Raw genomic sequence first — 56578 nt, 5'->3', positions numbered from 1 at the left:
ACGAACACCATGTCTCCGTCAGCCAGCTGCGCAGGGAGATTTCGGTTTCTGCCGACGCGGGAACCTCGATGGCGGAATTAATGACCCTCGCCAGCGATAAAAATATGACGGGCCGGGTGCTAAAGGGCGAAATCACTGAAATTGAAAGTGCCGAACTGCCGCTCATCGCCTTCTGGCGCGGCAATCACTTCGTGGTTATCGTGAAGGTCGACGGCCGCAGCGTGACGGTCCACGACCCGGCCAGCGGCGTGCGTCGCTACAGCCTCAAGGAGGCGCAAAAACTCTTTTCCGGCTACGTGCTGGAGCTCAAGCCAACGCCGCGCTTCGACAAAAAATCGCCCGACGATACGCTCACGCTGGGCCGGCTAGCCAACAAATCCCCAAGCCTGTTCCAGCGGCAGGTGCTGCTGTTTGTACTCTCGATTTTTACCCTCATCACCATGCTGGCCAGCCCCACCTACGTGCAGCTGATCATGGACGAGGCCATCTCGCGAAACGACAACGATCTGGTGATTTTACTCACCGCGATCTTCGCCATCGTCTTTATTTTTGAAGTCATAGGTAAGTTCCTCAAGCAGATACTTGAGATCCTGATGCGCAACATTGCCTATGACGACCTCAGCCAGTCGGTACGCCGCTATATGCTGCGCACCCAGACCGGCTGGTTCCGCAGCCGCCCGCCTGGCATCGTGCTGGCGATTGAAAAATCACTCCACGCCTGCGCGGAGTTCATCAGCAACGGCTATGTGCAGATCCTCTTTTCCAGCCTGATCGCCTTTACCAGCCTGCTGTTTATGCTGCTGTATAACGTGAAAATCGCCGTGCTGACGATGCTGCTGATGGGGGTGTTTTTCCTGATCCGCTTTTCGCTGATTGGCCCTTACCAGCGCGCGGTGGATGACTCCATTGAGCGCACCGCGAAGTATGAATCGCTGCTGGTGGAGACGCAGAAGGGGATCATCACCCTGAAGGCCAACAACATGGAGCAGGCCCGGGACGCGGTGATGGACAAATCCCAGCGCGAACACATTGCCGGGCTGATGCGCAAAGAACGCCTGCTGGCCCGCTTTGACGTCGCCTCGCTGCTGGTGATCAACGCCGAGCAGCTGCTGGTGGTCTGCTTCGGCGCGTGGCTTATTCTGGAAGGGCAGATGAGCATCGGGATGCTCTACGCCTACATAAGCTACAAACGCTATTTCTCCGATGCGATGGTGCAGGTGGCGCAAAAGCTGCTGGATAAAAATGCGCTGAAGGGGCCGCTGGATCGCGTTGGCGACCTGCTGTTTGCCCCCTCCGAAGCCAGCCAGTTCGGCCGGAAGATTGTGACCTCGCCCGTCAGCCTGGAATTTGAGGATGTCTCTTTTGCCTATCCGGGGCGCGAGGCGACGCTTCAGCACATCAACATGACGCTGAAGCAGGGAGAAGAAGCGGTGATTGTCGGCCAGAGCGGTTCCGGGAAGACCACGCTGCTGCGCCTGATCTCCGGGATGTTGCTCTCCACTTCGGGCAGCTTGCGGATCAACGCGATCCCCATTACCGAATGCGATCTCTCCTCGCTGCGCCAGCATATTCGCATCGTGCACGCGGACGATATTCTCTTTACCGGCTCAATCCTGGATAACCTCTCCTGTTTTGATAGCGCCCCGGACAAAGAGCGGGTGATTGCCGCCTGCCGTCTGGCGGAGATCGACCACGTGGTGGCGCGTCTGCCGCACGGCTATGAAACGGAGCTGCTGCCGGGGAACACCTTTTTCTCCGCCGGTGAGATGCAGCGTCTGGTGCTGGCGCGCGCCCTGTACAGCCAGCCGAAGCTGCTGCTGTGCGATGAAGTCACGGCAAACCTCGATAAAACCACCGCGCAGAAGGTGCTGGCGAACCTGCGTGGTCTGGGAATTGGCCTGGTGTTTGTCACCCACTCGCCGGAGGTGGTCGGCTGCCACGGACGGCTCTACACCATGGAAAACGGCACGCTGCGGGAGAGTGAGCAATGATGTTTCTCCCCCGTCTCTACGCCCGACTTTGCGCCCGTCAGGCCGGACGCACCCTGCTGGCAGGCCGGATAACGCAAAACTACAGCCAGTTTATGCGCTGCCCGGAGGCCGACGTCCCGGCCGATTTTCTGCGACAGAACGCCCGGGAGATGAGCGGCTTTAACTTCGTGGAACAGATCTTCCCGCCCGCGCTGTGGCGGCGCAACGTGCGCTTCGATCTCCATGCCCGCGTGGCGGAATTCACCCGCGAGCAGGATTTCTATTCCCGTCCTCGCACCCTGCTGCTGGGCATGCGCTGGGCCGGGTTTGGCCTTATCGCGGATGCGCTGCTCGCCACCGCGCCAGAAGACGTGCGCTTTCAGTTTGTCACCCGCCAGCCTGCGCTGCACAAGCTGATGGCCGCTCACGAAGGGCGGCGTGCGGGGGCGTTTTTCGCGCCGCATCGGCTGGTGACCGTGCTGCTGATGGATGAACGCCTCCCGGATGCACCGCTGTTCATGACCCAGGCGGGCGACCAGAAGGCGTGGTTAACGGATGTCTCGACGCGTTTTTTAACGCGCTACGGATACGCGGTTCGCACGCTGGTGCCCACCTGTTCGCTGCACGCGGCGGAGTTTGGGTTAGAAAGCCAGATATACGCACCAGCGGACTACCGCCAGGCCGCCACCGCCACGCTGAATACGCTGCGTAAAACCCCCACGCTCTGGAGTGCATGGGACGATCTTTCAGTGATTTATCATGGATGACATGTCGTGAAATTAAAAAACCGAAGCCGACAACGTCGGGCGCTAATCCCGCACCATTTTTCAAAGAGCTATGAGATCAACGTCCCGCGCCTGAAAGGCGTGCTGACGCTGTTTATCTCCTTTTTCCTCTGCCTGCTGGTCTTTTCCATCGTTTTTAATTTTTCGGAGACCACGCTGGCGCGCGGCGTGCTGATCCCGGCCCAGGGCGATGTGGAAGTCCGCGCCAGAGAGTCCGGCACCATCGTTGATTTCGCGGTGCGTCCGGGCCAGTACGTGAAAGAGAATGACCCGCTTTTTACCGTTTCGCAGGACTACGGCGGCAAGCAGGGGTCGGTGGTACAGTTCGACCGCCAGCAGATGGAGGCGGAGAAAAAGCGCAGCGAGCAGCGCATTCAGGCCATTGATGATTCTATTGCGTCCTACCGCAAAAACCTGGCGCAGCAGCTGGATCTTACCGACCGACAGATAGCGGTTTCCCGCGATAAGGTGAAAAAGCTGCGCGCGCTGCTTAAAAACAACACCGACACGTACGAGGCGTGGAAATCGGTATCGGGCAAAGGCTATGTCTCAAAGGTGGATCTCGATAAAAGCCACAACGACGTGCTTAACGCCCAGCTTAATCTGACCCTGGAAGAGAGCACCATCCTTGACCTCGAGGCGCGCAAAACCAGCCTCACCGACAGCACCCAGTCGCAAATCGACTCCCTGAGCGAGGAGCAGCTGTACGTGAAGAACCGGATCAGCGAAATTGACCGCAACCTCTCCAGCCGGGGCAGTTCAACCATGGCGATGCTGGCTCCTGCCGACGGCTACGTGGTGGCGATTAACTTCCCGCCGGGCCGGGCCATTACGCAAAACAGCGAAGTGGTGGTGGTGATCCGTAAAAATACCGCCGCCTCGATGGAGGGATATCTCTATGTGCCTGCCACGGGTGTGGGCCGGGTGGCAAAAGGGGATAAGGTGAAGCTGCGTTTTGACTCCTGGCCGGTGGATAAATATGGCTCGGTAGAGGCAACCCTGTCTGATTTCTATGAGGTGAACATCGATGCCCATTCGGCGCTCATCCCGCTGCAGGAGGGGCAGAACTACTACCTTGCTAAAGTGCGGGTGCCTTCCTGGTTTACCGACCCGGACAAGAAAAAGCGTCTGCTGATGGGCGGTATGACGGTTAACGCCGATATCGTTATCGATCGTAAGCCGCTCATCAACCTGCTTATCGCGCCGCTGGAGCGGGTGCGCAAGCGGTTTATCGATTGACCCGATTTCATCGGTTATCGCCCTTTAACCCACATTGTTAAGCAGGGCAACGGGCTATCCTCCTTATCACACCAACCGGAGGATAGCCCATGAACTGAGGTCAGTCCGGCGGAGTGGCGAAAAACGTTTCGGACTCATTTGTAGGCCGGGTAAGCGCAGCGCCACCCGGCGTTTACCCCAGCCTCTCCACCCTCGTCTCTCCCTCCACCATCGACAGCTGATACAGCGAAAACGATCTCTGTTTCTCAATCAACGTCGCCAGCTCCGGCGAGTGGCTGGTGAGCCAGATCTGCGAGTAGCGGCTGGCCTCGGCGATTAAGCTCGCAAGGGCGGGCAGCATCTGCGGGTGCAGGCTGTTTTCCGGTTCGTTGAGCGCGATAAACGCCGGTGGGCGCGGGCTTAACAGCGCCACCGCCAGGCACAGGAAGCGGAGCGTGCCGTCAGAGAACTCCGCCGGTTCAAGCGGTCTGCTCAGCCCTTCGCGCTGCATCATCATCCGGAAGCGCCCGCCGCTGTTGTCGCTGTAGAACACGCAGCCGGGGAAGGCCTGGTCGAGAATGCGCATCAGCAGCAGTTCGTCGCCAATCTCGACGATAGTCTGGAACGCCGCCGCCAGGTTGGCGCCGTCGCTGGCCAGCACCGGGGAGCGGAAGCCGACCTGCGGGGCGCGCATTGCCGAGCCGGATGAGACGGAAAACTCATGATAAAAGCGCCAGTTCCGCAGGGACTCGCGCATCTGCGACACTTCCGGGTAAAGGTGCGGCTCGCCGAGCTGGCCGAATACCGATTCGTTTTCATAAAGCGTGCCGCTGTGGGTCACTTTCTCGTGATGCACGTTATTCAGAAACACCGCCTGATTCCTGCGCTTCATCAGCTGGGACGACGGGCGTCGGTGCTGGCCGCTCAGCCAGATGGACTCTTCTTTGATCACCGGGTCGAGCTGGAACTGCGAAGGGTAAGGCAGCTTCTCGACAAACCCTACCTGCAGCTCGTATTCGTAGGTCTCTGTTTCAACCGCCAGGTTCATCCGTCGCAGCTGGTCGCTGCGGGTTTTGCCTGCCCAGAACACCTTCAGAATGCCGCCCTCGTTTGCCAGCGCCTGGGAAAACTGCCCCTGTGCGGCGCTGTGCATCAGGTGTATCGCCTTGTAGATATTGGATTTTCCGGTGCCGTTCGGCCCGAAGACGATGTTGAGCTGCTCCAGCTCCAGCGACATATCGCGGATGGAGCGGTAGTTTTGGATGTGCAGGGTGTTGATCACAGGCAGGCCCCTTTTTGCAGAATAAGCCTGTATATAATCACAGCCTTTTAGATGAAATGCAAAAAAGAGACGACAGTGAGGATGTCGTCTAAACGGGGTACTGCTTTGGGCCTCTAAGGGTCAATGGGGCCTTCGCATTTTTGTGATCATTTGACTGCCAGACGCAGACCCAAATCATCAGGATAGGGATCAAAGTAGTTTTGCGTCATCAGATACCGGTCGGGGTGCTCGGCCAGGTAGTGCTTCAGCAGCGTGATCGGGGCGAGGATAGGCAGATGTCCGTTGCGATAGTGCAGGATCACGTCGCGTAGCTCGCCGCGCTGGCGGGTGTTCAGCTGGTTACGGAAATACCCCTGAATATGCATCAGCACGTTGGTGTGATTCTTCCGCGAGGCGGGTTTTTTCAGGATGGTCATCAGCTTTTCCCGGTACGCCACGAAGAAGGCGTCCAGGTCTTCCCACTCGTGCAGCGAGGCAACGAACGGGCCGATTTCACGGTAACCCGCCTGGTGGTGTGCCAGCAGCTGGAGCTTGTAGCGGCTGTGGAAGTCCAGCAGCGCGCGGCGCGTCAGGCCATTTTTACGCAGTATGTTCAGCTCGTGCAGCGCAAAAACGCGCTCGACGAAGTTTTCCCGCAGCACCGGGTCGTGCAGGCGTCCATCCTCCTCCACCGGCAGCCACGGCCAGGTTTCAAGGAGGGCGGCGGTGAACAGCCCGACCCCCTCCTTGCGGCCCCGGTTGCCGTTTTCATCATACAGCCGCACGCGTTCCATGCCGCAGCTTGGGGATTTCGCGCAGACGATAAAACCGGAGAGATCGCCGATTTTCGGCAAAAAGTCTGCCGTAAAGTCCGCCATTTTCTGCGTAACGTCTTCATGAGGTGCATGGCTGAAGCGCATCTGCGTTTCGCCATTCGTCGTCACGATCAGGCGCAGCGCCGGGCGGGGCGTCGGCAGGCCAATGGCCATTTCCGGGCAGACGGGGCGGAAATTCACCCACTGGGCCAGCTCATCCATGACGAAGCCCATACGCTTGTGTCCGCCGTCAAAGCGTACGGCGGAACCGGTCAAACATCCGCTAATACCGAGCACAGGTTTCGTTGTCATGGTGTGGTCCTCCCGTTCATATACTTAAAACTTACACAACATGACTAATTTGTCCAAGTATTCGCGGAATTATTTTTTATATTCCTTTAAAATCAACAGGTATTAACTTCCCTTGTAGGTCGAGTAGCCGTACTGGCTCAGCAGAAGCGGGATGTGCAGCTTCTCATTGGTGCGGGTTACGGTGAACAGCACCGGGACTTCCGGGAAGAAGGAGTCCAGCTTTTTGCCGCGGAAGTACTCTGCGGTTTTGAAGGTCACTCTATACACGCCGGGCTGCATGTCCTGATCCTGCGGATAGAGCGATTTGATGCGTCCGTCATGGTCGGTTTTACCGCTGGCAAGCTGGGTCCATTTATCCTGCTCCTGCTTTTCCAGGGTAACGGTCACGTCCGACGGCGGCATACCGGTTTGCTGGTCGAGAACGTGTACGCTCAGCGTGCCAGCCGGGGCGGCGCTGAAGGCGACAGGGGTAAAGGCCATCGCGGCCAGGATCAGCAGAGGGGTGGTTTTTTTCATGATGTTTTCCTGTGGAGTGAGTGGTCACAGGAAAACGTTAGCATTCGCAGCGCGGGAAAATATTCAACTTTTCGTGACAATTCCCACAGGAGAAAATCGTCAGAGGATAATTACCTCAAGGGAAACCTGCTGCTGCCACTGCTCCACCTGCTTTTTCCGCGCCGCGGTGAGCTTGCCGCTGGTGACCAGAAGCCATTTGCGCTCCGGGAAAATTTCCGGTGCCAGCGCGTCAGGGGGCGAGGGCAGAATGTCGATCCGGTGGCCCTGTCCGGTGCGCGTTAAGGCTTCAAGCCAGATCTCGCACGGGTCGTTCAGGTGCCAGCCGCTGAGCAGAATATTATCGCCCGGCGCTTTTTTATCGCCCTCGAGGCAGAACGAGGCGTAGGCGATGATGATGCCGTCGAGAATTGCGCGCAGGGTCATGGCGGCGGCGACGTTAGCCGAAACCTGGCTGCGCAGCGGGCGCAGCACGTTAGCGACCAGTTCGGGTCTCGGGTACTCGCGTCCGGCGTCGTAAATCATCTGGCGCAGGGACTCGACTTTGCCGTCCTGCAGGCGCTGAAGCATGTTCTGTTGCAGGGTTTGCCAGTTGTTGGTTCTGCCCGGCGTCGGGCGTTCCAGCAGCGGTTTGACCTGGCCGATCGGGACGCCTTTTTTAACCCAGTCGAGGATTTTTAGCGCCTGCTGGACGTCTTCATCGCTGTACTGGCGGTGGCCGCCTTCCGTGCGCTGTGGCTTGAGTAAACCGTAGCGACGCTGCCACGCCCGCAGGGTGGTGGCGGTGATGCCGCTGAGTCTGGCGAATTCGCCGATGGAGTAAGCCATGTCCGTGTCCAGAGTGGAGGAATACTCTCAATATACTACGAATTTTCCCGAACGGGATGAAGCGCCGAAACGGTGCACTACACTTAACATCCAACCGTGCAAATGAAAGGAATTCTCATGAAGCTATGGCCTGTTGTGACCGGTGTTGCCATTGCCCTGACCCTGGTCGCCTGTAAATCCCCTACGCCGCCGAAAGGCGTGCAGCCGATTTCCGGTTTTGACGCCAGCCGCTATCTCGGCAAATGGTATGAGGTCGCCCGCCTGGAAAACCGCTTTGAACGCGGTCTGGAGCAGGTGACTGCCACCTACGGCAAGCGCAGCGACGGCGGCATTAGCGTGCTTAACCGGGGTTACGACCCGGTGAAGAACAAGTGGAACGAGAGCGAGGGGAAAGCGTACTTTACCGGCGAACCGACCACCGCCGCGCTGAAGGTATCGTTCTTCGGCCCGTTCTACGGCGGCTATAACGTGATCAGGCTCGACGATAAGTACCAGTACGCGCTGGTAAGCGGCCCGAACCGCGATTACCTGTGGATCCTGTCGCGCACGCCAACCCTTCCTGAGGCGGTGAAGCAGGATTACCTGAACACCGCGCGCAGTCTGGGCTTCCGGGTTGACCAGCTGGTGTGGGTGAAGCACTAGCCCCTACTGGTAGGAAAACGTAATGCTTGCCAGGGCGTTCGCCGAGCCGGGGACCAGCTCGCCGGTGCGGATGTACTGCGCCTGGAACGGCAGCGACAGGGTTTGCGCCGCGGTGGTGCTCTGGATAAAGAACTGGTTCGTCGTGCCCGCCGCCGAGCTGTCTGGCCCCATCATCAGCGGGCCGGTGCCGTTATAGAAAAACTGCACCCCCACGCCGGACGCCGTGGAGTCGCCTGTCAGCGTGACCACCGACGAGGTATTCGACGGCGTGGTCTGATCGGTCATCACCGCGTTAACCGCCACGTTCGCATCGCAGGTCAGGCTGACGTTAAACGACCCGGAAGGTGACGTGCTGCCCACGGTGGTCAAGGTACGGATATCAATCGTGCCCAGATCGACATTCGCGCTTTTGGTGCCCACCGTACAGCCGCTCGCCGTGACGGTGATGGTGGTAGGGTTAATAATGACCTTTGCCGTTTTGATCTCGTTGTTATACGCGGTCAGGACCGCGGCGTTGATGGTGGGGATCTGGTAAACCCCTGATTTCAGCGCCGTGCCGGTCTTAATAAAGGTCACCTTGGCCGACCAGCCTAAATCGGTGGCATAGCCATTGGTACCGTCCGCCGGGTAGCTTTGCGTAATACCGCCCTGCAGCGGTATCCAGGCGGAGCCGTTGAAATCCTTCAGCCCGATGATATACCCCACCCCCGGCACGCCGGTTTCAAAAATGGTGTAGTTCACGCCATCTATGGTAACCGTCATGCCGCTTGAAATTGCGCTGCTGCTCGGCTCCAGTGTGCCTTTGGAGCAGGTAAACACCCAGCCGCACCAGAATACCTGCTGCACGCTGACGGTGGCGCTCCAGGTCGAACCGATGATGTTGCCCGGCACTACCGAATCCGCGGGCCCGCTGTAGGTCATCGGCTGAGGGGAGAGGGTAATATCCGATTTCCACTCCATCGCCTGTACGCTGGCGCAGAGGAGTAATCCGGTGATTAAAAAAGCTAAACGCATCATTGATACTCCGTGGTCCAGGTGGCGAAAGCAGAGACGTCTCCGGCATTGACGGGCGCGCCCGTGGCGGCCAGTCGGGCATAGAAGGTTACCTCTACGCTGTCATCGCCCGGCGTACCCCAGGCGGTGGTTTGCGTGTTCAGTGGAATCAGCGCGCTGTCTTTATCAAGGATTTGCACCGCCACGCCGGTTGCGCCGCCGTCGGCAATTTTTACCAGCTGCGGGTCGTCATCGTCCGGCGTGCCGCTGAAGCGGATTTTTACCCCGGCAAAGGTCGGCCCGCAGGCTTCAAGCCTGATTGTGAAGGGCGTTTTGATATTGCTTACCGCCCCTGCTCGGGGGAACTGTTTGATCCCAATGGTCCCCAGCGGTACCTCCTGCTCTTTAGAACCCGCGGCGACCACGCAGGTATTGCCGATCAAATTGCCGGTGACGGAAACCAGCACGTCATAGCCGCGAACGGGGAGAGTAAAAAACAGCAGCAGGACAATGCTGGCCATTCGAAGCGTTACTGACATACCACCTCCTGTGAATAAAGGCCGGTGCGGGCATTATAATTTTGCTTATTTAACGCATAGTTAATGGTGCAGCGCTGGTCGCTGCTGCGGCCCCACACCGCGCTCAACGCGCCCTTAACGGGCAGACCGGACAGATACAGGCTGCCGCCGTCGCCGACGATGCCGCTGGTTTTGTCATCACTGAGTGAGACCAGCGTGCCGAAGGGGAGCACGTCGTTGCCGCGACGCACGCTAAACATCGCTTTTGCCCCCTGGCGCGTGACGAGGGTGGCGCGGACCAGCGCGCCGTCGGTGGGCGTTTTGTTGACGATGGCATTCTCGAGCTCTACGTCGTTACCCGCCGTGGTGACGTCCAGCGCGACCTGATTGACGCGATATGGCGTGGCGTACGGGATCACCGCATATCCCCGGCTGTCGGTTTTGATGCCCTTGTGATTAAGCACGGAAACGTTGCTGGCCCCGGGGGCTTTAACCAGAATATTGGTATTGCCGAGCGGCTGGCTCAGCGTCAGGCCATCTTCATGCAGCACCGCGCCGCCGCTCATCCCGTAGCTGAGGTTTTGGGAATCGCGGGTGTAGCTGTAGCCGAGGTTATAGTCCCCGCGCGCGCCTTCGTACTGCAGGGCGACATCACCGCCGTACCGTTGCTGCCTGCTGTAGCGTTGGTTAACGCTATAAAACAGGTTCTCCTGGCCCGGCAGGTAACCGCTCACGCCGGTGCTGGCGGTGGTGCCGGTTGAATCCGCATGGGTAGTCGTAAAGCGGGCGCGCGTGGCGAGCTGCGGGTTGCCAAACGGCACCGACAGGGAGAGCGCCAGAAGGTTCTCTTTCTTGTTGTCGTACAGGCTGGCGCTGCGCTGAACGCTGACGCCAAGCGACACGTTACGAAACGTGGCGTTCCACGCGAACTGCAGGCTTTGCGTGGTATTTGACGTGTTCCAGTAGGTTTGCTGATCCCACGACAGCGACAGCGAGCCGTATTCCCCCATCGGCTGCGACAGCAGCAGCTGGTTTTTGGCTTTACGCGACATCCGCAGGTTATATACCGTGTCGTAGTGGGTGGTGACGGTGCCATCGTCTTCCACAATCTGCTTTGGCGTCCCGCCCGCCATCCCTTTGTACGTGGTATCGCTGAGGGTATAAAACCCCTCCGTGGAGTAGCGCAGCGAGAAGAAGTTTACCCGCGTGCCGATGACGTTCAGCAGCTTGCTGTAGCGCAGGCGCACGGAATCGCCGGTGTAGTGCCGATCGTCCGCCAGCTGGCTGCGGGCGTGGGTCAGGTCAATGGAGTAGGCACCAAAGCGGCCGAGGTTTTGCCCAACCCCGAAAGCCAGACCGTTATAGCGATCGGCAAACTGCGCCCCGCCGTAAAACGTCAGGCCGTAGCGCCAGCCGTAGAACATCTCGCCCTGCGCGAAAGAGGGCGACGCCTGATCGCCCATCGGGCGGTAGGTCCCGGCACCGAAGGCATATTTCACCTGCCCGTTACGCACCAGGTTCGGCACGCTGGCGAAGGGAATCGTGTATTGCGTCTGGCTGCCGTCGTTCTCCTGAATGGTGACCGCGAGATCGCCACCTGACGACGTCGGGTAGAGATCTTTCAGCACAAACGCCCCCGGCGGAACGGAGGTTTGATAGATGATGTTGCCGTTCTGGCGAACCGTCACGGTGGCGTTGCTGCGGGCGATACCGCGGACTTCCGGCGCGTAGCCGCTCAGGCTGGCAGGCAGCATGTTGTCATCGGTTTTCAGGGCAACACCGCGCAGGCCCACAGAGTCGAAGACCTGTGACGAGGTATAGGTTTCACCGGCATACGCCTGGGCATTCAGGCCGGGGATATCCCTCTGCAGCCAGGTTTGCACGTGGGTAAGCTCGTTGCTCTCTTTGGTCCACGTGGTGAAATCACGCAGCCGCCACGCGCCGAGGTTGATGGCGCTGTTCAGGCTTGCAAACAGCTGCCGATCGCGCGTGCGCGTCTCGCCCTGATATTCATTGTTCGAACCGTTCACCACATAATTCAGCCACGCGGCAGGGATCCCTGCCTCCCAGCTTTCCGGGCTGACGTACCCGCGCGGCAAATTGCGCATCGCACTTTGCGGTACGGTGAAGTTCAGGGTGAGCGTCTGCTGGTCAAAATCAAACCGGCTATCGGCAAATGCCTGTGTCAGGAAGATGCAGCGCTGCGCCAGCGGCAGCGCGCCGCCTTTTGCCTGCTGGCTGTCGATACCCAGCGCGGCGATTTGTTCAGGCGTAAGGCACGGCAGGGCTTCTCCCGCCGTATTTTCAGCAATGCGGAACGTGACGTTGCCTGTGAACGCGTAGTTGTTATTGATATACACGTTGAGGTTGTAGTCTCCCGGCGGCAGCGCACTCCCGGCGTTAACCCAGGCGAGATCGGCGCTGTTTGCGCTCTCGCCGTTGAGGAACGCGGGGTTAAATTGCAGTTCGCTTTCGGCAGCCACGGCTTGCCGAATCACCAGGGAGATCACCGTGGCGCACAGGATTTTTCTTTTCACGTGGTCACGCCTTACTGTTTTTATTATTGGGATAACGACGCGCGCGTGGCGGGGGTCCATGCCCCGTAATCGTTAATGGTCTGATAGCTCATGGTGTTCGCATGGCTGAAGGTTTCGGCCAGCGCCACGCTGGATTTCGGCGGCACCATCACCGGCTGCACCGGCATACCATCAATTTTCACGTTGATAGTGGTGAGGTAGTACGGCGTTGGGTTCGTGAGTGTCACTTTCCCGGCGCGATACACGCCCGAAAGGCTTTTCCATGCCTCGCCTGCGCCTTGTCCGAGGCTCTCCGGGCGATAAAAGACCTTGATGCGGTTTGCCGACGCAAACTGCAGCGAATTGCCGGAACCGCTTTTGGACTGCTGCGGAATGGCTTTGACCGTCATCCAGTAGAGCGTTTCGCGATCTTCTGGCAGGGCTTTGCCGTTAAACATAATTTTTACCGCGCTTTCGCTGGCGGGTTTCATGACGTACAGCGGTGGCGTGATAACGAAATCGTTGGTTTTTTGCCCTTTCTCGTTTTCCATCCATGACTGGATCAGGAACGTGGCGTCGGGATGCGTGTTCCTGACCTGCAGCATGGACTGGTTGGTGGCGCTGGAGTAGACCATTCGCGTTGCGCCTAACCCCACGCCGCCGGCGTACGCGGCGGTTGAACATACTGTGGCAGCCAGGCAAATCCATGTGTTTACGCGCATAGTGACGCTCCTCAAAGCTGAGTCAGGCCCGGCCAGCAGACCGGGCCTGAAAATTACGAATAGGTAACGGTGTAGGTCGCGACAGCGCTGGCATCACCCGCGGTGGCACCGCCCTGCGGCGAGTAATATTTCGCGCTGAAGTTCAGGGTGTTGGCACCCTTACGCAGCGGGATGGCCGCTGCGGGTTCACCCAGATTCACCACGTTGCCCTGTTCGTCATAAAGACGAATCGCCACATGCTGCGCGGAGGTGGTGCTGCCGTTTGCTCCGGCGGCCAGGCTATTGGCATCGGTGGAGTCCGGCGTACCGGTGAAGGTGACGGATACGGTTGTTGCGGCAATCGGATTTGCCTCCGTTGACGCTGAGGTATCGGCGATTTCGCAATCTTCCAGGGTGATGGCAAACGCTTTTGCGGTGCTGGCTTCGCTGCCTGCGGCCGCCAGCGTGGCGGTACGCACTTCGCCCAGATCGACGTCAATGTTGGCGCTGCCTGCGCTGATGGCGCAGGCGGAGGTCACGACTTTGCCGCTGAAGTTCACCGTGCCGCCGCTCGCGGTTGCCGCCATGGCGGAACCGGCAGGCAGCAGAGCGGCAATGCTTAATGCCAGAAATGTGCTGTGTTTTACGCGTGCTTTCATTTTCTTAATTCCTTTGTTTTTATTGATGAGATTTGCTCTGAAAGCGGCAGGTCTAACTGGTTAAAAAGACCAGCAAATCTGTCTTATTCCTGAGCCCGAGTTTTCGTATCGCGGAGTTTTTTAAAGCGCTTACCCGGCGATATGAAAGCTTCTCTGTTTCTGCGATGTAACTCATATCCAGTCCGTTCCTAAGTTCCTTCAAGACCCTCCACTCTCCTGGCGTCAGCGATAACGCCGTTGGTTTCTTTTGTGGGCGATAGCGGCTATCGACCATTTTTAATAATTTCGTCCGCCAGCAATAAACCGACTCATGCAGCGAGATATAGGCATCGATATCGCCTCTGATCCATTGCGATGAATGCGCAGGGGCGGAATACATACAAACAATCACGCCGGGATATTTCGCTTTGATTCTTTTCAACCCATTAAGATAATCATATCCGGTGTGATACTTGTCAGAACCTGATAACAGGAGAATATCAATTGGCGTAGTCGACAATACGTTATCAAGCTGCTGAAAATCCCCGGCTGTCATTTCAATCTGAGATTCTGGCGTAATGCTCCTTAATATTGTGATGATGCCCTTTCGCGCATAATGGTCGCCACCCATTAACGCGATGCGTAAATGTTGTTGTGTTTCATTCTTATTCGCCATGTTAGTCCCTCGATTTATAATAATAATAAGACAAACCGATACGATTAAGGTTGGTCTAAGTTCTCGAAGTCATCACGCTATGCATGGAGTAGGCCTACTATACGCCGGCCATAAAAGAGGTAATCTGAATTAATCTTAATTTGTATTAATTGTCGATTTTGATACCGCTGTCGATCGGTTCCTCTGTTGATGTTTCTCCTCTTTATTGCCTGTAAATAAGCATAACCGCTTTTTTTTATTAATCTTTGTCTTTGTTAAATGTTGTGTAAGGGAAGTGTCTGTTAGCGTCAGTGCGGGGGCTGAAGTGCTGACGGAGGATAACAATTTCCGAGTGTTATCATCGATTTATACTGATGATACCGCAGGGTGAATATCGGCAAAAATAGCATTATTTATTGATATTAAAGGAAGTTAAGAAAACTTAAGTGTTAACCGTTCTGTATATTTCAGACGTCCATGTCCACGCTGTTCAATTATGGTTTTTGTAGGGTTTTGTCAATGTCAAGTGTGGCGGGTTACTCCTGGTCTGCTACCGTGTTCCTTCACTACTTCAGAAAAGTTAAGAGAGAGGATATTCAGCCAGCCAGAGCGCGCCAGAGCGGCGTTTAATGCGTCTTACGCTTCAGTTAAGCGACAGAGAGAAGAGAGGAAAATAAGATTTTTCGCCAATGGCTGATATATACAGCATAATCTTTATCAGCCACATTAATCCTTATGTTACGTGGCGAACGTATTCTACATTCGCCGGTGTACTGACAGGCCGTCGTGAAAAACGGCGCAATTGAACGGAGAACACTCACCAACGCTATGCATAAGCATTACATCATCAATAATATGGTTGAGTTTCATCCCGCGACCAGCACGCTGAGGGATATCGCCAGCCCCGATCGGGTTGTGGTTTTAAATTCTCCGGCAGGCCGATGTCTGTTGTTATTAATAGAAAGAGCCGGAACTATTGTCACGCAACAGGAGTTTCTGGATATTGTCTGGCAGCGCCGCGGTATGCTGGTCTCGCCCAATACTTATTATCAAAACATCTCTATTCTGCGAAAGGGGTTGAAAAAGAGTGGTTTTGAGGTTGACCCCATCGTCACCATTCCGCGCATCGGGTTAACGCTGGCGAGCGATACGCAAATCGTGATCAAAGACGCCCATCCCCGCGCAGCGGAGCTTCCTGAGGAAGATATGCCTGAGCCACGCGTCATGGCCTTGCCTGCCGCGCTGCCACCGCTGTCGGCGGAACCGGTAGCCGTAACCCGCGCAGCCGGGCATCGCTCCCGGTGGCTTCCTGGCATGCTGATCGCGCTGCTGGTGCTGGTTGGAGCAGGCATCGCAACTCACAGCAGCGCGCGTGAAAACCGTTTTATCGATGACTATCGGTTTACTGCTTTGGTCGGGGCGTGTCACGTCTACCTGGCTCAGGATATTCAGACCCAGGACGAGCGGTCGAAAGCCCTGGCATATGTGACGCCGTTTAAGGACGCCTGCACGAGCTATCCGTGGGTGTACATCAGCTGGTACTCCCTGCTGCCGCGCGCGTCCGTGATTCGGTGTGACAGATCGATGAAGGAGCCGAATCGCTGCATCTCTGACTATTTTATTGAGGAGCGCTAGCATGACCCGTTTTCGTCAGCTGCTGTATCTGTTCACCGCATGTCTGCTGGTGGGGGTAATGCTGTCGGGTTATTACCTGTGGCACCGGTATTACGTGCAGCCTTTTTCGTGTCAGGCGAACCTGGTACAGCATCATCCCGAAGAGAAACTCACCCTGTGGCTGAATTACATCTTTGACGGCAACAGCGGGACGCTCAGTATGAATGGCAGCGTTGATAGCGATCCGACAAAAAATATTGACCGGAAAATATTTTTTCAGGTTGAGCGCAAGGATAATGTCTTTTTACTGACTTCCTTACGGCATATGAAATTCCCGGACGATAATGTTACCGATAACTGGCTTGAAAAATATGAGCCGCAGTTCTTCGTATACCCTGGAAAAAGTATTTATATTCGGATCAATGAACAACAAAATGATAACTATATTTTCACGTTAGGAACATTACCGACATATGTATGCCGCAGTTCAAAAAATGGATGAGCGTATTTAGTAAAAAGTTATCAAAGCCGTCGTTTTCATTTATGCTTGATTTAGAGCTTAAGGATTATCTTAGGAATATAAATAGCAGCCACGTGTTGCAATAATGTTGTTCTTATTCAAATTTGGCAAGAAAATGAAAACTCTCTTTGACTCTTCCGGTGGAGGTATATCTGCGTCGGAAACGCAGCTGCATATTGGGTTACTGCTGTGGCCCCGGTATTCACTGCTAGCCTTGTCCGGCCTGCTGGAAGCGTTGCGATACGCAACCAAAGCCCAAAAGAAAAAAGCATTCAAAATCAGTTTACTCAGCGAGCAGCCTGATAACCCTGTTACCAGCAGCTCCGGGGTGAGCATCAGGCCCGATGCCCCGCACGCGCCGCCGGAGACGTTTAACTATATTGCGACCATCGGCGGCGAGCTGGAGTACCTCTCGCAGGGTTATCCGGGGGACAGAGACTACCTCGCCCATGCCCACCATATGAATGTCCCGCTGATTGGCATCGGCACCGGCAGCTTTGTGCTGGCGCAGGAGGGGTTGTTGAACGAGCGGCGCGCATCGATTCACCCTTTCCACCTTGAGCGATTCCACCAAGCCTTCCCGCAGGTATACGCCGAACAAGGCTATGATTTTATTGACGAGGGGGATGTTCTGACCTGCCCCGGCGGGATCTCAACCATCACCCTGGCGACAGAGCTTATTCGCGCCCACGCCGGCAGTGAGATCGCCCATAGCGCCTGCCAGCGCCTTTCCCTGACGCCGCATGAGACGGCCACGCCCCGGCCTGCCAACATTGCCCTGATCCCTGACTCGCGCCTGCGCCGTGCGGTCATGATGATTGAGCAGTATCTGACGCGCCCGCTCAGCACCGCCGGGTTGGCCAGCGAAGTGGCGCTCAGCGAGCGTCAGCTTAACCGGCTGTTTCACGCCGAGTTTGGTAAAACGGCGCGGGAATTCATCCGCAGTGCCAGGCTGCGCTACGCCTGCTGGCTGCTGAAGAACTCGCAGCAAAGCGTCACGGACATTGCGCGGCGGATGGGCTTTAGCGACTGCGCGCACTTTATCCGTCACTTCCAGACCGAGTACGGCTGTACGCCTGGGGCATGGCGCACGTCGCAGAGCTAATGCCCAGATTTCGTGCTTTCTTCGTAGGGTATTACTGGCTCGCCTGGATAGACTTCCGTTAAAAGCCCAACGGAGGGAAGACGACATGAACTGGCAGCCTTTTCGCGGCGATGCACCGGCAAATATGACGATTTTCAGTGCGTCATTTCCCGACATCAGCGACCAGTGGCCAATGAAAGACGATGCTGCCCGTGAGATCGCCACCCTCGACCGGGCGCTGAAAGCCGAGCCTGCGCTCCGGCCCCCGCGCGTTGAATACGACGAGGGGGGACAGGCCGTACTTGTCCCACAGAATCGCTATTCCGAGCAGGCCTTTCGCAACCGTCCGGCGCTTACCGCGTGGCGAACCCGGCTGGTGCCCTCCGCGCTGGCGCTGTTTGTGGTGCAAAACCCGCTGGAAGACCGCCTGCCCGACGGAACCAAAATGGACAGCGACAGCCGTCAGTGGTTTATCCACGCTAACGATGCGGTAGGCGTGCGCTCCCGCGCCCGGGTGCTGGCCGCGCTGGTGGATAAGTACATTCATAATGAAAGCGAGAATAACTGGGTCAGCCTGGCGAGCGGGGCCGCCATTCCGGTGCTGGAGGCGCTGCGCGAGGCAAAGCTCGACGGCCAGCAGGTGTACCTCACGCTGGTGGACAAAGACCCCGTGGCGCTCAGCTGGGCGGAAACCATGGCGGCGCAGGAGGCCATTGTGGTGGGCGAACTGCTGACCCTGCTCCGGCGCAACCTGGTCCATACCCTGGTGCGTAACGAGGACTTGCTGCTGGAACTGGGCGAGCATCAGGCCGAACTGGTCGACGCGCTGGGGATTTTCGAATACTTCAACGATACCGATGCGGTAATTTTCCTCCAGCGCGCGCTGCGGCTGGTAAAGCCAGGCGGGGCGGTGATTGTGTCGAACATGCTGACCAGCAGCCCGCAGATTGATTTTGTCCTGCGCGGTATCGGTTGGGAGGATATTCACCCGAGGTCGTTACAGCAGCTGCAGGATATCCACATCGCGGCGGGCGTGCCGGTGGAAAACGTCACCGTGGTGGTGCCGAAGGATGGGGTGTACGCGGTGATGGAGGTGAGGGTTTAGCGCTATAGGTACATGCGCTGTGTTGGCCAGAAACCGCACGGACAGTCCCCTCTCCCTTGAGGGAGAGGGTTAGGGTGAGGGGGAACAGGCCGCTGTGATATTAACTGTTCCTCAGTTGTCCGGTTTACCCGAACAACTGCCATGTACGGTTAACTCGTTGCTTTGTTGTCCATGTCAGGGGATGATTCTTGCTTTTCATGCTCTATCTGCTGACCTGTTTCCTGAATCAACTCCCTTGCCATCTCCTTGATACGCTCTCGACTTTCTGACGTCCGGGAAGATATAACTTCGTTTAAGGTTTTCAATTTACAGTCTCTATGCTTCGGGAAACTTGATTTAATCTCAGCGCTCTATAATGATCCCCCCATGAAAATAGAAACCGCACATCCCTCACACTTCGAACGCCTGGTTACCATCTGGGAATCCTCCGTTCGCGCCACCCATCACTTTTTACAGGAAAGCGATATTGCGGCGCTGCGCCCGCTATTGCTCAACGCCTATCTGCCTAACCTTAAGGTCGTGATCGCTCGCGATGACGCAGGCGTTATTCACGGCTTTTTAGGCGTGGATGAAAACCGCATTGAAATGCTGTTTGTTGATGATGCGAGCCGCGGGAAGGGCGTTGGGAAATTACTGCTGCAACATGCCATCGCAGAGTTTGGCGTAAACGAAGTGGATGTGAATGAGCAGAACCCTCAGGGCGTCGCGTTTTATCGCCATATGGGGTTTGAGCAGGTCGGGCGCTCGGAAGTGGACGGGCAGGGGAATCCGTTTCCGCTGTTGCATATGCGGTTGGATCGAGATTAGCGCTTAGCCTGCTTATCCCATTTTAATAAGCCGACAATATCTTTCTCACCTTCGGCTTCTTTCAGCAGGCGCTGCTTCTTTTCATACTCGATGTATTCTGAGCACGCCTTTTCATCAGCAGCTTTCTTGCTTATTTTTCCTGCGCCTTCTAAAACGTCCCGGTCGTTAAATTGCAGGAACTGATCGAGCTTGGTTTGCCAGTCTCGTAAAAATACCTGCTTGCGGCGTTTGGCCTGATCTTCGGCAAAGTCGAGCCACATATTAACGACGCGATTAAGCTCGCTCACCTCATCCTGAGACAGATAATTTTTTGCAGTGGTGACATCGCTTTTACGGACTTCTTCGCCTTTATAGCTGGTCAGCCCCATATGCGGTTGAGTGGCGTCCGCGCGCTGGTGAATCAACTCAGCAGCGGTAAGACCCGTGCAGGCAAAATGCAGTTTATTCTGGATGGTCTGGAAGAATTGCGAGGTTTCTTTGAGTGATGGCTGATAATCAGCGGCTAATGCAAAAATCTCCCTCACGCGGAGATAAACCCGGCGTTCGCTGGCCCGTATATCGCGAATGCGTTCCAGCATTTCATCGAAATAGTCAGGTACGGCGGATGATCCGACAGGTGGATTTTTCAGGCGCTCGTCGTCCATAACGAAGCCTTTTACCAGATATTCCTGCAGCGTTTGGGTGGCCCACTGGCGGAACTGTGTACCTCGCGTGGAGCGGACGCGATAGCCGATGGCGAGAATAACGGGCAGGCTATAGTGAAGTGTGTTGCGATTAACCTTGCGCTGACCTTCTTGCTGAACTTGTAAGTAAGCCTTACAAGTTGCTTTTTGTTCAAGCTCACCCTCTTCGTAAATAGCTTTAATATGCTGTGTGATGGCTTGAGGAGTGACCTGATAAAGAGCCGCTATAGCTGCTTGCGACAGCCAGAGCGTTTCGTGTTCAAAGCGACATGTGATGCGAACAGTTCCATCATCGCTGGCAAACATAATAAATTCGCCAGCCGGAGAGTGGATTACGTTTTGATCTGCCATGTCGCCTCCCTCTTTCGAGTGATTAACCTTACAAGCGTGTAGTATGCCAGAAACAGCCGCTAAGCCAGGTGGTTTGTATTTGATTTTGCGAGGCGCTTTCCAGGACGCGGAGTTTGGATGGCTGCAAGCGCGTTCTCTATCTCAATAAGCTTTGCTTTCGTCCGTTTATAATCATCCTGCAACCTCTGCTCCTGCTCGTTATACGCCACCAGAACGATGCATCCTTTCATGACTTTTATCGTGACCTGCTGTCCGGTATCAAAACCCGCCGCGCGCAGCCACTTGCCGGAAAGGATGATTTTCGGCGTGGATTTGTCGAAAACATTCGGGCGGTATCCCACAATTAACGAACGCTCGGTTCCGGATTGGTCGGTGTCTGGGGTAGAATGCGAATCAGCCATAATCAACTCCGTGATAGTTGGTGCGGTTAGCTCTCGTCCGGTATTGCAAGTACCTGGCGAGGGCGTTTCAATTTGAGGTTTTAGTATGCTAAGGTACGTACCTCAGTGAAGAGATCTTGCTCTCGTAGGTACGTACATGTCAACAGCCAAACGTGATCCAAATCAGTCAAAATCCGGAAAAGCACCGACTTTTCAGATTCGCATTACGCCGGAGTTGAAAGCGCAGTTTGAGGCTGCAGCTAAGGATGCGGGATTAAGTTTAGGGAATTGGTTTAAAATTCTAGGCAGGAATGAACTAGCACGCCTTCGTTCAGAAAAGGATTAATCATTACTTCATTTGATTAATATGTTCAATGTAACTTCTGGCCTCTTGGTTATCTGGCTCAACTTGTAACCAAAAACGAATTTTTCCTTCTAAACTTTTTATGTAATTAGGGTCTTTAATTTTTTCATTATTAATGTGGCTAAAAATCCCGTATTTTTTAATATAATGCATGATTTTTTTAATTTCACGCCTGGTTTTTCTCGGTAATTGTAGCTTATCTTTACTAACGTCAATTCCCGTCACTATTTTTTGTTTTGTGTTGTTCAGCAGTTTCGTTTTTTCTTTATTTAAAATGAAACCATAGCTTTCAATTACGTCAGTTACATAGCTAATGAATTTTGACGGGATCGCTTCGCCAGAAAAAACCATATCATCGGCATATCGGCTATATTTCAAATTAAATTTTAACGCCAATTTTGACAGTCGTTCATCTAATGGATAAAGTAATATATTACTTAGTGAAGGGCTAGTGATGCCGCCTTGAGGTAAGCAACCGTTAAGGCAACATAATGATGCTAATGCATAAGATACATTTTTCGCATATCCCAGGGAATCAAATAATTTAATTACCCAATTTATTGGTATGCTAGGAAAAAAATCTTTGATGTCAATTTTAAGTAAGAAATGGTTATTCAAATGCTGTTCTGCATTATCTATAATTGATTTACCTTTCTTATATGCAAACGCATTTTTATGAGTTCGTAAAGAATAAAGGATTTTTTCATGAATCCACGTCTGGCACTTACGTAGCGATGGATAAGGTGAAGATATTTTTCGATATCCTCCTTTCTTTTTCGGTATTTTAAATTCGCGATAAAACGATTTTGTTCCAAAAACAATGTCGTTAATTTCAGGATATTTTATTCCAATAAGCTTAGATAAGTGTTCAACTTCAAAGATTACGGGAATGTTTCGAGACTCTAAAGCCTTAATATAATCAAGATAAGTAGATATAAAATTGGCATTTATACCTTTTTCAAGATAAAAATCTTCCCATTCACGTCTCATAATTATATCCTGTCAAAATAAAATGACTTGTAGAAACTACTTTCTATACCTGACACCTAAGTTCTCTTCAAGAGCGAGATGTTGCGTGACGCGACATCTCGACCTTGAAAGAACCGCGAGAATAGCAACGCTATTCGAAGCGACTATACGGAGTTATCCGTATAGTCGTGGTTAAAGTGACCCTTAACCAAGGAGCGACTACACTCCAACGTGCTAGTTTCTACAAGTCTACATCCTATTTATCATAATTCATTCAATTTTGAAAGTGATTTTATCAAGAAGTCTGCGGTTGGGAATATAAAAAGAATTTACATCGAATTTTTCAGGTTCAAATCGTTCTGGAAGAACCAACCATGTATATGTGCTATTATTTTTTTTTGCAAGGTTGAGTTGCGAAATACCTATGCTTGTTATTTTGTAAAACTCTTCTTTGGCTTCCTCAATCATCCCTTTATTAGTCAATGAAGCCATGTTTTTAATGAAAGATGAAAAAGATATTTTAAGTCTTTTAAATATGGTGAATGCTTCTAAACCATGAGATGACTTTAATAAAATTTTTAGAATTTCGATTTCTATTTTATGTTGCATTTATGCGTCTCCCATGGCTCTGGTTAATAATGTTTTCCTGCTTCTTTCATCAAGATATATTGGCCACCAAAAAATTGGGAATACGCTATTCGGCGTATTCCCCTCAGTTCTAGCGTAAAGAGACTCAGTTTCTCCATAACCATTTTTTGGTAAGTCTCTACCTTTGTAATTTTGTGATAGTGTCTTTTCCAATATATCCATTATCGTGAGTAGGCTCTCTTTCTTTTCCTTATTATCATAAAAGTCACTGATCCCACGTTTTATTTCATATATATAAGTAACTGGTATGTTTTCTTGTCTTAGTCTCTCTAATCCAACGGTAGATGCAGCAATGACGAAGATTTTTATATCAATATCTACAATCCCTTGCCTTTCATAAATACGCCTCAATTCATTAAATCGACCAATTGCACTTTGTCCACTACCTATGAATTCATCAACTAAAACTATCTTTTTGTGAACGCCACCATGTCTATTAAATTCTTTAAAAGAAGCACCATATCTATTAACGGATAGATGATTTCGCCATTCTCTTTTTTCAAGCCTAGGTTTTAAGGCATAAAGTATGTATTGCCCACTGTCAGGACTATTATCAGCAGATAAAGAAACTATTTGAGTTTGATCGCTATCAAGAGATGGGTCAGTTACGATTTCATCGCAAAGGGTGGTTAGAGCATCATTAAATTTAGAATCATCAAGATATATGAATCTATCTAATAATTCTATAATTAGATCTTGTTGATTATCATCTTTGCAATCTTCAAATAGAAGAGTAGAAACTTCGTCATGTTTTTCTGCAAGCCATGGCTGCTTTTTATGTAACTTAAAAACAATGTCGAATATTGATTTTCTCATTTTGTAATATTATTTGATAAGATTACTTTTCATGTTTGATCAATACCACAAACAAAAATTATTGTAAATCCTCTTGGGCAATGGAAAGCAAGTTATTTCTTCAAAAAATATGGTGTGAAAGGATATATTTTTGGCGGAAGATCACAGGAGTCGAACCTGCCCGGGAACGCTGGCGCCCCCAACTGGATTTGAAGTCCAGCCACCTCACCGGAGATGACGATCTTCCGCGCCTGCATTGCTACATGGAGGCGGGGCGCATTATAGCTACTTTCAGGCATTTACCACATACCCCGACACACTTTTTTCGCCTCTCTTTTGACCTGAATGGCCTCCTTTCAGTTAATTCTTAATAAAATCCTCATGTTAGCCCCTCGTGCTCCCCAACATTTACCGCGATCACAAAAAACAAGAAACGTAATTTGCTAACCAGAAAACGCAATACCCGTTCCTGATACAACGGGTTAAAACTCTGTAACCGGTCTCAGCGCCCCTTACAGCGTGAAGGATAGAAAAGATGAGCGAAGTATTGTCAGTAAAAGAGAAGATAGGCTACGGCATGGGAGACGCCGCCAGCCACATCATTTTCGATAACGTCATGCTTTATATGATGTTTTTTTACACCGATATTTTCGGCATTCCCGCCGGGTTTGTCGGCACCATGTTCCTGCTGGCGCGCGCGCTGGATGCGATCTCCGACCCGTGCATGGGGCTGATTGCCGACCGCACCCGTAGCCGCTGGGGCAAGTTCCGTCCGTGGATTTTGTTCGGCGCGATCCCGTTCGGCATCGTCTGCGTGCTGGCCTATACCACGCCGGATCTCAGCCTCAACGGCAAAATGGTTTACGCCGCCATTACCTACACCCTGCTGACACTGCTCTATACCGTGGTCAATATCCCCTACTGCGCGCTCGGCGGCGTGATCACCAACGACCCGACGCAGCGTATCTCCCTGCAGTCCTGGCGCTTTGTGCTGGCGACGGCGGGCGGCATGCTCTCCACGGTGCTGATGATGCCGCTCGTTAAGCTGATTGGTGGCGATGACAAAGCCTTTGGCTTTCAGGGGGGGATTGCGGTGCTGTCGGTGGTCGCGTTCCTGATGCTGGCGTTCTGCTTCTTCACCACCAAAGAGCGCATCCAGGTGCCACCGAGCACCACCTCCATGCGGGAAGACCTGCGCGACATCTGGCACAACGACCAGTGGCGCATCGTTGGCGTGCTCACCATCCTCAACATCCTCGCCGTCTGCGTGCGCGGCGGCGCGATGATGTACTACTGCACCTGGATCATGGGTTCGCCGGAGGTGTTCGTCGCGTTCCTCACCACCTACTGCGTCGGCAACCTGATTGGCTCCGCGCTGGCGAAACCGCTCACCGACTGGAAGTGCAAGGTCAGCATCTTCTGGTGGACCAACGCCGCGCTGGCGGTGGTTAGCGTGGCGATGTTCTTCGTGCCGATGCACGCCACCGTACTGATGTTCGCCTTTATCTTCGTCATCGGCGTCCTGCACCAGCTGGTGACGCCGATTCAGTGGGTGATGATGTCCGATACCGTCGACTACGGCGAATGGACCAACGGCAAGCGTCTGACCGGCATCAGCTTTGCGGGGACGCTGTTCGTGCTGAAGCTCGGCCTGGCGCTGGGCGGAGCGATGATCGGCTGGATGCTGGCAGGCGGCGGCTACGACGCGGCAGCCAAGACCCAGAACAGCGCGACCATCAGCATCATTATCGGCCTGTTTACCCTGGCCCCGGCGGTCTGCTACGTGCTGAGCGCCATTATCGCCAAACGCTACTACACCCTGAAAACTCCCTTCCTGACCAAAATCCTGGGCGAGCTGGCGCAGGGCGCACGCCGCAACCAGCAGGAATTTGAAAACCTGCCGGTCAGCAAAGAATTACAGAACTAAGAGGACGAAAGTATGAAAATCAGTGATGGAAACTGGCTTATTCAACCGGGGCTGAACGTGACGTATCCGGTTCAGGTGTTCGACGTGGAGCGCCAGGGCAACGACCTGGTGGTCTACGTGGCGCCGCGCGACGTGCGGGAACGCGCCTGGCAGCTCGATACGTTGATGTTCACCGTCCGGCTTTTCGCACCGCAGGAAGGGATTGTCGGGGTGCGCATCGAGCACTTCCAGGGCGCGAAGGATAAAGGCCCGCATTACCCGCTCAACGTGCTGAAAGAGGCGAATGTTGAGATTGAAAACAACGCGGAGTTTGCCGAGCTGAAAAGCGGCAACGTCAGCGTGCGTGTCACCAAAGGCGAGTTCTGGGCGCTGGATTTCCTGCGCGACGGGCAGCGCATCACCGGCAGCCAGCTGAAAAACAACGGCTACGTGCAGGACGCCACTACCGCCCGCAATTACGTGTTTGAACGTCTGGATCTGGGCGTGGGGGAGACGGTCTACGGTCTCGGCGAGCGCTTTACCGCCCTGGTACGCAACGGCCAGCGGGTCGATACCTGGAACTGCGACGGCGGCACCAGCACCGAACAGTCCTACAAAAATATCCCGTTTTACCTGACCAACCGCGGCTACGGCGTGCTGGTCAATCATCCGGAAAACGTCTCCTTCGAAATTGGCTCGGAGAAAGTCTCCAAAGTGCAGTTCAGCGTCGAAGGGGAATATCTGGAGTACTTCGTGATCGACGGCCCGACGCCGAAAGAGGTGCTGAACCGCTATACCCGCTTCACCGGGCGTCCGGCGCTGCCGCCGGCGTGGTCGTTCGGCCTGTGGCTGACTACCTCGTTCACCACCAACTACGACGAAGCGACGGTCAACAGCTTTATCGACGGCATGGCCGAGCGTGACCTGCCGCTGCACGTCTTCCACTTCGACTGCTTCTGGATGAAGGCCTTCCAGTGGTGTGACTTTGAGTGGGACCCGGTGACCTTCCCGGACCCGGAAGGGATGATCCGCCGCCTGAAGGAGAAAGGGCTGAAGGTCTGCGTGTGGATCAACCCGTACATCGGCCAGAAGTCACCGGTATTCCGGGAGCTGAAAGAGAAGGGCTACCTGCTCAAGCGCCCGGACGGCAGCGTGTGGCAGTGGGACAAATGGCAGCCTGGGCTGGCGATATATGACTTCACTAACCCGGACGCGTGCCGGTGGTATGCCGACAAGCTGAAGGGCCTGGTGGATATCGGCGTCGATTGCTTCAAGACCGACTTCGGCGAGCGTATCCCGACGGACGTGCAGTGGTTTGACGGGGCCGATCCGCAGAAGATGCACAACCACTACGCCTACATCTATAACGAGCTGGTGTGGAACGTGCTGAAAGAGACGGTGGGTGAGAAAGAGGCGGTGCTGTTTGCCCGCTCCGCGTCCGTCGGGGCGCAGCAGTTCCCGGTTCACTGGGGCGGCGACTGCTATGCCAACTATGAATCGATGGCCGAAAGCCTGCGCGGGGGGCTGTCGATTGGCCTTTCCGGCTTCGGGTTCTGGAGCCACGATATCGGCGGGTTCGAAAACACCGCCCCGGCGCACGTCTACAAGCGCTGGTGCGCGTTTGGTCTCTTCTCCAGCCACAGCCGCCTGCACGGCAGCAAATCCTACCGGGTGCCGTGGGCGTACGATGACGAGTCCTGCGACGTGGTGCGCCACTTCACTCAGCTGAAATGCCAGCTGATGCCGTATCTGTATCGTCAGGCGGCGCTGGCCCGCGAATTCGGCACGCCGATGCTGCGGGCGATGATGCTGGAGTTCCCGGACGATCCGGCGTGTGATTACCTCGACCGCCAGTACATGCTGGGGGATTCGGTGATGGTCGCGCCCGTCTTCTCCGAGGCGGGGGACGTGCAGTTCTACCTGCCGGAAGGCCGATGGACGCACCTGTGGCACAACGATGAAATCCAGGGCAGCCGCTGGCATAAGCAGCAGCATGATTTCATGAGCCTGCCGGTTTACGTGCGCGACAATACGCTGCTGGCGCTGGGCAACAATAACCAGAAGCCGGACTACGCGTGGAACGAGGGGACGGCTTTCCAGCTGTTTAACCTGAGTGATGGCGCCACGGCGGTGAGTGAAGTGCCTGCGGCGGACGGTTCTGTAGTATTTACGCTGAAGGCATCTCGTCAGGGCGATACCGTGACCTTTACCGGCGCGGGCGACGCGCGGAACTGGTCAGTCTGCTTGCGCAACGTGCAGAAGGTGAGCGGCGTGAAGGGCGGTTCACATGCGGGAAGCGAGTGGGGCGTGGTGGTGAAAGCGGAGGGGGATGAGGTGGTGGTTTACCTTTAATTGTATTGTGCGGTCTGATGCCCTCACCTTGGCCCTCTCCCACAGGGAGAGGGAACAAACATCAAAAACGGCAACAGGGTTGCCGTTTTGCATTTACCTTGCGCCACCCGGCTTGTTTATTGCACCGGCGTTGAAACCACACCACCCGTCATCGTCTGCTGCACCTGCTGTTTATCCATATTCACCGCACTTAGCTTGCCGTTCACCGTTGGCTTCAGGGGCGCATTCGCCTGCACGCTGCCGCTGGCGGTGAGCTGAATATTGCCGTCGCCCGCAATCGGCAGCGCAGGCCAGCCCCACTGCTGCAGCACGCTAAGCGGTACGCCGCGCCCGTTCAGGCTTACTGTCGCCTGACGCTGCGGAAGCTGTGAAACCGTCGCGGTTGCTTCCAGGATCCCTTTCTCGGTAAACGCGCTCAGGTCGGTAATATTCACCGTGGCGGCGTTGGCGTTCAGCGCCAGCGACGGGCGTCGCACGTCCACGCGGTTAAAGGTTGCCGCCGCGCCGTTCAGAGTTGCGCTGCCGCCCCACACGCCCCACTGGCGATCTTTCACCAGCTGTAAATTTGCGCCATAGCCGTCCAGGGACGTGATCTGCCACGGGAAGGCAGGATCGATGTCGATCACCAGGTTGCGGCTCAGGCCGAATTTTTGCAGCGTGACGCTGTTCAGCCATTCCGGCACAGGCGCCATCCACAGCGTTTTCCAGTTTTCGGGCAGGGTGTACTCCAGCCCGGCGATGGCGACATCGTCCAGCACCAGCGCTTTGCCGTCGCGCAGCCAGTTACCAGAGGTACGCACCATGCCGCCTTCCCAGCGGGAGGTGAACTGGCGCAGCGCCATGCCCTGCGGAGAGAATTCCGCGTTCAGGATCGGGTCGAACAGATGCAGTGAGCCGTAGATGAACTCGCTGGCGTTCATGGACAGGCGACCCTCCTGGCTCTGCCAGTCGCCTTTGCTCAGCGTCAGGTTGCGCAGGCTCAAATCCAGGTCGGTTACCGCCCAGTCCGGGCCCTGGAGCCGGGCATCGGTCACGTCCAGACGACCAATCTGCAGCGAAGGGATCGTCGTCAGCGGCGCGAAGAACGCCATCAGCGTTTTATCGCTCTGCAGGCGGATCTCATTCAGACGCAGGGTATCGATAATCCAGCTCCCGTCGGCGTTGCGCAGGGCGGAGCCGGTGAGCGAGCCGCGGGCCATATCGGCACCAATGGTGTTCAGTACCACTTCCTTACCGTTAAGCTGGCCCTCGATCAGCACGTTGGTGGCCGGTACGCCGTTCAGGGTCAGCGAGCCGGCGCTCATCTGGATCTGCGCGTTTTTACCCAGCACGTTGCCCGCTTCCGGCTGCCACGGGCTGACGCCGCCCGTCACCTTTTGCGCGCTCAGCTCCCACTCGGTATTGGGGCTGTTAAACGCCATGTTGTTCAGCTGCAGGCGATCCGCCTGCAAGGGCAGTGGCGCGGTTTGCGGGGAGAGATTCAGCGTGCCGTCGAACAGCGTAATGGTGTCCATATGCAACGGATCGGTGAGCTGGCGGCTGCTCAGGCCAATATCAACATTTTTGGCAACCAGCGTGGCGGGTTTACCGTCCCGACCGAAGGTGACGTTTTCCAGAATGATGTGGGAAGGCGACGAAAAGCGGTGGTTCATTTTGTCGAAACTGAGCTCGTAGTCGGTATTCACCGTCACCCAGCTGCTGACCTGAGCCGCACCCCAGCGGGTCTGGAGCAGAATATAGAGCGCCAGCACCACAATGAGCAGGGCGACAAGAAGGTAAACGAGTAGCTTTCCAATAAATTTCATGGTCTTCCATCCCGCAAAACGCACATAGAGGAGTTATGCACGATTTATGCGCAATCCTCAAGGCGGGAATGGTGTAATTAGATGTCACGGCAGGCATTGACTGCCTGCCGTGAGAGAAATCAGTTTTTCTCAGGCGGGAAAACGAGGTTCAGAACGATAGCGGTGATACCGCCCGCGGCAATGCCGGAAGAGAGCAGGTTTTTCACCCAGTCAGGGGCAAACTGCAGGATTAACGGCTGCTGAGAAACACCCAGACCGACGGCCAGCGACAGCGCGATAATCATAATTGCACGGCGGTTCAGCGGCTCGCGAGAGACGATACGCACGCCGGAGGCCGCGATCGTCCCGAACATGACCAGCGTTGCGCCGCCCAGCACCGGCTCAGGAATGTGCTGCACAAAACCGCTCACCGCCGGGAACAGGCCGAGAACGATCAGCATCAGCGCCACCACGAAACCCACGTAGCGGCTGGCCACGCCGGTCAGCTGGATCACGCCGTTGTTCTGGCCGAAGCAGGAGTTCGGGAAGGTGTTGAATACCGCAGAGACAAACGAGTTCAGGCCGTTCGCCAGCACGCCGCCTTTCAGACGCTTCATATACAGCGGGCCGGACACCGGCTGCTCGGAGACGTCCGAGGTGGCGGTGATATCGCCGATGGTCTCCAGTGACGTGATCATAAAGACCAGCATCAGCGGCAGGAGCAGGCCCCAGTCAATGCCCAGGCCGTAGTAGAGCGGCGTCGGGACGGTGATCAGCGCGCTGTTGGTCGGCGCGGTGTTCTCCGGCAGCATGCCCAGCGCCCACGCCAGCAGATAGCCTGCCGCCATGGCAATCACCAGCGAGGCGACGCGCAGGTAGGGGTTACGCTGACGGTTAAGCAGAATAATGATGGCCAGCACCACGCCCGCCAGCAGCAGGTTTTTCGGCGCGCCAAAGGTGTGGTCGCTCATCGCGGCATAGCCGCCGCCGATGGAGGTGAGGCCCACCTGAATCAGCGACAGGCCGATAATCATCACGACCACGCCGGAAACCAGCGGGGTAATGACGCGACGCGCCAGATGCAGAACGCGGGAAATCACCATCTCCGTGCAGCTTGCCAGCATCAGGGTGCCAAACAGCGCCGCCATCATGGTTGGGACATCCGCACCGCCTGTTTTCAGGGCGGTACCGCCCATGATCAGCGGCGCCACGAAGTTAAAGCTGGTGCCCTGAATCGACAGTAATCCCGACCCCACCGGACCCCACGCTTTAATTTGAATTATCGAGGCCACGCCGGAGGCGAAAAGAGACATGCTGATGATGTGCTGCGTGTCCTGCGCAGGTAAGCCGAGCGCCTGACAGATCAGCAGCGCCGGGGTGATTACCGCAACAAACATCGCCAGAAGATGCTGGCAGGCGGCGAAAAGCGTCTGCGGCAGCGGCGGGCGGTCTTCAAGGCGGTAAATCAGTTCGCTGTTTTGCTTCTGCGCAACCGGTTGCGCATCGGGCGACTCTATGGTGTTAACGGACATTAGCGGCAATCCCACGGTGGAAAAGCGGGCATTTTATCTGACCACCTGGTAAAAGCAAACGATTGCCAGCAAAAAAAGACAAGTAAATCTGCCGATGTTCGCCTGAAATCAGGCGTTGGAGTAGCGTTCGGTTTCCGGCATCCAGCGTTCAATTAACGCTGCCGCCTGTTCGGGGTAGCGTTCGTGAATATGGCGGGCGAGGCGCTGAACCTCGGGGATCATGGCCTGATCGCGCAGTAAATCCGCGACTTTGAATTCCGCGTTCCCCGTCTGACGCGTGCCCAGAAGTTCGCCCGGGCCGCGGATCTCCAGGTCTTTTTGCGCAATGACAAAACCGTCGTTGCTGTCGCGCAGCACCTGTAACCGCATCTGGGCGGTTTTGGAAAGCGGGGCTTTGTAGAGCAGTACGCAGTGGGACGCCACCGCGCCGCGGCCAACGCGCCCGCGAAGCTGGTGGAGCTGGGCAAGGCCCAGACGCTCCGGGTTTTCGATGATCATCAGGCTAGAGTTTGGCACGTCCACGCCGACCTCAATCACCGTGGTGGCGATCAGCAGATGTAAATCACCCTGTTTAAACGACTGCATCACCGCCTGTTTTTCGGCTGGCTTCATGCGTCCGTGAACCAGACCCACGTTCAGTTCCGGTAGCGCCAGCTTAAGCTCTTCCCACGTGGCTTCGGCAGCCTGCGCCTCCAGCAGCTCAGACTCTTCAATAAGTGTACAGACCCAGTAGGCCTGGCGTCCTTCATGCGTGCAGGCGTTGCGCACGCGGTCGATGATATCGCTGCGGCGTGTGTCCGGAATGGCAACCGTTGTGACCGGCGTACGACCCGGCGGCAGTTCGTCGATGGTGGAGGTGTCCAGATCGGCGTAGGCCGTCATCGCCAGGGTGCGCGGAATGGGCGTGGCGGTCATGATCAGCTGATGCGGGTGGAAACCCTGCTGCAATCCCTTTTCCCACAGCGCCAGACGCTGATGCACGCCAAAGCGGTGCTGTTCATCGATAATCACCAGCGCGAGGCCGTTAAACTGCACCTGCTCCTGAAATATAGCGTGGGTGCCGACAATCATCTGCACCTGTCCGCTGGCAATGGCGTCCTGCTGTGCCAGGCGCGCTTTACCTTTTTGCTTCCCGGCCAGCCAGCCCACTTCAATGCCGAGCGGTGCAAACCAGGCGCGGAAGTTGTTGGCGTGCTGTTCGGCCAGCAGTTCGGTCGGCGCCATCAGCGCCACCTGTTTGCCGTGGGCGATCGCGCGCAGGGCGGCCAGGGCGGCAACCAGCGTTTTACCGGATCCCACGTCGCCCTGCACCAGGCGCATCATCGGTACGTCGAGCGCCATATCGCGTTCAATCTCGGCGGTGACGCGCGCCTGTGCGCCGGTGGGTTTAAACGGCAGCGAGGCCAGCAGCTTATCTTTGAGCTCATCGCGCGGGCTTAAGGGCTGGGCATGGAAACGCTGCGCGCCCGCGCGAAGCGCCAGCATGCTCAGGTTATGTGCCAGCAATTCCTCAAGGATAAGACGCTGTTGGGCGGGATGTTTACCGCTTTCTAAATCGCTGAGTTGCAGTGTTGGCGGCGGGCGGTGCAACGTGCGCAGCGCCTCGGGCAGGCTCATCATCCCCTGCGCCAGCTCTGGCGGCAGCAGCTCGGTAATGGCGCAGGTATCCAGCAGCTCCAGCGCCTGATCGGTGAGCTTACGCAGCGTCGCCTGCTTGATGCCTTCAGTCGTCGGGTAGACCGGGGTGAGCGTCTCCTGCATCTCCGGCGTGCTGAGATCGCCCTGAACGCGGTACTCCGGGTGGATCATCTCTGCGCCGTATTTCCCGCGTTTGGCTTCGCCATAGGCCAGCACCCTGCGGCCCGTTGCCAGGCTGTTTTTCATCGCCGCGCTGAAGTTGAAAAAACGCATGGTGAGAATGCCGGTGCCGTCGCTGATCTGACAGGTCATCATCCGGCGTCCGCCGAATGTGATGTTGCAGTTCAGGACTTCGCCTTCAACGGTGGCATAAATGGCGGGCAGCAGATCGCCAATTTTGTAGAGCTGAGTGCGGTCTTCGTAGCGCAGGGGAAGGTGGAGCAGGAGATCCTGCACGGTGTGCAGGCCAATTTTTGCCAGCTTATTGCTTTGCGCCGCGCCCACGCCCGTCAGGCTATTGAGCGGGATGGCATCCAGCAGGCGGCCTTTCATCGGTTACCCAGCGTACTGCATAGTGGCCCACCACTCGGCATCGGCTTCGATCTCGCCCTGCGCGTTGACGTGGGGGTAAGGCAATTTTTTCTGCTTCGCAACGCGAGCCAGCACCGGATAACCACCTTCAAACAGCAGGCGCTGCTGTTCATCTTCCGGCAGCATGCTGTTGCTGCGCTCGTACATCCCGGCGTTCTGACGCTGGCGCTGCGCTTCATACAGAATGAGCGCGGAGGCCACGGAGACGTTGAGAGACTGGACCATGCCGGTCATCGGAATGATGATGTCCCGATCCGCCAGAGCAAGCGCTTCCTGGGTGATCCCGGTTTTCTCCTGGCCCATCAGAATACAGGTCGGGCGGGTGTAGTCGATCTCGCGGAAATCTACGGCTTTAGCGGAAAGGTGGGTCGCAAGGATCTGCATCCCGCGCCCTTTCAGGTGCGAAACGGCTTCACCAATGGTGTGATGATTTTTGACAGACACCCAGCTGTTGCTGCCTGCCGCCGCCGAGACCGTATTTCGCATACGGCCGTCCGGCCAGACGGCGTGCACTTCATGCACGCCGACGGCATCTGCGGTACGGACGATAGCAGAGACGTTATGAGGTTTATGGACCTGCTCCATGCAGACCGTCAGGTCAGGCTGACGCCTGTCGAGCATGTCGCATATACGCGCGTAACGTTGTGAATTCATACCACTAGTTTCGGTTACGGGTGACTTTAATCACGTCCGGCATGACGCGGATCTTGCGCATAATATTCGCCAGATGCACGCGGTCGCGGGCGGTCAGACGAATAAAGGCGCTATAAACGCGGCCATCTTTTTCTTCCGTATTCAGGCTTTGAATATTGGAAGACGCCGTGTTGATCGCTGCCGTCAGGTTCGCCAGAGCACCCTGGTGGTTGAACATATCCACCTTAATTTCGGTGATAAATTCCTGCGCGGTCTCTTTATCCCACTCAACCGCCATAAACTTCTCGGCTTCTTTCTGATAGCCGCGGATGTTACGACAGGATTCATGGTGGATAACCAGCCCTTTGCCCGGGCTGACGTGCGCAATAATCGGGTCGCCAGGGATGGGGCGGCAACATTTTGCGAACGTGATAAGCACGCCATCCGCGCCTTTAATCGGCAGGTGTCCGTGGCTTTGTGTCGTGGCAGGTACGGCTGTCGTGTCGCCCTGCTGCAGGTTCTTCGCCACCACCACGCTCATGGCGTTGCCGAGGCCAATTTCAGCCAGCAGATCGTCAAGCGAGGCGAGCTTCATGCGCTCCAGCTCACGCTGGACGTTCTCCTGCGGGATTTCGGCCAGCTTGCGGCTGCCGCCCAACGCGTGGTTGAGCAGACGACGCCCGAGGCTAACGGAATCATCACGCTTGAGGTTTTTCAACAGCTGACGAATTTTGGCGCGTGCTTTAGAGCTCACGACAAAGTTCAGCCAAGCCGCGTTCGGACGTGCACCCGGCGCGGTAATGATTTCCACCGTCTGGCCGCTGGAGAGCGGCTGAGACAGCGGATAAGGTTGTCTGTCGACGCGAGCGCCCACGCAGGCATGCCCGATGTCGGTATGCACGGCGTAAGCGAAGTCGACCGGCGTCGCGCCCGCAGGCAGTTCGACAATACGGCCTTCTGGGGTGAAAACGTAAATCTCATCCGGGAAGAGATCGGACTTCACGCTCTCGATAAATTCAAACGAGCTGCCCGCACTCTGCTGAAGCTCCAGCAGGCTTTGCATCCAGCGCTGGGCGCGGATTTGTGCGGTCGTGCTGCTTTCGCCACCGTGCTCTTTATAGGCCCAATGCGCGGCAACACCCATCTCCGCCATCTGGTCCATGTCTTCGGTGCGAATTTGCACTTCAACCGGCACGCCGTGTGGCCCGATCATCGAGGTGTGCAAAGATTGATAGCCGTTCGCTTTTGGAATGGCGATGTAATCTTTCATCCGACCAGGACGCGGTTTATACAGGCTGTGCATCTGCCCCAGCACGCGATAGCACGTGTCGGCGTCGTGGACGATCACGCGGAACGCGTAGATATCCATGATCGAGTGAAAACGCTGCTCTTTGAGCACCATTTTACAGTAAATGGAGTACAGGTGTTTTTCGCGACCGCTGACGCGGCACGGGATCCCCGCTTCCTGCAAGCGCCCTTCAATCTCAGAGAGGATCTTCTGAATCATCTCTTTACGGTTACCGCGTGCGGCTTTCACCACCTCTTTAATCACGCGATAGCGGTTCGGGTACAGCGCTTCAAAACCCAGCTCTTCCAGCTCGGTTTTAATGTGATGAATACCTAAACGGTGCGCCAGCGGACTGTAGATTTCGAGGGTTTCACGGGCAATGCGGCGCCGTTTGTCCGGGCGAAGTGAGCCCAGCGTGCGCATGTTGTGGGTACGGTCAGCGAGTTTGATGAGAATGACGCGGATATCCTGCACCATCGCCATAATCATCTTGCGGAAGTTTTCGGCTTGCGCCTCTTTCTTGTCGCGGAAATTCAGCTTATCAAGCTTAGAGACCCCTTCCACCAGTTCGGCAACGCTTTTGCCAAACAGCTGTTCCATGTCCTGGTAAGTGGCAGGGGTATCTTCAATCACGTCGTGCAGCAGAGCGGCCATCAGCGTTTCGTGGTCGAGTTTCATCTCGGCCAGAATACAGGCCACCGCTACCGGGTGCGTGATATAGGGTTCACCGCTTGAACGTGTCTGGCCCTCGTGAGCGTCACGTGCAACGAGATACGCCTGCTGAAGACGCTTAATCTGGTCTTCAGGCAGGTAGGTTTGAATCAGTTGATTCAGGCTTTCAAACAGATACAAGGGCGACCCGCAGGTTTAATTAACGACGACCTTCAGCAATAGCGGTTACGGCCTGCAGTTCTGCGGCTTCCTGCTCTTGCTGCTCCTGGCGCTCACGCACGTCGAGGATCTGGTTGTTAATCAGACCTTCTTCGATTTCGCGAAGTGCAATAACGGTGGTTTTATCGTTTTCTTCCGGTACCAGCGGATCTTTACCGCCTACCTGCATCTGACGAGCGCGACGCGCGGCGACCAGCACCAGGTCAAAACGGTTACCAATTTTCTCTACAGCGTCCTGAACAGTTACGCGTGCCATACTTAAAATGCTCCACAGGTGAAGAAATGACTGGGCATGATACTGAAAGTGGGTTCAGTCTGCCAACAGTTTGGTGATTAATGCGTCATGTCGCTGCTTCTGGCGGCTCATACGCAGACGTTCTGCGCGAAGAATGGTTTTGAGATCGCTCAGCGCGGCATCAAAATCATCATTCACAATAAGGTAATCATATTCCGCGTAATGGCTCATTTCTGCAACAGCCTGTTCCATACGCTTTGCGATCACTTCTTCGCTGTCCTGACCGCGGCCACGCAGGCGGCGATCCAGCTCATCTTTCGATGGCGGTAAAATAAAGATACTGCGCGAGTCAGGCATTTTCTTGCGAATTTGCTGTGCGCCCTGCCAGTCGATATCCAGGAACACATTTACGCCCGTGGCCAGAACCTGCTCAATGGTTTCACGCGAGGTGCCGTAGTAATTACCGAAAACTTCAGCGTGTTCAAGAAACGCGTCTCTGCCGATCATCGCTCTGAACTCGTCGTGATCTACAAAGAAATAGTGTTCACCGTGCACTTCACCCGGACGCGGTACTCGCGTGGTGTGAGAAACAGAAACCTGTGTGTCGTACAACGGTTGGGTTTTTAACAGTGCCTGAATAAGGCTGGATTTACCCGCGCCACTAGGGGCCGAAACAATATAAAGCGTGCCTTGAGCCATGAGAGTCTTTTGTATGTGTTAGCGAAGAAGTCCTACATACGGGCTTATTATACACGTCACCGCCGTGTGACGTAGCCTTTGTCACACTTTTTCCCCTGGATTATTGAATTTTGCGTACCGTTTTCAGGTTTTATCTGTGGTTTACAGCAACAAAAAGAAATACCGGATAGCACCTCGCACGGTGAAACGTTGTCGTTAGCGTTGTTTTAGACATCGCGGTATATCTCCTGCAACACAAAGGAGGGGTAGCGATGTGGCGATGGATTAGCGGGTTAATGCTGTTGTGGTGTGGCTATGGCGCGGCAGTGTGTCCGGTGTGGTCGCAGGCCAAAGCAGAGAAAGAAATCGCGTCGTTAAGCGCGCAAATCAAACGCTGGGATGAGGCTTACTGGAAGCAGGGCGTGAGCGAGGTCAATGACGAGGTTTATGACCAGCTTAACGGGCGGCTAACGCAGTGGCAGCGCTGCTTTGGTACGGATCTTCCTGAGGACACCCTTCCTGCGCTGACGGGCAACGTAAAACACCCTGTCGCCCATACGGGAGTTCATAAAGCTGCCAGCAAAGAAGCACTTGCCCAGTGGATGCGCGGCCGGGGCAATCTCTGGATGCAGCCTAAAGTCGACGGCGTAGCGGTAACTCTGGTGTATCGCGACGGAAAGCTAACTCAGGCCATTAGCCGTGGAAATGGGCTAAAAGGCGAGGACTGGACTGCGCAAGCGCGTTTAATTCCTTCAGTGCCCCAAGAGGTGTCCGGCTTGCTGGCAAACAGCGTCCTGCAGGGCGAGCTTTTTTGGTTGCGTGACAACCACATTCAGCGGCAGATGGGTGGCATGAATGCGCGCGCAAAAGTAGCGGGTGCGATGATGCGACAAAAGGACAACACGCTTCTGAGCCAGACAGGGATATTTATCTGGGCCTGGCCGGACGGGCCGAAAGGAATGCAGAACCGGTTATCTGAGCTTTCCAGGGCCGGATTCTCTCTGACGGCACGCTATACCCTGCCGGTTGAAACCGTTGATGCCGTCGAAAAACAGCGTTCGGCATGGCAAAACACCGTATTACCCTTTGCCACGGATGGCATTGTGGTCCGGTCAGCAGACGCCCCTTCGGGTGAAAATTGGTTGCCCGGAGAAGGCAACTGGGTCGTCGCGTGGAAATATCCTCCTGCAGCACGGGTCGCTGAGGTCAGCGATATTCATTTTACCGTGGGGCGAACGGGCAAAATTTCCGTTGTTGCGGCACTGGAGCCTATGCAGCTGGATGATAAACAGGTGCAGCGGGTGAGTCTGGGCTCGGTGGGGCGCTGGCAGAGGCTGGATATTGCCCCGGGCGATCAGATACAGGTCAGCCTGGCCGGGCAGGGTATCCCCCGGTTCGATAGGGTGGTCTGGCGAGGGGCAGACAGGCATAAACCCGTGCCTCCGGACTCGCGTTATCATGCTCTTAGCTGTTTTTATGCCTCACCGGCGTGCATGGAGCAGTTCTTTGCCAGGCTGACGTGGATCAGCTCAAAGCAGGTATTCAATATTGAAGGATTAGGCGAGTCAGGATGGCGAACCCTCTGGCAGGCGCATCGTTTTGAACATCTCTTCTCATGGCTGTTATTAACCCAGTCTCAACTGCAGGCTACACCGGGGTTTTCTTCAGCACGCGGGCTGGCGCTCTGGCATCGATTTAATCTGGTGCGCGAGCAGCCATTTATCCGCTGGCTCATGGCACTCGGCGTTCCGCTGACGCAGGCTTCACTGAGGGCGTTGGGAGACATATCGTGGCAGGAGATGAGCGGGCGTAACGCAAAGGACTGGCAGACCTTGCCGGGAACGGGAGAAGAGAAGGCCAGGCAAATTGTTAACTGGATACACGCGCCAGAAATTGATGTGCTGGTCAGGTGGCTTGCTCAGCAGCACATCAACGGGTTCTGAAATCAGTGTGCGCTGTGTTTGTAATGAAAAACGGGAAGCCCGAGCTTCAGACGCAGCGCAAGCATGCGGGCAGTAAAGCCAAACAGCAGCGTGGAGATGACCACCACATCCTGGTTAGAAACGTAATGCTGCAGGGCAATATAGAGCACCGCTGCAGCAAAAGAGATACCCGCATACAGCTCTTTCTGGAAGACCAGGGGAATGCGTTTGCAGAACATATCCCGCAGCACACCACCGAACACCCCCGTGACCACGGCAGCAATGGTGGCGATGACCGGCCCTTCACCCATATCGAGCGCGATTTGCGCGCCGATTATCGAAAAGACGATCAGCCCCAGCGCATCAAGCACCAGGAACAGGCGGCGCAGGTGGGGCATAACGGGTGCCACAATGGTGGTTAATACGGCAGCCGTCGCCACGATAATCACATACTCAGGGTGTTTAACCCAGCCGAGTGGGTAATGGCCCAGTAGGATATCGCGCACGGAACCGCCGCCCAGCGCGGTTGCTGTGGCAATAATGATCACGCCAAAGGTGTCCATCCGGCGACGCCCGGCGGCCAGTGCGCCGGTCATGGCTTCTGCGGTGATACCAATAATATAAAGAATGTGAAGCAGCATATACCCTCCGGTGTGAACGCGAGGAGGTTAGCGATTTGTGCGCAAGATCACGATTGAAATTTTCTAAGGCGAGCCATTTTGGATAAATTTAGTTAATGAATTTATCTGAGCGCCATGTGTGATAATTCGTTGTTTGCTAAAATAAATTGCCTTTCTTTTAAGGTGCGTTGACGACGTTTTCGGTGCAGTGATGGATTATAAAAAGTAATCTTTTATGCGCGAAAGATTTTTTTATAACAATATACTCGATAATAAATTTAATAGATAAACAATTAATAAGAGTTGGCTACAATAAAAACGATTCCTTAATAATTTATCATGTGAATTATTTATAACCTTTTATTGCAATGAAAATATCTTTTAGACAAAATATGCGCCCTTTTTGATTAAAAAACATCCTACATGATTAAGTGTCTGATTAAGTTATTTATTATTACAGCGGCATTAACCAGCACCAGCGTTTTTGCCGTCAATTGCCAGCGCGCCGCAACGCCGCTGCAGAATACAATTTGTAATAATGCCAATCTGCACTGGCTGGATGACACCATGACGAACGTCTACCGGGCGATGCTGGTTTATCGTGATGCCGGTCAGGTGCATCAGGAGTTTGAGGCATGGGAGAAGTCGCTCAGTGAGTGTGCCTCGGACGACTGTATTGAGCGCGCTTACTACACCGGCATCAGCAGGATTGCTGACGTGCCGTCTGACTTCTCCTGGGAGGGGCGCTGGTGGAATACCAGTGCCGCCAACGTCAGCGGCGGTGTGATCCAGTTCAGCCACAGTGCGGACTGGTCAATCATTGCTGATATTCGTATCTGGGCGGGATTGAATAAAGATGAATTCACCGCAGAGGCCCGAAAATTAAACGGTATGGTGCTGATCGATAATATGGTCGACAGCAAGCATTGTAAGGTGCTGTTTATTCCGCGGATAAGCGGCGCCATCCAGGCATACAGCAATGCGGACTGGGGTTGCCGTCTGTTAATGCCCAGCGGCGCGTTTATTGATGGCCGTTATGTGAAGTCTGACCAGGATCCGCGGCCAAAAGCGACCCTGCAGTCGCTGGAGATCTTCCGGGATGCGAAGGTAGACGAACGCTTTCGCGCGCTGGTGGGTGACGAATACCAAAAGTTTGTAGATACCGCCAATATTTATATCTATCAGGACGATATTGATAACATCGGCGCAACGGTCGTATCAATGTGGGTTCGCGGCGCCGCCAATACGCGTACGGCGATTATTATGTACACCGCTAACGACATCTGGGCGGCGCGGATTGAGCCTGACGATAAGGGCAAGCTGGCGTTTTCCTACTTCAGTACCCAGGGTAACGATACGGCTAAAATGCCGCGTACCCTGGCGGAATGGAAATTGCGCTACCTGTCTCAATAAATCAGGCGAGCGTGCCCACCACGTTAAGATCGGCATCATCCGGCACTTCATTGTAGGAAAGCACGTGTAGTCCGCTGGCGAACAGCCTTCCGTAGCGCGAGATGACCGGCCGCAGCTGTGGCGTAACCAGCAGCAGCGGCGGCAAGCCTTTCGCTTTCATCTGCTCATAAATCATCGGCATCGTATTTTGCAGCTGGGTCAGGATATTCGGGTCAACCGGGAAGCTGTCCAGCGCCACTTTTCCTGCCTGCTGCGCCTGGTTGAGCGCGTTCAGCAGCATGTTTTCCAGCTGGCTATCGATGGTGTAGGCCGCCAGCTGCGGACGATCGCCGTTGATGCTGTGGACGATAGCGCGACGCAGCGCGTAGCGCACATCTGAGGTGAGCAGTATCGGATCTTTTGTCACCGCCGAACTTTCAAGCAGCGTTGACGCGATGGTGACGATATCCTTGAGCGACACCTGCTCCAGCAGCAGCTGACGGTAAACCCGCAGCAGCTGGCTATAGTTGAGCGCGGCGCTTAAATCTTCTGCCAGCTTCGGTGCCTGCTGTGCCAGGCGGGCATGAAGATGGGTAATGTCGTCGTAGTTAAACAGCTCCGGCAGATGTTCGCGGGCGACTTTATTAATATGGGTTGCCACCACGCTGGCGCAATCCACCACCTGATAGCCAAGGTTCAGCGCCTTCGCTTTCTGCTCCGGGTCAATCCATACGATCGCCATCCCGTAGGCGGGGTCGGTGTCCAGCACCCCGTCGATTTCACCGTACAGCTCGGTGCCGGGGATTGCCATCAGCTTGTCGGCGTTAACGTCCCCCAGCGCCGTGCGGATGCCGTTGATATGAATGGCGTACTGCGCGGGCTTGAGGCGGAAGTTCTCGCGAATGCGAATTTCAGGCAATAGCACGCCGCATAGCTCAGAGATTACCTGGCGCACCCCGCGCACGCGCAGCGACAGCGGGCTGCCCCGTGATTCATCAACCATGGAGACCAGCTTATAGCCCAGGTTCAGGCCTATCGGCTCTACCAGCGGAATGCTGTCCCAGGTAATCGGCGGGTTGGCGTCAGGTGCCAGCGCGTCGTTGATGGCCTCCATGTCCGTCTCTTGCGGCGCAGGCTGCACCGCCTTGCTTTGTCGCCAGGCGGCAAACAGCAGCAGAGCGGTAAAGCTCAGGAAGGCAATGTGCGGCATACCCGGCACGATCGCGAGGATAAACATCACGAATGCGGCAGTGTACAGCACCCTCGGTTTGGACAGCAGCTGGCTTTTAATTTCGTCGCTGATGTCGTTACCTTCACTGACGCGGGTAACGATGATGGCGGCGGCGGTGGCCAGCAGCAGCGACGGGATCTGGGCGACCAGGCCGTCACCAATCGTCAGCAGGACGTACTGGCGAAACGCGTGGCTGGCATCCAGATCGTATTTAAAGATGCCGATACAGATACCGCCAATCACGTTGATGATCAGCACCATGATGCCGGCGATGGCGTCGCCGCGCACAAACTTTGAGGCACCGTCCATCGCGCCGTAGAAGTCTGCTTCCTTCGCCACTTCCTGACGACGCGCGCGCGCCTGTTGCTGATTGATGAGCCCCGCATTCATATCGGCGTCGATCGCCATCTGCTTGCCCGGCAGCGCGTCCAGCGTAAAGCGCGCGGAGACTTCTGAAATACGTTCCGCCCCTTTGGTGACCACCACAAAGTTAATGATCATCAGGATGATAAACACCACGAAGCCGACGACGAAGTCGCCGCCGATCACCACCTGGCCGAAGGCTTCAATGACCTTACCGGCCGCCCCCTCACCCAGATGACCGTTCAGCAACACGACGCGCGTCGAGGCCACGTTCAGCGTCAGGCGCATCAGCGTGGTGATCAGCAGCAGGGTCGGGAAAACGGCAAAATCCAGCGGACGCTGCATGTTTACCGCCACCAGCAGCACGATGACCGCCAGCACGATATTGAATGTAAACAGGATGTCCAGCATCAGCGGCGATAGCGGTAGGATAACCATCGCCAGCACGCAGAGAAGCAGGACAGGTACCGCAACTTGCCCCTTGCGGAGCACGCCCAGCACGTTGTGCAACTTACTGTTCGCCATTGGCTTTTAATACCTCTTGAGGAATATCAATGTGCCTGTTCAGGCGGGGTTTTTGCTCAACGCGACCCTCGCGCCAGGATTTGAGCTGCATGACGTAGGTCAGCACGTGAGCGATGGCGCGAAACAGCTGCGCCGGAATTTGTTGATTAACGCGGGTGGTGTAGTACACCGCGCGCGCCAGCGGCGGGAATTCCACCACTTCGATGCTGTGGCTGGCGCCCACTTCACGGATCCACAGCGCCACGTCGTCTATGCCTTTCGCAACGATATACGGCGCTTCCGCCTTCTGCGGGTCGTACTTCAGCGCCACCGCGTAGTGGGTTGGGTTAGTGATGATGACGTCGGCGGTGGGTACGGTTCGCGAGATCTGCCCCATCGCCATCTGGCGCTGTAGCTGGCGAATGCGCCCTTTAATCTGCGGATTACCGTCGTTGTTTTTGTACTCTTCTTTCACCTCCTGCTTGGTCATGCGCATCTTTTTGGTGAACATATACTTGCTCAGCGGCACGTCAAGCAGGGCGAAAATAACGATAACGGCGACGAAGTAGCTGACAACGTGATGGAAAATAGAAAAACCGTGCGTAATCGCCTGGTTCAGGTAGAGCCGCTGCAGGTGCAGAAGATCGCCCATCTGGCTATGTACCATCGTGTAAAGCACGGCGAGGATGGTCGCGCATTTGAGCAGCATTTTGCCGACTTCCGTGTAATGGCTGGCGGAAAAAACGCGCTTGATGCCGCTTATCGGGCTGAGCTTTTTAAAGTCCGGCTTGATCTTCGTCGGGGTAAATAACCAGCCGCCCGGCACCAGGCTGGCCATGATGCAGGCCAGGGAAATCGGGGTTAACGTAGCGATAAAGCGCAGCAGCACGCTCAGGTTGAGCATCAGGAACTGGTTCAGAATGGTGGGGTTATCAAGGTCCTGCGCCATCGTGCCGGCGGCGGCGAACGACTCGCCGATCAGCTGCCGGTAATAGGGCAAAAACGTCGCCAGAGTGAAAAAGGACGCCACCAGCCCGACGGCCATGGTTAGATCTTTTGAACGGGGGATATCCCCCTTTTCCCGCGCTTTGCGCAGCTTCCCGGGGGTGGGTTTTTCGCTTTTATCGCCGCTTGAGGCCATCACTGCACCCTTATGGCGTCAAGTTTCGCCAGGATTTCATTGGTCAGATTGAGGTAGTGATCCGGAATGTTGGTCACCAGCATTGAAATACACAGCAGCCCAAACAGCATGCTGATAGGGAACCCGAGCGAGAACAGGTTCAGCGTCGGGGAGACCCGGTTAAGCAGGCCGAAGCCGCCCTGAACGATCAGCATCACGAAGGTGGTCGGCAGCGCAATCAGCGTTGCGGAGGCCATAATCCAGCCCAGACCCTGAACGACCAGCATGAGCGACGGCTGGTTAATGGCCTGCCCGATGGGCCAGTAGCTGAAACCCTTGAACAGAATGGTCACCAGCAGCAAATGCCCGTCCATAATGAAAAACAGCAGGCCGCAGAAGATATAGATAATCTGAGAGATAACCGTAGTGGAGCTGCCGTTGACCGGGTCGTTCATCATCGCCATCCCGAGCCCCATGTTCATCGACAGAATATGCCCGGCCGTTTGCAGCGCGACGAACACCAGCTGCAGCGCGGTGGCGAAGATAAACCCCCACAGCAGCTGTTCACCAATCAGCAAAATACTGCGCAGGGAAATCAGTTCGTTAAGTACCACGTTATGCGGCAGCATCGGCGTAATGATGATGGCCAGCGCCAGCGCGGTGCCGATTTTGATGCGCCGGGAAAAGACGCGGTTATCGAGCACCGGCGCAAACTGTAAAAAGGCGAGGATGCGGAAGAAGGGCAGCACCAGTGCCATGACCGGCGTCCACAGCGCCTGAATATCGATTCCCATGACGCCTTAGCCCACCAGTGCCGCCGCCTGATGAAAAATCTGGACGGTGAAATCCACCAGCTGCGTCAGCATCCATTTTCCGGCGAATATCAGTACGCCCAGCGTCACGACCAGGCGCGGCAGGAAGCTCAGCGTCTGTTCGTTAATCTGCGTGGTGGCCTGGAAAATACTGACGCACAGGCCGACGATAAGGCTGGGAATAATCGCAACGGCGGAGATCACCAGCACCAGATGAATACCGGAGGCCATGATGTCGCCCGCCGTGTCCATGTTCATCATCGCTACAATCCCTGCACGCTGGAGGTGAGCGTACCAACGATCAGCGTCCAGCCGTCGCACAGCACGAACAGCATCAGCTTAAACGGCAGCGAGACGATGAGTGGCGACAGCATCATCATCCCCATTGCCATCAGAATACTGGCGACAATCAGGTCGATAACCAGGAAGGGGATGTAGATCATAAAGCCAATCTGGAAGGCTGTTTTTAGCTCGCTCAGCAGATAGGCCGGGGTGACGATGGTCAGATCCTGCTCGCGGGCATCGCCTTCCACCCCGGCGATGGTCATGACCTGCGCCAACGCTTTAGTGTTGGTTTGCGCCAGCATGTACTTTTTCAGCGGCGCTTCGGCGTTGACCAGCGCCTGTTTCAGGGTGATCTGGTCATTCTGGAACGGCTCGACGGCGTCGGCATAAATCGTTGTCCATACCGGACGCATCACCAGCAGCGTTAGCGCCAGCGCAATGCCGGTAAGAATTTTGTTGGGCGGACTCTGTTGCAGACCCAGCGCCTGACGCAGGATCGCCAGTACGATGATAAAGCGGGTGAAACAGGTCATCATCAGCACCATGATCGGCAGCAGGCCGAGCAGGGTCATCAGGATCAGGATTTCAATTTTGACGTTGTAATCCTGCCCGGCGCCGTTCGCCGTGGTGCTGAACAGCGTAATGTCACCGTTCGCCGCCAGTACCGACGGGGCAAACAGCAGGCTGGCCAGAAGCAGCAGCGAGCAGCCGCTGCGGTAAAACGTGCGGTTCATCGGGTGAGCTCGCCCAGTTCTTTTGCGTTGAACTCGATAATGCGCAGGCCGTATTTGTCGTTCAGGACGACCACTTCCGCTTTGCCGAAGGGAATGCCGTTCACTTTGATATCCAGCGGCTCGCCGGCCATTTTGTCCAGCTCAATCACGGAATCGCTGTTTACCGACATCAGCTCGGCCAGCGAGATATCCACGGAGGACACTTCCAGGGTCAGCGTCACCGGAATACGGCTGAACAGCGCCATGCGGCGTTCGTCGGTTTGCGGCGCATGACGAATTTCAGGCTGCATATCGAGGCGGATATTGCCTTCAACGGTCTCTTCCTGCGGCATATCGCTCAGGTTCAGGTCGTCCAGATCCAGAGACTGGCTCAGCTCATGTTGCAAATCACTCATATTACTTCTCGGTTGTCTTGTCGTGGATATCGCATAAGAAAAGCTTGCTGCGATCTTCGGCGATTGCGGCTTCAAAAATCTGTTCTTTACCGATAAACACCGGTACCGGTTCATTTAACGCGATGGGAATGATGTCCCCGGGTTTGATGTCGGCAATCTGGGCAACGGTCAGGTTAAGGCTGGCGAGGCGGCCGGTCAGCTTCAGCGGCAGGCTGTCGAACAGGCGTTCAATCTGCGCCGGGCTTAAGCTCATGCTCTGCTCAACGGCCCGAGCGCTGCCGTCCGGCGCGCGCAGCGTCGCCAGCATCTGGTCGACATGATGATTGTCGAGCAGCACGGTGAAACTGCCGTGGCTATACCCGGCCAGGGTAAAGGTGATGCCCCAGACCCACTGATTAATGACCGAGGAATAATCAACCCTGATATCCAGCTCTTCGCCAAACGTTTCTTTGCAAATAATCAGCGACGTGAGTTCTTGCCCCAGCTTGCTTTTAAGGCGCTCTTCCGTTTTGGTTACCGGTAAAGATTCATCAGGCGCTATATGGTTGGTGTCTTTACTCAGCCCATAATAATCATGTAGGACGTTGAGTAATAAAATACGGTCAATAACAAAGCCAATATTCCCGTAAGGCGTAGAGAATATTTGCGCATTCTTATAATGCTTATCAATGACAAACGTCATGGATTCTAACGCGGCGTTGACCCGTAATTTTTTCAGAAAGTAAATGCTCAGGCGTGCATCCAGGATATCAAAGCTATCATTCATTAATTTAGGTAGCTTATGCCATGGGCGGCCGAGTTTACTGACATCAAGTTTAACCAGTTCAGGAAGGTTATTCTGCTGGTGGATTCTGATTCGTTCTGAAGCAGGGTACATGATTATTCCGCTTTAATAACAATTCCTGGTGTGACAATAACGCGAGGATGACGACCGTTGCGACTCATCACGAAAATTTTTTCTGCATGCATTTGAGTTTTGAAAACGTTGTGACGCTTATCACTGGCATCGAAGGATCGTTGCCTGTCGAAAGCCAAATGCCTTTTTATTCAGGCTGAGGATTAGACCTTTCTCTTCTTTTTAATGCAAGGCGTTGACGGTTATTAATCAATTATTTTTCCGGTAAAAGGTTGATTAATAACTACGCTAACCAATTGAATCATAAAGATTGATGTTTTAATATGCATTAAAGATAAGACAATTCTTAGACGATACGTATACTAGGCAACATATTTTCCAGGAAGATTCCTTTCCTCGCGATAATAAATTAGGTTTTAATTTTTATTAACATTATTTAAACGTTTTCCATTATTCAGCAGACAATGGATAAACGGTCGTGGATGTTAATAAAGATGTAGCGAGTTATTCTTTTTTAGTTCTTTTAATGGTACTCCAGCATGAGCATTATCATTGAACGTGAAGACCGTAATGGAGAGGGCTTTATTGCCGCCTCCCCTGCCAGCGTGGGTGTGATGTCATTAGCCCGCCGCGTTGCTAAATATAATGTATCAGTATTGGTCACCGGCGAGACGGGAACAGGAAAAGAGTGTATTGCTAAATATATTCATGAACATGCCTGCACCCGCGGTGCGCCGTATGTTGGCGTTAATTGTGCGGCGATCCCGGAAAGCATGCTGGAAGCCATTTTATTTGGCTACGAAAAAGGGGCATTTACGGGCGCGGTCGCCAGCGTGGCCGGAAAATTTGAGCAGGCCAACGGCGGAACGTTACTTCTGGATGAAATTGGCGATATGCCGCTGTCACTGCAGGCAAAATTATTACGCGTCTTGCAGGAGCAGGAAGTCGAACGACTGGGAAGCCACAAGCGTATTCCGCTCGATATTCGTCTGATTGCCTCAACCAATAAAGATCTGCAGCAGGAAATTGCGGAAGGGCGTTTTCGCCAGGATCTGTTTTACCGTATTTCCGTGGTGCCTATTCATATCACGCCGCTGCGCGAGCGCAAGCAGGATATTTTGCCGCTGGTTCAGCAATTTATTGCGAAATACCGCGCCTTTCACAAAGGCGACGTGCGTCTGAGCGACGACGCACGTAACGCGCTGCTGAGCTATGACTGGCCGGGCAACGTGCGTGAGCTGGAGAACGTAATTCAGCGGGGCATGATCCTCGGCAACGGTGACGAAATCAAAGCCGCCGATCTTGGCCTGGCGGCGCGCGTACCGCTGCCGGAAAACCCGGCAGTCGGCATGATGCCCGCCTACCGGGAGCAGGACAGCAGCTCTGCCATTCGCGACGTCAAGCTGCATGGCCGCATGGCGGAGTACCAGTACATCATCGACCTGTTAAAACGCCATAAAGGCAACAAATCGAAAACGGCGGCGTTCCTGGGCATTACCCCTCGCGCGCTGCGCTATCGCCTTGCGTCGATGCGCGACGAAGGCATTGATATTGAATGTTATTCCTGAGGCAAGAAGGAACGAATCATGGACAAAATAGCTGCCGCAGGTATTAACACCGCGCAACAGGCGCTGCTGGAACGTATGCAGCGCACGGCCTCGCTGGCGTCTGCCGGTGCGGTAAACCTCTCCCCGACGATAGCGCCAGCGAATGACGCGTTTACCCGTACGGACCCGGTCTCTTTCTCGCGGGTGCTGAACAGCGCCATCGACAACGTCGATGCGTTGCAGCACAGCGCCAGCGCAAAGCAAACCGCGATCGATTTGGGACAAAGCGACGATTTAGCCGGTGCCATGATTGAGAGCCAGAAAGCCAGCGTGGCCTTTTCGGCCATGATGCAGGTGCGCAATAAGCTCAATAGCGCGCTGGACGAAGTGATGAATATTTCGCTGTAAGGTTTGTACCGTGTTAAACAAAATCAAAGCTCGTCTCCCCGCGCTCTCTCTGCCCTCTGGCGTCAACAACCGCAAACTGCTGGCGATTGCCGGCGGCGCGGCGCTGGCGCTCGGGATCGTCGCCTCGCTGTGGAACCACAATCAGGGTTACGTTGCCCTTTACGGCACCCAGGAACAGATCCCGGTTTCACAGGTGGTGGAGGTACTGGGCGCGGAAAATATTGCCTACCGCGTTAACCCAGATAACGGCCAGATTCTGGTCAGCGAAAGCAAACTACCGCAGGCACGCATGGCGCTGGCGGCAAAAGGCATCAGCGCCGCGACGCCGGACGGCTACGAGCTGATGGATAAAGAAGAGATGCTCGGCAGCAGCCAGTTCATCCAGAACGTGCGCTACAAGCGCAGCCTGGAAGGTGAGCTGGCGAAAAGCATTATGGCGCTCGATCCCGTGGAACACGCCCGCGTGCATCTTGGCCTGAGCGAGTCCAGCTCGTTCGTCCTGACCAACAAACCGAGCAGCAGCGCGTCGGTGATCGTGCAGCTGCGCTACGGCAAACGGCTGGATGACCAGCAGGTGGCCTCTATTGTGCAGCTGGTTTCCGGTTCGGTGCCGGGCATGGCCCCAGGCAGCGTTCGCGTGGTCGATCAGGCGGGCAACCTGCTTTCAGACGGTATTGAAGGCCCGGATGGAAAACTCACGGGGTCGCGCGCCGGCAACGACGTCGTGCAGCGCATTCGCGAAGATACCCGCAAGAACATCACCACGCTGCTGACCTCCCTGGTGGGCGAGGGGAACTTCCGCATCAGCGTTGCGCCGACCGTGGACTTAAGCCGCGTGGAGGAGACGCAGGAGCGGCTGGGCAAAGACCCGCGCGTGAGCGACGAGCAGATAAGCCAGGAAAACAGCACCAACGAAATGGCGTTTGGTATTCCCGGCTCGTTAAGTAACCGCCCGGTGAATCAGAACCCGCAGGCGGCCGCAGCTCAGGCCACCGGCCAGGCAGCGCCTGCCGCCGCGGCTAACACCAGCACGACCACCAGCGATCCTCGCTCCCTGAGCAACCGCAGCCAGGAGCAGCGCAAGTATGCGTTCGACCGCGATATCCGTCATATCCGCTATCCCGGTTATAAGCTGGAGAAGCTGAGCGTGGCCGTGGCGCTTAATCAGACCGCCCCCGCGCTGGCAAAAATCACCCCCGAACAGTTGACCTCTATTACCCGCCTGGTGGAAAGCGCCGCCGGGATCGATAAACAGCGCGGTGATGCGTTAACGCTGGACGTGCTGGCCTTTAGCGCGCCTCAGAGCGACGGCCCGCTGGCCGAAAAATGGTGGAAGGATCCGGATATGCAGTACTGGGGGCAGAACGGCGGTATTGGCCTGCTGCTTCTGCTGACGCTGTTCTTCGGCGTCCGCCCGCTGGCTCAGCGTATGGGGCGCCGCGAGCGCGTCGTGAAAGACGTCGCACAGGACGACGCGGCGCTGCTGACGGACGAGGCGTATGTGGCTGAAAACGGGCTTTCCACGCTGTCGAAAGCGGGCTTCAACAATAATGACGATTTGCTGCCGCCGCAAAGCTCTGGCCTGGAAACCAAAGTCGAGTATCTCCAGGTTCTGGCCCAGAGCGAAACGGAGCGGGTAGCAGAAGTTCTGAAACAATGGATTAACAGCAATGACCGAAGCAATAGCAAACCGGACCAGTAACGCCAAAGGGCGTAGCCGCCTGGAGCAGGCGGCGATCTTGCTGATGAGCGTGGGCGAAGAAGCGGCTGCGCAGGTGATGCAGAAACTCACCCGCGAAGAGGTGGTGCTGCTTAGCGAAACCATGGCGCGCCTGCACGACGTGAAGGTCAGCCACGCGCGCCAGGCGATGAACAACTTCTTTTCCGACTACAGCGAGCAGAGCGGCATCAACGGCGCGTCGCGCTCCTACCTGCGCAGCATTCTGGAAAAAGCGCTGGGCGGTGAAATTGCCCGCAGCGTGATAAACGGTATTTATGGCGACGAGATCCGCTACCGCATGGCGCGCCTGCAGTGGGTCGATATTCCCCAGCTGGCCGCGCTGATTGAGCAAGAGCACCTGCAGCTGCAGGCGGTTTTTCTGGCCTTCCTGCCGCCGGACATTGCCGCCAGCGTGCTGAGCGTGCTGCCGCGCGAGCGGCAGGATGAAATTATCTACCGCGTCGCCCGCCTGGACGACGTGAACCGCGACGTGATCGACGAGCTGGATCGCCTGATCGACCGCGGCATCGCGGTGCTCTCTGAGCATGGCTCAAAGGTGGCGGGCATCAAGCACGCGGCCAATATCGTCAACCGTATTCCCTCCAATCAGCAGCAGCTGCTGGAGCAGCTGCGCGAGCGCGATGAAAGCGTTGTCGACGATCTGCAGGACGAAATGTACGAATTCTTTATTCTCAGCCGCCAGACGCCAGCCACGCTGCAGCGCCTGATGGACGAAGTGCCGATCGAAGAGTGGGCCGTGGCGCTGAAGGGGACCGAGCCGGTGCTGCGTCAGGCCATTTTCAACGTGATGCCGAAGCGCCAGGTGACCTTGCTGCAAAGCACCACCAGCCGCATGGGGCCTGTGCCGGTCAGCCGTATTGAGCAGGTGCGAAAAGAGATCATGCAGACCCTGCGCCAGCTGGTGGAAGAGGGCGAGATCCAGGTGCAGCTCTTCGCAGAACAGACGGTGGAATAACCATGTTCAAGAAAAGGAGCCCCGCGCTGGAGGCGCTGACCTCCCGACGCCAGGCGGTGGTTAAGCCGCGTCTGCATAAATTCCCGCCGTTACGCAAACGCTGGGCGGCATCGCAGGCGTCGGCCGAGGGCGATGCAGCGGTTATGCAGGACCCGGGTGAGCATCAGCGGCAGATGGAAGAAGGCTTCCGCGACGGTATGAACCGCGGCTTTGCGCAGGGAATGGAAGAGGGCAAGCAGGAAGGCTACCAGGAAGGGGCACGACTCGGCTTTGACGAGGGGATGCGTAAAGGGCTGGCGGAAGGCAAACAGCAGGCTCGCCAGCAGTTTCTGGAGGCCGCCGCGCCGTTTGAACGTATGACCGCCGACGTTCAGCGTTTCCTCGAGAGCTATGAACAGCGTCGCCGTGAAGAGTTAATGCAGCTGGTGGAGAAAGTGACCCGCCAGGTGATCCGCTGCGAGCTGGCGCTGCAACCGACCCAGTTGCTCGCGCTGGTGGACGAGGCGCTGACCAGCCTGCCGCAGCCGCCGGAGCAGATCCGCGTGGTGCTGAACAGCGAAGAGTTCCGCCGCATCAGCGAAGCGGAGCCGGAAAAAGCCCGGGAGTGGGGGCTGAGCGCCGATCCGGCGCTGGAGCCGGGGGAATGCCGCGTGATCACCGATACCATCGAAATCGATGTGGGTTGTCAGCACCGGCTCGACCAGTGCGTGGCGGTGCTGAAGGACAACCTGCTGCCGGACGCGACCCATGAGCAGCCTTGATTTCGAACAGGCGTTACGCTCCATCGAAGAGATTGACCTGGCGCGCGTCGCCGGGCGTCTGGTGCGGGTGAACGGCATTCTGCTGGAGTGCGTGGGCTGTCGGCTGGCGATCGGCCAGCTGTGCCACGTCGAAAGCATCGATCAAGAGATGATGGACGCGCAGGTGGTGGGGTTTGACCGTGAGGTCACCTACCTGATGCCGTTTAAACAGCCGTCCGGGCTGATTGCCGGGGCGCGCGTTTTTCCCGCCGGTAAAAGCGAGGGCGTGATGATTGGCGACCAGTGGCTTGGGCGCGTCGTTAACGGCCTCGGTGAACCGCTGGACGATAAGGGCAAACTGGCCGGCGACACGCTGCTGCCGCAGCAGCTGCCGCAGATCCACCCGCTGCGCCGACAGCCGGTGGAGACGCCGCTGGACGTGGGCGTGCGGGCGATTAACGGCCTGCTGACCGTCGGTAAAGGCCAGCGCGTGGGGCTGATGGCGGGCAGCGGCGTGGGTAAAAGCGTGCTGCTGGGGATGATTACCCGCTACACCCAGGCCGAGGTGGTGGTCGTGGGGCTGATTGGCGAGCGCGGGCGCGAAGTTAAAGAGTTTATTGAGAATTCGTTGCAGGCCGAGGGCCTGGCGAAATCGGTGATTGTCGCCGCACCGGCGGATGAATCACCCCTGATGCGCATCAAGGCCACCGAGCTGTGCCACACCATCGCCAGCTATTACCGCGACAAGGGCAAAGACGTTTTGCTGCTGGTGGACTCCCTGACCCGCTACGCCATGGCCCAGCGCGAGATTGCCCTTTCGCTGGGGGAACCGCCCGCAACCAAAGGTTATCCGCCTTCTGCGTTCAGCATGATCCCCCGCCTGGTGGAGAGTGCCGGTAACAGCGGGAGTAACGGTTCGATGACGGCGATTTATACCGTGCTGGCAGAGGGTGACGATCAGCAGGATCCCATCGTCGACTGCGCGCGTGCGGTGCTCGACGGCCACATCGTGCTGTCGCGCCACCTGGCGGAGGCCGGTCACTATCCGGCCATCGACATCGGCCAGTCTATCAGCCGCTGCATGAGCCAGGTGACGACGCGCGAGCATCAGCTGGCCGCGCGCACCCTGAAACAGCTGTACGCCGAATACCAGAATATTAAGCCACTGATTCCGCTGGGCGGCTATGTGGCCGGCGCCGATCCGCTGGCGGATAAAGCTGTACGCCTTTCGCCGGCCATCATGCACTTCTTACAGCAGGAAGTGCACGACGCGGCGCTGATTGAGGCCACCGTAACTGACTTACGCGCGCTGGCGCAGGCAGGATAACGACCATGAGCAAACTCATTTCTACCCTGGAACAGCTGCAGCAAATGCGCACCCGCGCCGTGGACGATCTTACGCTGAAGTTGGCCTCGCAAAAGCAGCTCTGTCAGCGCTTTGAGAAGAACATTGATGCGCTGACCACGCTGGCATCGGACACGATGATGCAGAGCGCGAACAGCGCCGCGATGATGATCAACCAGTCAAAATATAAGCAAAATATTCAGCGGGTTATCGACTGGCAGAAGCAAGAGCAGGCGCTGGCCTCACTCGAAGCGGAAAAGATCCAGGGTAACCTGCTGGCCGAAGCAAAGCGGGAAAAAAGCCTGGCGATCGTGCTGGATGCTAAACGCAGCGACCGACGGATGGAGATAGCCCGTCGAGAACAAAAAATGACCGATTCTGTTTCTGTTCAGTGCTGGCTTCGCCAACGGCAGGCCGCCGCTCGCCAACGATAAACGCTATGACGACCACACATAAAAACACTACATCCTCCCTGATGAACGCCCTGCTGGAACGCCAGAAGCGTACGCAGCCGCTGCCGACGCCGTTTGTCAGCGTCATCTGTCCGACCTACAACCGCCGCGAGTTTTTGCCCTATCTGCTCTATATCTGGCAGTACCAGGACTACCCGGCGGACAGGCGTGAGCTGATTATTCTCGACGACTCGCCCACCAGCAATGCCGATCTCATTGAGATGATGAGCGACCCGTCGCAGCCGAACGTGCGGTATATCCACAGCCCGGAGCGGCTGACGCTGGGCAATAAGCGTAACCGGCTCAACGCGCTGGCGACGGGTGAGTACATTATCTGCTTCGATGACGATGACTATTACGCGCCGGATAAGATTTCGCATCAGGTGGCGCAGATGCAGACCCACCGCGCGCTGTTTTCCGGCAGCGACCAGATTTATATCTGGTACAGCCATCTGGATAAAATCTACCTGACCCATCCCTTCGGGGCCCGTCACGCGCTCAACGGCACCTTTGGCTATCACCGTAACCTGCTGAAAAACCATCGTTATGACGATGAGGCGATGAAGGCGGAGGAGGTGGGCTTCCTGAATAACTTTACGACGCCGGTGCAGCAGATTGACCCGAAGCGAACCATCCTCTGCATCTCGCACAGCAGCAATACCTACGATAAAGATTTCATTCTGGACAGCTCAACGCCGGTCGATCTGACGCTGGAAGATTTTGTCAGCGACCCCAACCTGCTGGCCCATTACCGTCGCCTGAGCACCGCGCCGCTCGCGACCCGGGTCAACTGGTCGGCGTTTGAGAAAATCGCCGTATTGTATGACCCGCAGCAGGAAGACCCGCTTCCGGCGTGCCGTGAAGCCCTGATGGCGCTGGGCGCAGAGGCGGGACAGCTCTGGCCGGTGGCAAAAGCCCAGGCAGAAACGGCAGAAGCCGGCGAGCGGGCGACCCACTCCGAGGTGATTTCCCATGCAAAGCAGCAGGGCTGGAAAAACGTCGTGCTGCTGGACGCGGAGCTGCGCTTTGTCAGAAAAGAGAACGCGATCCACAACGTTAACAAACTGCTCAACGGACTCGACCAGGTGGACTGGCAGATGCTGCTGCTGGGCGGCCGTTATGAAAACTTCACGCCAACCCAGTCACTGCCGGGAGTGGCACGGATCTTTAATGCGGGCTGCGCGTGCGCCTATGCGGTAAATGCCGGCTACTACGATGCGCTGCTGGATGCCTATCGCCAGGCGACGGAACAGCAGGTCAGCCTCGACCGCTGCTGGGCTGCGCTAATGAGCAGAAACGCGCTGTGGCTGGGCTTCAGCCCGAGCTTCGCCTTTCTGCAGCATTACCCCGATCCCAAAAGCGGCGAGCCTGTCGACTGCACGCACTGGTTCTTCCGTAAACACCGTTAACCCGCGACTGCCAAAAGAGAACGAACATGGAACTGATTGAACACTACTTACCTGAATTTGTGTCGCGTTTTGACGCGCGGGAAGCCGCATGCGAATGTCCGGCCTGCCAGCGCGGCGGCGAGGGCTGGCCGCATATCAGCGTGAAGCTGAAAAACCAGCAGCGCGAGAGTCTCGATATTGGCTGTGCAACGGCGGCCAGCGAGATGCTGTTCAGTCCGGACGCGTTTGTTTTGCATACCGCTCAGCGGGAATCGCAGAGTGAAGAGATGCTCTCTCCCTGGAGCGCGGCGCTCAATCAGCAGTGCGTTAACCTCGCCATACACCCGGCGCTGACGCTGGAAGCGAGCCTGTACGGCATTGGCGTGCTGCTCAGTAAAGCACAGCAGTATCTGGATAACGGCGACAGCGACCCGGCGCAGCTGGTGAGCATGGGAGAGCAGCTGGCTACGCTTGCGGAACAGGGCGTTTTAACGCAGCAGTTCGCGATGCTGCCGCCGATTGCCGTGAACCGTACGGCTGCGCTCAATGCGATGG

53 protein-coding genes and 1 tRNA gene (2 of these 54 cut by a window edge) are annotated in these 56578 nt (G+C 55.9%); 23 read left to right on the top strand and 31 right to left on the bottom strand.

Going from position 1 to position 56578, the window contains the following annotated elements:
- The 3 genes in view from AC3WOK_RS19025 to AC3WOK_RS19015 are tightly spaced (at most 6 nt apart) and all read left to right on the top strand, a layout consistent with a single transcriptional unit that may run on beyond the window.
- A protein-coding gene (locus AC3WOK_RS19025; protein ID WP_059310295.1) for a peptidase domain-containing ABC transporter crosses the window boundary here: on the top strand, positions 1-1991 show its 3' portion. Its footprint begins 106 nt before the window's first position; 1991 of the gene's 2097 nt are visible here — the last part of the coding sequence; its start codon lies beyond the left edge, outside the window; its stop codon occupies positions 1989-1991.
- Positions 1988-2737 (top strand): hypothetical protein, encoded by a 750-nt coding sequence (locus tag AC3WOK_RS19020; RefSeq protein WP_492354971.1) that lies wholly within the window; start codon positions 1988-1990, stop codon positions 2735-2737. Before AC3WOK_RS19025 ends, AC3WOK_RS19020 begins: the two co-directional genes overlap by 4 nt.
- A gap of 6 nt (positions 2738-2743) precedes the next feature.
- Entirely contained in the window at positions 2744-3994 is a 1251-nt protein-coding gene (locus AC3WOK_RS19015; protein WP_063432242.1) for an HlyD family secretion protein, read from the top strand.
- Positions 3995-4166: 172 nt separating this feature from the next.
- Here AC3WOK_RS19015 and AC3WOK_RS19010 read toward each other — a convergent pair whose 3' ends face one another.
- From AC3WOK_RS19010 to AC3WOK_RS18995, 4 genes are all read right to left on the bottom strand, one after another.
- The gene (locus AC3WOK_RS19010) at positions 4167-5255 is read right to left on the bottom strand and encodes an AAA family ATPase (RefSeq protein ID WP_492354970.1); all 1089 of its coding nucleotides are present in this window, start codon (positions 5253-5255) and stop codon (positions 4167-4169) included.
- A gap of 146 nt (positions 5256-5401) precedes the next feature.
- Positions 5402-6361, bottom strand: a complete 960-nt coding sequence (locus AC3WOK_RS19005; protein WP_063432240.1) for a YbgA family protein — start codon at positions 6359-6361, stop codon at positions 5402-5404.
- Positions 6362-6463: 102 nt separating this feature from the next.
- The gene (gene uraH, locus AC3WOK_RS19000) at positions 6464-6877 is read right to left on the bottom strand and encodes a hydroxyisourate hydrolase (RefSeq protein WP_492354969.1); all 414 of its coding nucleotides are present in this window, start codon (positions 6875-6877) and stop codon (positions 6464-6466) included.
- 99 nt (positions 6878-6976) lie between these two features.
- Positions 6977-7702, bottom strand: coding sequence for a MerR family transcriptional regulator (locus AC3WOK_RS18995; RefSeq protein WP_063957952.1), 726 nt, complete (start codon positions 7700-7702; stop codon positions 6977-6979).
- 117 nt (positions 7703-7819) lie between these two features.
- Here AC3WOK_RS18995 and AC3WOK_RS18990 point away from each other — a divergent pair, with 117 nt between their 5' ends.
- On the top strand, positions 7820-8344 hold the full coding sequence (locus AC3WOK_RS18990; protein WP_059310303.1) for a lipocalin family protein: 525 nt from the start codon (positions 7820-7822) through the stop codon (positions 8342-8344).
- A gap of 3 nt (positions 8345-8347) precedes the next feature.
- Here AC3WOK_RS18990 and AC3WOK_RS18985 read toward each other — a convergent pair whose 3' ends face one another.
- The 6 genes from AC3WOK_RS18985 to AC3WOK_RS18960 are packed head-to-tail and all read right to left on the bottom strand — an operon-like array spanning position 8348 to position 14386.
- The gene (locus AC3WOK_RS18985; RefSeq protein WP_059310375.1) at positions 8348-9358 is read right to left on the bottom strand and encodes a fimbrial protein; all 1011 of its coding nucleotides are present in this window, start codon (positions 9356-9358) and stop codon (positions 8348-8350) included.
- Positions 9358-9876, bottom strand: coding sequence for a fimbrial protein (locus AC3WOK_RS18980; RefSeq protein ID WP_063957951.1), 519 nt, complete (start codon positions 9874-9876; stop codon positions 9358-9360). Before AC3WOK_RS18980 ends, AC3WOK_RS18985 begins: the two co-directional genes overlap by 1 nt.
- Entirely contained in the window at positions 9867-12392 is a 2526-nt protein-coding gene (locus tag AC3WOK_RS18975; RefSeq protein WP_492354968.1) for a fimbria/pilus outer membrane usher protein, read from the bottom strand. The genes AC3WOK_RS18980 and AC3WOK_RS18975 overlap by 10 nt, the downstream gene beginning before the upstream one ends.
- A 23-nt stretch (positions 12393-12415) precedes the next feature.
- Positions 12416-13093, bottom strand: coding sequence for a fimbria/pilus periplasmic chaperone (locus AC3WOK_RS18970; RefSeq protein ID WP_059310306.1), 678 nt, complete (start codon positions 13091-13093; stop codon positions 12416-12418).
- A 53-nt stretch (positions 13094-13146) separates the two neighbouring features.
- Positions 13147-13731, bottom strand: coding sequence for a fimbrial protein (locus AC3WOK_RS18965; RefSeq protein WP_492354967.1), 585 nt, complete (start codon positions 13729-13731; stop codon positions 13147-13149).
- A gap of 52 nt (positions 13732-13783) precedes the next feature.
- Positions 13784-14386, bottom strand: a complete 603-nt coding sequence (locus AC3WOK_RS18960) for a DNA-binding response regulator (RefSeq protein ID WP_059310308.1) — start codon at positions 14384-14386, stop codon at positions 13784-13786.
- 807 nt (positions 14387-15193) lie between these two features.
- Between AC3WOK_RS18960 and AC3WOK_RS18955 the strand changes: the two genes are divergently transcribed.
- The 5 genes from AC3WOK_RS18955 to AC3WOK_RS18935 all read left to right on the top strand — a co-directional run bounded on the left by AC3WOK_RS18955 (position 15194) and on the right by AC3WOK_RS18935 (position 19495).
- A complete protein-coding gene (locus AC3WOK_RS18955; protein WP_492354966.1) occupies positions 15194-16000 on the top strand; it encodes a winged helix-turn-helix domain-containing protein in 807 nt (268 codons plus the stop codon).
- A gap of 1 nt (position 16001) precedes the next feature.
- On the top strand, positions 16002-16481 hold the full coding sequence (locus AC3WOK_RS18950) for a YqeJ family protein (RefSeq protein WP_059310310.1): 480 nt from the start codon (positions 16002-16004) through the stop codon (positions 16479-16481).
- A gap of 241 nt (positions 16482-16722) precedes the next feature.
- Positions 16723-17604, top strand: a complete 882-nt coding sequence (locus AC3WOK_RS18945; RefSeq protein WP_492354993.1) for a GlxA family transcriptional regulator — start codon at positions 16723-16725, stop codon at positions 17602-17604.
- An 85-nt stretch (positions 17605-17689) separates the two neighbouring features.
- A complete protein-coding gene (locus AC3WOK_RS18940; protein WP_492354965.1) occupies positions 17690-18688 on the top strand; it encodes a class I SAM-dependent methyltransferase in 999 nt (332 codons plus the stop codon).
- Positions 18689-19054: 366 nt separating this feature from the next.
- The gene (locus tag AC3WOK_RS18935; protein ID WP_492354964.1) at positions 19055-19495 is read left to right on the top strand and encodes an acetyltransferase; all 441 of its coding nucleotides are present in this window, start codon (positions 19055-19057) and stop codon (positions 19493-19495) included.
- On the opposite strand, the gene AC3WOK_RS18930 is transcribed toward AC3WOK_RS18935, so the two are convergent.
- Together AC3WOK_RS18930 and AC3WOK_RS18925 are read right to left on the bottom strand one after the other, a co-directional pair.
- Positions 19492-20529: a virulence RhuM family protein gene (locus AC3WOK_RS18930; RefSeq protein ID WP_492354963.1), complete on the bottom strand. Its 1038-nt coding sequence runs from the start codon at positions 20527-20529 to the stop codon at positions 19492-19494. The two genes, AC3WOK_RS18935 and AC3WOK_RS18930, sit on opposite strands and share 4 nt — an antisense overlap.
- Positions 20530-20588: 59 nt before the next feature.
- The gene (locus tag AC3WOK_RS18925) at positions 20589-20930 is read right to left on the bottom strand and encodes a SymE family type I addiction module toxin (protein WP_100167473.1); all 342 of its coding nucleotides are present in this window, start codon (positions 20928-20930) and stop codon (positions 20589-20591) included.
- Positions 20931-21066: 136 nt separating this feature from the next.
- Here AC3WOK_RS18925 and AC3WOK_RS18920 point away from each other — a divergent pair, with 136 nt between their 5' ends.
- On the top strand, positions 21067-21255 hold the full coding sequence (locus AC3WOK_RS18920; RefSeq protein WP_198886721.1) for a toxin-antitoxin system HicB family antitoxin: 189 nt from the start codon (positions 21067-21069) through the stop codon (positions 21253-21255).
- Between the two features lie 3 nt (positions 21256-21258).
- Here AC3WOK_RS18920 and AC3WOK_RS18915 read toward each other — a convergent pair whose 3' ends face one another.
- The 4 genes from AC3WOK_RS18915 to AC3WOK_RS18900 form a co-directional block, all read right to left on the bottom strand.
- A complete protein-coding gene (locus tag AC3WOK_RS18915) occupies positions 21259-22263 on the bottom strand; it encodes a retron St85 family RNA-directed DNA polymerase (RefSeq protein WP_492354962.1) in 1005 nt (334 codons plus the stop codon).
- A 249-nt stretch (positions 22264-22512) separates the two neighbouring features.
- On the bottom strand, positions 22513-22851 hold the full coding sequence (locus tag AC3WOK_RS18910) for a hypothetical protein (RefSeq protein WP_492354961.1): 339 nt from the start codon (positions 22849-22851) through the stop codon (positions 22513-22515).
- Positions 22852-23706, bottom strand: coding sequence for a phosphoribosyltransferase-like protein (locus AC3WOK_RS18905; protein ID WP_492354960.1), 855 nt, complete (start codon positions 23704-23706; stop codon positions 22852-22854).
- 131 nt (positions 23707-23837) lie between these two features.
- Positions 23838-23932, bottom strand: a tRNA-Sec gene (locus AC3WOK_RS18900).
- 288 nt (positions 23933-24220) lie between these two features.
- On the opposite strand from AC3WOK_RS18900, the gene AC3WOK_RS18895 reads away from it, so the two are divergent.
- Together AC3WOK_RS18895 and yicI are read left to right on the top strand one after the other, a co-directional pair.
- Positions 24221-25612, top strand: coding sequence for a glycoside-pentoside-hexuronide family transporter (locus AC3WOK_RS18895; RefSeq protein ID WP_023334006.1), 1392 nt, complete (start codon positions 24221-24223; stop codon positions 25610-25612).
- A 12-nt stretch (positions 25613-25624) separates the two neighbouring features.
- On the top strand, positions 25625-27943 hold the full coding sequence (gene yicI / locus AC3WOK_RS18890; RefSeq protein WP_492354959.1) for an alpha-xylosidase: 2319 nt from the start codon (positions 25625-25627) through the stop codon (positions 27941-27943).
- Between the two features lie 116 nt (positions 27944-28059).
- Here yicI and AC3WOK_RS18885 read toward each other — a convergent pair whose 3' ends face one another.
- The 7 genes from AC3WOK_RS18885 to gmk all read right to left on the bottom strand — a co-directional run bounded on the left by AC3WOK_RS18885 (position 28060) and on the right by gmk (position 37234).
- Positions 28060-29748, bottom strand: a complete 1689-nt coding sequence (locus AC3WOK_RS18885) for an AsmA family protein (RefSeq protein WP_492354958.1) — start codon at positions 29746-29748, stop codon at positions 28060-28062.
- A gap of 119 nt (positions 29749-29867) precedes the next feature.
- On the bottom strand, positions 29868-31259 hold the full coding sequence (gene xanP, locus AC3WOK_RS18880) for a xanthine/proton symporter XanP (RefSeq protein WP_047347510.1): 1392 nt from the start codon (positions 31257-31259) through the stop codon (positions 29868-29870).
- A gap of 108 nt (positions 31260-31367) precedes the next feature.
- Positions 31368-33449 carry an ATP-dependent DNA helicase RecG gene (gene recG, locus AC3WOK_RS18875; RefSeq protein ID WP_059310322.1) on the bottom strand — a complete coding sequence of 694 codons (2082 nt, stop codon included), beginning with the start codon at positions 33447-33449 and terminating at the stop codon, positions 31368-31370.
- Positions 33450-33452: 3 nt separating this feature from the next.
- Entirely contained in the window at positions 33453-34142 is a 690-nt protein-coding gene (gene trmH, locus AC3WOK_RS18870; protein ID WP_492354957.1) for a tRNA (guanosine(18)-2'-O)-methyltransferase TrmH, read from the bottom strand.
- Between the two features lie 4 nt (positions 34143-34146).
- Positions 34147-36261, bottom strand: coding sequence for a bifunctional GTP diphosphokinase/guanosine-3',5'-bis pyrophosphate 3'-pyrophosphohydrolase (gene spoT / locus AC3WOK_RS18865; protein WP_492354956.1), 2115 nt, complete (start codon positions 36259-36261; stop codon positions 34147-34149).
- A 19-nt stretch (positions 36262-36280) separates the two neighbouring features.
- On the bottom strand, positions 36281-36556 hold the full coding sequence (gene rpoZ, locus AC3WOK_RS18860) for a DNA-directed RNA polymerase subunit omega (protein WP_000135058.1): 276 nt from the start codon (positions 36554-36556) through the stop codon (positions 36281-36283).
- A 54-nt stretch (positions 36557-36610) separates the two neighbouring features.
- Positions 36611-37234: a guanylate kinase gene (gene gmk, locus AC3WOK_RS18855; protein WP_059310324.1), complete on the bottom strand. Its 624-nt coding sequence runs from the start codon at positions 37232-37234 to the stop codon at positions 36611-36613.
- A 251-nt stretch (positions 37235-37485) separates the two neighbouring features.
- On the opposite strand from gmk, the gene ligB reads away from it, so the two are divergent.
- Positions 37486-39156, top strand: a complete 1671-nt coding sequence (gene ligB, locus AC3WOK_RS18850) for an NAD-dependent DNA ligase LigB (RefSeq protein WP_492354955.1) — start codon at positions 37486-37488, stop codon at positions 39154-39156.
- A 2-nt stretch (positions 39157-39158) separates the two neighbouring features.
- Here ligB and AC3WOK_RS18845 read toward each other — a convergent pair whose 3' ends face one another.
- Entirely contained in the window at positions 39159-39776 is a 618-nt protein-coding gene (locus AC3WOK_RS18845; protein WP_492354954.1) for a trimeric intracellular cation channel family protein, read from the bottom strand.
- 546 nt (positions 39777-40322) lie between these two features.
- Here AC3WOK_RS18845 and AC3WOK_RS18840 point away from each other — a divergent pair.
- Positions 40323-41168, top strand: coding sequence for a lysozyme inhibitor LprI family protein (locus tag AC3WOK_RS18840; RefSeq protein ID WP_429055378.1), 846 nt, complete (start codon positions 40323-40325; stop codon positions 41166-41168).
- A 1-nt stretch (position 41169) separates the two neighbouring features.
- Here the strand turns inward: AC3WOK_RS18840 and AC3WOK_RS18835 are convergent, their stop codons facing one another.
- From AC3WOK_RS18835 to AC3WOK_RS18805, 7 genes are read right to left on the bottom strand one after another with little or no spacing between them, the layout of a single operon-like run.
- A complete protein-coding gene (locus AC3WOK_RS18835) occupies positions 41170-43266 on the bottom strand; it encodes a flagellar biosynthesis protein FlhA (protein WP_059310329.1) in 2097 nt (698 codons plus the stop codon).
- Complete coding sequence (gene flhB, locus AC3WOK_RS18830; RefSeq protein ID WP_492354953.1) at positions 43253-44389, bottom strand: flagellar biosynthesis protein FlhB; 1137 nt, start codon at positions 44387-44389, stop codon at positions 43253-43255. The genes AC3WOK_RS18835 and flhB overlap by 14 nt, the downstream gene beginning before the upstream one ends.
- Positions 44386-45159 (bottom strand): flagellar biosynthetic protein FliR, encoded by a 774-nt coding sequence (fliR, locus tag AC3WOK_RS18825; protein ID WP_063957939.1) that lies wholly within the window; start codon positions 45157-45159, stop codon positions 44386-44388. The genes flhB and fliR overlap by 4 nt, the downstream gene beginning before the upstream one ends.
- A 6-nt stretch (positions 45160-45165) precedes the next feature.
- Positions 45166-45438, bottom strand: a complete 273-nt coding sequence (fliQ, locus tag AC3WOK_RS18820; protein WP_047347521.1) for a flagellar biosynthesis protein FliQ — start codon at positions 45436-45438, stop codon at positions 45166-45168.
- 2 nt (positions 45439-45440) lie between these two features.
- Positions 45441-46196, bottom strand: a complete 756-nt coding sequence (fliP, locus tag AC3WOK_RS18815; RefSeq protein WP_492354952.1) for a flagellar type III secretion system pore protein FliP — start codon at positions 46194-46196, stop codon at positions 45441-45443.
- Entirely contained in the window at positions 46193-46591 is a 399-nt protein-coding gene (gene fliN, locus AC3WOK_RS18810; RefSeq protein WP_047347523.1) for a flagellar motor switch protein FliN, read from the bottom strand. Before fliN ends, fliP begins: the two co-directional genes overlap by 4 nt.
- Before the next feature lies 1 nt (position 46592).
- Positions 46593-47357: a FliM/FliN family flagellar motor switch protein gene (locus AC3WOK_RS18805; RefSeq protein ID WP_235836456.1), complete on the bottom strand. Its 765-nt coding sequence runs from the start codon at positions 47355-47357 to the stop codon at positions 46593-46595.
- 629 nt (positions 47358-47986) lie between these two features.
- Here AC3WOK_RS18805 and AC3WOK_RS18800 point away from each other — a divergent pair.
- The 9 genes in view from AC3WOK_RS18800 to AC3WOK_RS18760 are tightly spaced (at most 26 nt apart) and all read left to right on the top strand, a layout consistent with a single transcriptional unit that may run on beyond the window.
- The gene (locus AC3WOK_RS18800) at positions 47987-49015 is read left to right on the top strand and encodes a sigma-54 interaction domain-containing protein (protein WP_059310334.1); all 1029 of its coding nucleotides are present in this window, start codon (positions 47987-47989) and stop codon (positions 49013-49015) included.
- A gap of 18 nt (positions 49016-49033) precedes the next feature.
- Entirely contained in the window at positions 49034-49402 is a 369-nt protein-coding gene (fliE, locus tag AC3WOK_RS18795) for a flagellar hook-basal body complex protein FliE (RefSeq protein ID WP_492354951.1), read from the top strand.
- A gap of 10 nt (positions 49403-49412) precedes the next feature.
- On the top strand, positions 49413-51104 hold the full coding sequence (gene fliF / locus AC3WOK_RS18790) for a flagellar basal-body MS-ring/collar protein FliF (protein WP_492354950.1): 1692 nt from the start codon (positions 49413-49415) through the stop codon (positions 51102-51104).
- Positions 51073-52098, top strand: coding sequence for a flagellar motor switch protein FliG (locus AC3WOK_RS18785; protein WP_047347528.1), 1026 nt, complete (start codon positions 51073-51075; stop codon positions 52096-52098). Before fliF ends, AC3WOK_RS18785 begins: the two co-directional genes overlap by 32 nt.
- 2 nt (positions 52099-52100) lie before the next feature.
- On the top strand, positions 52101-52859 hold the full coding sequence (gene fliH / locus AC3WOK_RS18780) for a flagellar assembly protein FliH (RefSeq protein ID WP_492354949.1): 759 nt from the start codon (positions 52101-52103) through the stop codon (positions 52857-52859).
- Entirely contained in the window at positions 52846-54165 is a 1320-nt protein-coding gene (gene fliI / locus AC3WOK_RS18775; RefSeq protein ID WP_063430828.1) for a flagellar protein export ATPase FliI, read from the top strand. The genes fliH and fliI overlap by 14 nt, the downstream gene beginning before the upstream one ends.
- A gap of 5 nt (positions 54166-54170) precedes the next feature.
- Positions 54171-54617 carry a flagellar export protein FliJ gene (gene fliJ / locus AC3WOK_RS18770; protein WP_047347531.1) on the top strand — a complete coding sequence of 149 codons (447 nt, stop codon included), beginning with the start codon at positions 54171-54173 and terminating at the stop codon, positions 54615-54617.
- Positions 54618-54622: 5 nt separating this feature from the next.
- Positions 54623-56044, top strand: a complete 1422-nt coding sequence (locus AC3WOK_RS18765) for a glycosyltransferase family 2 protein (RefSeq protein WP_492354948.1) — start codon at positions 54623-54625, stop codon at positions 56042-56044.
- Positions 56045-56070: 26 nt separating this feature from the next.
- On the top strand, positions 56071-56578 hold the 5' portion of the coding sequence (locus tag AC3WOK_RS18760) for a hypothetical protein (protein WP_492354947.1). The gene runs 434 nt beyond the window's last position; only the first 508 of its 942 coding nucleotides appear in the window; the start codon lies at positions 56071-56073; its stop codon lies beyond the right edge, outside the window.

The sequence above is a fragment of the Enterobacter sp. FW301-JW81 genome, from assembly GCF_058788735.1.
This window is presented reverse-complemented; position numbering and strand designations above follow the sequence as displayed.

Bases quoted from the DNA above. Each gene is read 5' to 3' on its own strand.
- AC3WOK_RS19020 (WP_492354971.1), top strand. From the start codon at position 1,988: ATGATGTTTCTCCCCCGTCTCTACGCCCGACTTTGCGCCCGTCAGGCC.
- AC3WOK_RS19005 (WP_063432240.1), bottom strand. From the start codon at position 6,361: ATGACAACGAAACCTGTGCTCGGTATTAGCGGATGTTTGACCGGTTCC.
- uraH (WP_492354969.1), bottom strand. From the start codon at position 6,877: ATGAAAAAAACCACCCCTCTGCTGATCCTGGCCGCGATGGCCTTTACC.
- AC3WOK_RS18995 (WP_063957952.1), bottom strand. From the start codon at position 7,702: ATGGCTTACTCCATCGGCGAATTCGCCAGACTCAGCGGCATCACCGCC.
- AC3WOK_RS18990 (WP_059310303.1), top strand. From the start codon at position 7,820: ATGAAGCTATGGCCTGTTGTGACCGGTGTTGCCATTGCCCTGACCCTG.
- AC3WOK_RS18985 (WP_059310375.1), bottom strand. From the start codon at position 9,358: ATGCGTTTAGCTTTTTTAATCACCGGATTACTCCTCTGCGCCAGCGTA.
- AC3WOK_RS18980 (WP_063957951.1), bottom strand. From the start codon at position 9,876: ATGTCAGTAACGCTTCGAATGGCCAGCATTGTCCTGCTGCTGTTTTTT.
- AC3WOK_RS18970 (WP_059310306.1), bottom strand. From the start codon at position 13,093: ATGCGCGTAAACACATGGATTTGCCTGGCTGCCACAGTATGTTCAACC.
- AC3WOK_RS18965 (WP_492354967.1), bottom strand. From the start codon at position 13,731: ATGAAAGCACGCGTAAAACACAGCACATTTCTGGCATTAAGCATTGCC.
- AC3WOK_RS18960 (WP_059310308.1), bottom strand. From the start codon at position 14,386: ATGGCGAATAAGAATGAAACACAACAACATTTACGCATCGCGTTAATG.
- AC3WOK_RS18955 (WP_492354966.1), top strand. From the start codon at position 15,194: ATGCATAAGCATTACATCATCAATAATATGGTTGAGTTTCATCCCGCG.
- AC3WOK_RS18950 (WP_059310310.1), top strand. From the start codon at position 16,002: ATGACCCGTTTTCGTCAGCTGCTGTATCTGTTCACCGCATGTCTGCTG.
- AC3WOK_RS18940 (WP_492354965.1), top strand. From the start codon at position 17,690: ATGAACTGGCAGCCTTTTCGCGGCGATGCACCGGCAAATATGACGATT.
- AC3WOK_RS18935 (WP_492354964.1), top strand. From the start codon at position 19,055: ATGAAAATAGAAACCGCACATCCCTCACACTTCGAACGCCTGGTTACC.
- AC3WOK_RS18930 (WP_492354963.1), bottom strand. From the start codon at position 20,529: ATGGCAGATCAAAACGTAATCCACTCTCCGGCTGGCGAATTTATTATG.
- AC3WOK_RS18925 (WP_100167473.1), bottom strand. From the start codon at position 20,930: ATGGCTGATTCGCATTCTACCCCAGACACCGACCAATCCGGAACCGAG.
- AC3WOK_RS18920 (WP_198886721.1), top strand. From the start codon at position 21,067: ATGTCAACAGCCAAACGTGATCCAAATCAGTCAAAATCCGGAAAAGCA.
- AC3WOK_RS18915 (WP_492354962.1), bottom strand. From the start codon at position 22,263: ATGAGACGTGAATGGGAAGATTTTTATCTTGAAAAAGGTATAAATGCC.
- AC3WOK_RS18910 (WP_492354961.1), bottom strand. From the start codon at position 22,851: ATGCAACATAAAATAGAAATCGAAATTCTAAAAATTTTATTAAAGTCA.
- AC3WOK_RS18905 (WP_492354960.1), bottom strand. From the start codon at position 23,706: ATGAGAAAATCAATATTCGACATTGTTTTTAAGTTACATAAAAAGCAG.
- AC3WOK_RS18895 (WP_023334006.1), top strand. From the start codon at position 24,221: ATGAGCGAAGTATTGTCAGTAAAAGAGAAGATAGGCTACGGCATGGGA.
- yicI (WP_492354959.1), top strand. From the start codon at position 25,625: ATGAAAATCAGTGATGGAAACTGGCTTATTCAACCGGGGCTGAACGTG.
- AC3WOK_RS18885 (WP_492354958.1), bottom strand. From the start codon at position 29,748: ATGAAATTTATTGGAAAGCTACTCGTTTACCTTCTTGTCGCCCTGCTC.
- xanP (WP_047347510.1), bottom strand. From the start codon at position 31,259: ATGTCCGTTAACACCATAGAGTCGCCCGATGCGCAACCGGTTGCGCAG.
- recG (WP_059310322.1), bottom strand. From the start codon at position 33,449: ATGAAAGGCCGCCTGCTGGATGCCATCCCGCTCAATAGCCTGACGGGC.
- trmH (WP_492354957.1), bottom strand. From the start codon at position 34,142: ATGAATTCACAACGTTACGCGCGTATATGCGACATGCTCGACAGGCGT.
- rpoZ (WP_000135058.1), bottom strand. From the start codon at position 36,556: ATGGCACGCGTAACTGTTCAGGACGCTGTAGAGAAAATTGGTAACCGT.
- gmk (WP_059310324.1), bottom strand. From the start codon at position 37,234: ATGGCTCAAGGCACGCTTTATATTGTTTCGGCCCCTAGTGGCGCGGGT.
- ligB (WP_492354955.1), top strand. From the start codon at position 37,486: ATGTGGCGATGGATTAGCGGGTTAATGCTGTTGTGGTGTGGCTATGGC.
- AC3WOK_RS18845 (WP_492354954.1), bottom strand. From the start codon at position 39,776: ATGCTGCTTCACATTCTTTATATTATTGGTATCACCGCAGAAGCCATG.
- AC3WOK_RS18840 (WP_429055378.1), top strand. From the start codon at position 40,323: ATGACGAACGTCTACCGGGCGATGCTGGTTTATCGTGATGCCGGTCAG.
- AC3WOK_RS18835 (WP_059310329.1), bottom strand. From the start codon at position 43,266: ATGGCGAACAGTAAGTTGCACAACGTGCTGGGCGTGCTCCGCAAGGGG.
- fliR (WP_063957939.1), bottom strand. From the start codon at position 45,159: ATGGGAATCGATATTCAGGCGCTGTGGACGCCGGTCATGGCACTGGTG.
- fliQ (WP_047347521.1), bottom strand. From the start codon at position 45,438: ATGATGAACATGGACACGGCGGGCGACATCATGGCCTCCGGTATTCAT.
- fliP (WP_492354952.1), bottom strand. From the start codon at position 46,196: ATGAACCGCACGTTTTACCGCAGCGGCTGCTCGCTGCTGCTTCTGGCC.
- fliN (WP_047347523.1), bottom strand. From the start codon at position 46,591: ATGAGTGATTTGCAACATGAGCTGAGCCAGTCTCTGGATCTGGACGAC.
- AC3WOK_RS18805 (WP_235836456.1), bottom strand. From the start codon at position 47,357: ATGAATGATAGCTTTGATATCCTGGATGCACGCCTGAGCATTTACTTT.
- AC3WOK_RS18800 (WP_059310334.1), top strand. From the start codon at position 47,987: ATGAGCATTATCATTGAACGTGAAGACCGTAATGGAGAGGGCTTTATT.
- fliE (WP_492354951.1), top strand. From the start codon at position 49,034: ATGGACAAAATAGCTGCCGCAGGTATTAACACCGCGCAACAGGCGCTG.
- AC3WOK_RS18785 (WP_047347528.1), top strand. From the start codon at position 51,073: ATGACCGAAGCAATAGCAAACCGGACCAGTAACGCCAAAGGGCGTAGC.
- fliH (WP_492354949.1), top strand. From the start codon at position 52,101: ATGTTCAAGAAAAGGAGCCCCGCGCTGGAGGCGCTGACCTCCCGACGC.
- fliI (WP_063430828.1), top strand. From the start codon at position 52,846: ATGAGCAGCCTTGATTTCGAACAGGCGTTACGCTCCATCGAAGAGATT.
- fliJ (WP_047347531.1), top strand. From the start codon at position 54,171: ATGAGCAAACTCATTTCTACCCTGGAACAGCTGCAGCAAATGCGCACC.
- AC3WOK_RS18765 (WP_492354948.1), top strand. From the start codon at position 54,623: ATGACGACCACACATAAAAACACTACATCCTCCCTGATGAACGCCCTG.